The organism is Paraburkholderia xenovorans, from assembly GCF_046030735.1.
GTDB lineage: Bacteria > Pseudomonadota > Gammaproteobacteria > Burkholderiales > Burkholderiaceae > Paraburkholderia > Paraburkholderia xenovorans_A.
In genome coordinates, this window is the sequence record NZ_JAQQBV010000026.1 from 1 (window position 1) to 57,671 (window position 57,671).

Annotated in this window: 46 protein-coding genes and 1 tRNA gene (1 of these 47 running past the window's edge); 31 read left to right on the forward strand and 16 right to left on the reverse strand. The window is 63.5% G+C overall.

The window, feature by feature from the left end; translation table 11 throughout:
* The first annotated feature begins 199 nt into the window (after nt 1–199).
* From glnL to PQQ51_RS23565, 3 genes are all read left to right on the forward strand, one after another.
* The gene (glnL, locus tag PQQ51_RS23555) at nt 200–1,342 is read left to right on the forward strand and encodes a nitrogen regulation protein NR(II) (RefSeq protein ID WP_408499267.1); all 1,143 of its coding nucleotides are present in this window, start codon (nt 200–202) and stop codon (nt 1,340–1,342) included.
* A gap of 31 nt (nt 1,343–1,373) precedes the next feature.
* Entirely contained in the window at nt 1,374–2,888 is a 1,515-nt protein-coding gene (gene ntrC / locus PQQ51_RS23560) for a nitrogen regulation protein NR(I) (RefSeq protein ID WP_408499268.1), read from the forward strand.
* Between the two features lie 138 nt (nt 2,889–3,026).
* Nucleotides 3,027–5,102, forward strand: coding sequence for a prolyl oligopeptidase family serine peptidase (locus PQQ51_RS23565; RefSeq protein ID WP_408499269.1), 2,076 nt, complete (start codon nt 3,027–3,029; stop codon nt 5,100–5,102).
* A gap of 20 nt (nt 5,103–5,122) precedes the next feature.
* On the opposite strand, the gene xth is transcribed toward PQQ51_RS23565, so the two are convergent.
* On the reverse strand, nt 5,123–5,899 hold the full coding sequence (gene xth / locus PQQ51_RS23570; protein ID WP_408499270.1) for an exodeoxyribonuclease III: 777 nt from the start codon (nt 5,897–5,899) through the stop codon (nt 5,123–5,125).
* Between the two features lie 206 nt (nt 5,900–6,105).
* Between xth and PQQ51_RS23575 the strand changes: the two genes are divergently transcribed.
* Together PQQ51_RS23575 and PQQ51_RS23580 are read left to right on the forward strand one after the other, a co-directional pair.
* Nucleotides 6,106–6,393: a hypothetical protein gene (locus PQQ51_RS23575; protein ID WP_408499272.1), complete on the forward strand. Its 288-nt coding sequence runs from the start codon at nt 6,106–6,108 to the stop codon at nt 6,391–6,393.
* A gap of 104 nt (nt 6,394–6,497) precedes the next feature.
* Nucleotides 6,498–6,574 (forward strand) — tRNA-Met (locus PQQ51_RS23580).
* Nucleotides 6,575–6,693: 119 nt separating this feature from the next.
* Here the strand turns inward: PQQ51_RS23580 and PQQ51_RS23585 are convergent.
* Nucleotides 6,694–7,392, reverse strand: coding sequence for an aspartate/glutamate racemase family protein (locus tag PQQ51_RS23585; protein WP_408499273.1), 699 nt, complete (start codon nt 7,390–7,392; stop codon nt 6,694–6,696).
* Nucleotides 7,393–7,565: 173 nt separating this feature from the next.
* Between PQQ51_RS23585 and PQQ51_RS23590 the strand changes: the two genes are divergently transcribed.
* Nucleotides 7,566–8,858 (forward strand): amidohydrolase family protein, encoded by a 1,293-nt coding sequence (locus PQQ51_RS23590; RefSeq protein ID WP_408499275.1) that lies wholly within the window; start codon nt 7,566–7,568, stop codon nt 8,856–8,858.
* 185 nt (nt 8,859–9,043) lie between these two features.
* Here the strand turns inward: PQQ51_RS23590 and PQQ51_RS23595 are convergent, their stop codons facing one another.
* A complete protein-coding gene (locus PQQ51_RS23595; RefSeq protein ID WP_408499276.1) occupies nt 9,044–11,152 on the reverse strand; it encodes a M3 family metallopeptidase in 2,109 nt (702 codons plus the stop codon).
* Nucleotides 11,153–11,454: 302 nt separating this feature from the next.
* Between PQQ51_RS23595 and PQQ51_RS23600 the strand changes: the two genes are divergently transcribed.
* Nucleotides 11,455–12,570, forward strand: coding sequence for an acyltransferase family protein (locus PQQ51_RS23600; protein WP_408499277.1), 1,116 nt, complete (start codon nt 11,455–11,457; stop codon nt 12,568–12,570).
* Between the two features lie 100 nt (nt 12,571–12,670).
* On the opposite strand, the gene folD is transcribed toward PQQ51_RS23600, so the two are convergent.
* The 5 genes from folD to fixL all read right to left on the reverse strand — a co-directional run bounded on the left by folD (nt 12,671) and on the right by fixL (nt 19,667).
* Nucleotides 12,671–13,528 carry a bifunctional methylenetetrahydrofolate dehydrogenase/methenyltetrahydrofolate cyclohydrolase FolD gene (gene folD, locus PQQ51_RS23605; RefSeq protein ID WP_408499278.1) on the reverse strand — a complete coding sequence of 286 codons (858 nt, stop codon included), beginning with the start codon at nt 13,526–13,528 and terminating at the stop codon, nt 12,671–12,673.
* 222 nt (nt 13,529–13,750) lie between these two features.
* Nucleotides 13,751–14,692: a DUF2950 domain-containing protein gene (locus PQQ51_RS23610; protein ID WP_408499279.1), complete on the reverse strand. Its 942-nt coding sequence runs from the start codon at nt 14,690–14,692 to the stop codon at nt 13,751–13,753.
* Between the two features lie 20 nt (nt 14,693–14,712).
* A complete protein-coding gene (locus tag PQQ51_RS23615; RefSeq protein ID WP_408499280.1) occupies nt 14,713–16,029 on the reverse strand; it encodes a DUF3300 domain-containing protein in 1,317 nt (438 codons plus the stop codon).
* A 480-nt stretch (nt 16,030–16,509) separates the two neighbouring features.
* The gene (gene fixJ, locus PQQ51_RS23620; RefSeq protein WP_408499281.1) at nt 16,510–17,154 is read right to left on the reverse strand and encodes an oxygen response regulator transcription factor FixJ; all 645 of its coding nucleotides are present in this window, start codon (nt 17,152–17,154) and stop codon (nt 16,510–16,512) included.
* Complete coding sequence (gene fixL, locus PQQ51_RS23625; RefSeq protein WP_408499357.1) at nt 17,151–19,667, reverse strand: oxygen sensor histidine kinase FixL; 2,517 nt, start codon at nt 19,665–19,667, stop codon at nt 17,151–17,153. Before fixL ends, fixJ begins: the two co-directional genes overlap by 4 nt.
* A 275-nt stretch (nt 19,668–19,942) precedes the next feature.
* On the opposite strand from fixL, the gene aceE reads away from it, so the two are divergent.
* From aceE to lpdA, 3 genes are all read left to right on the forward strand, one after another.
* On the forward strand, nt 19,943–22,639 hold the full coding sequence (gene aceE, locus PQQ51_RS23630; protein WP_408499282.1) for a pyruvate dehydrogenase (acetyl-transferring), homodimeric type: 2,697 nt from the start codon (nt 19,943–19,945) through the stop codon (nt 22,637–22,639).
* 87 nt (nt 22,640–22,726) lie between these two features.
* Nucleotides 22,727–24,379, forward strand: a complete 1,653-nt coding sequence (gene aceF / locus PQQ51_RS23635; protein ID WP_408499283.1) for a dihydrolipoyllysine-residue acetyltransferase — start codon at nt 22,727–22,729, stop codon at nt 24,377–24,379.
* Between the two features lie 286 nt (nt 24,380–24,665).
* Nucleotides 24,666–26,456 (forward strand): dihydrolipoyl dehydrogenase, encoded by a 1,791-nt coding sequence (lpdA, locus tag PQQ51_RS23640; protein WP_408499284.1) that lies wholly within the window; start codon nt 24,666–24,668, stop codon nt 26,454–26,456.
* 343 nt (nt 26,457–26,799) lie between these two features.
* Here the strand turns inward: lpdA and PQQ51_RS23645 are convergent, their stop codons facing one another.
* On the reverse strand, nt 26,800–27,372 hold the full coding sequence (locus PQQ51_RS23645; RefSeq protein WP_408499358.1) for a phasin family protein: 573 nt from the start codon (nt 27,370–27,372) through the stop codon (nt 26,800–26,802).
* Between the two features lie 790 nt (nt 27,373–28,162).
* Here PQQ51_RS23645 and pbpG point away from each other — a divergent pair.
* Complete coding sequence (pbpG, locus tag PQQ51_RS23650; RefSeq protein WP_408499285.1) at nt 28,163–29,383, forward strand: D-alanyl-D-alanine endopeptidase; 1,221 nt, start codon at nt 28,163–28,165, stop codon at nt 29,381–29,383.
* 91 nt (nt 29,384–29,474) lie between these two features.
* On the opposite strand, the gene PQQ51_RS23655 is transcribed toward pbpG, so the two are convergent.
* Nucleotides 29,475–30,287, reverse strand: coding sequence for an IclR family transcriptional regulator (locus PQQ51_RS23655; RefSeq protein WP_408499286.1), 813 nt, complete (start codon nt 30,285–30,287; stop codon nt 29,475–29,477).
* Nucleotides 30,288–30,466: 179 nt separating this feature from the next.
* Here PQQ51_RS23655 and PQQ51_RS23660 point away from each other — a divergent pair, with 179 nt between their 5' ends.
* Both PQQ51_RS23660 and PQQ51_RS23665 read left to right on the forward strand, forming a co-directional pair.
* On the forward strand, nt 30,467–31,189 hold the full coding sequence (locus PQQ51_RS23660; RefSeq protein WP_408499287.1) for a (Fe-S)-binding protein: 723 nt from the start codon (nt 30,467–30,469) through the stop codon (nt 31,187–31,189).
* Nucleotides 31,190–31,256: 67 nt separating this feature from the next.
* The gene (locus PQQ51_RS23665) at nt 31,257–32,672 is read left to right on the forward strand and encodes a lactate utilization protein B (RefSeq protein ID WP_408499288.1); all 1,416 of its coding nucleotides are present in this window, start codon (nt 31,257–31,259) and stop codon (nt 32,670–32,672) included.
* Nucleotides 32,673–32,790: 118 nt separating this feature from the next.
* On the opposite strand, the gene PQQ51_RS23670 is transcribed toward PQQ51_RS23665, so the two are convergent.
* Nucleotides 32,791–33,348 carry a hypothetical protein gene (locus PQQ51_RS23670; RefSeq protein ID WP_408499289.1) on the reverse strand — a complete coding sequence of 186 codons (558 nt, stop codon included), beginning with the start codon at nt 33,346–33,348 and terminating at the stop codon, nt 32,791–32,793.
* A 245-nt stretch (nt 33,349–33,593) separates the two neighbouring features.
* Here PQQ51_RS23670 and PQQ51_RS23675 point away from each other — a divergent pair, with 245 nt between their 5' ends.
* The 10 genes from PQQ51_RS23675 (at nt 33,594) to iscX (ending at nt 40,634) form a co-directional block, all read left to right on the forward strand.
* Nucleotides 33,594–33,833 (forward strand): hypothetical protein, encoded by a 240-nt coding sequence (locus PQQ51_RS23675; protein WP_408499290.1) that lies wholly within the window; start codon nt 33,594–33,596, stop codon nt 33,831–33,833.
* A 102-nt stretch (nt 33,834–33,935) separates the two neighbouring features.
* Entirely contained in the window at nt 33,936–34,433 is a 498-nt protein-coding gene (locus PQQ51_RS23680; protein ID WP_408499291.1) for a low molecular weight protein-tyrosine-phosphatase, read from the forward strand.
* A 141-nt stretch (nt 34,434–34,574) separates the two neighbouring features.
* Nucleotides 34,575–35,105, forward strand: coding sequence for a Fe-S cluster assembly transcriptional regulator IscR (gene iscR, locus PQQ51_RS23685; RefSeq protein ID WP_408499292.1), 531 nt, complete (start codon nt 34,575–34,577; stop codon nt 35,103–35,105).
* A gap of 75 nt (nt 35,106–35,180) precedes the next feature.
* On the forward strand, nt 35,181–36,404 hold the full coding sequence (locus PQQ51_RS23690; RefSeq protein ID WP_408499293.1) for an IscS subfamily cysteine desulfurase: 1,224 nt from the start codon (nt 35,181–35,183) through the stop codon (nt 36,402–36,404).
* Nucleotides 36,405–36,474: 70 nt separating this feature from the next.
* Complete coding sequence (iscU, locus tag PQQ51_RS23695; RefSeq protein ID WP_408499294.1) at nt 36,475–36,891, forward strand: Fe-S cluster assembly scaffold IscU; 417 nt, start codon at nt 36,475–36,477, stop codon at nt 36,889–36,891.
* Nucleotides 36,892–37,030: 139 nt separating this feature from the next.
* Entirely contained in the window at nt 37,031–37,354 is a 324-nt protein-coding gene (iscA, locus tag PQQ51_RS23700) for an iron-sulfur cluster assembly protein IscA (protein WP_028199494.1), read from the forward strand.
* A 115-nt stretch (nt 37,355–37,469) separates the two neighbouring features.
* Nucleotides 37,470–37,997 (forward strand): Fe-S protein assembly co-chaperone HscB, encoded by a 528-nt coding sequence (hscB, locus tag PQQ51_RS23705; RefSeq protein WP_408499295.1) that lies wholly within the window; start codon nt 37,470–37,472, stop codon nt 37,995–37,997.
* A gap of 99 nt (nt 37,998–38,096) precedes the next feature.
* The gene (hscA, locus tag PQQ51_RS23710; protein WP_408499296.1) at nt 38,097–39,968 is read left to right on the forward strand and encodes a Fe-S protein assembly chaperone HscA; all 1,872 of its coding nucleotides are present in this window, start codon (nt 38,097–38,099) and stop codon (nt 39,966–39,968) included.
* A 111-nt stretch (nt 39,969–40,079) separates the two neighbouring features.
* Nucleotides 40,080–40,421, forward strand: a complete 342-nt coding sequence (gene fdx, locus PQQ51_RS23715) for an ISC system 2Fe-2S type ferredoxin (protein ID WP_408499297.1) — start codon at nt 40,080–40,082, stop codon at nt 40,419–40,421.
* A 15-nt stretch (nt 40,422–40,436) separates the two neighbouring features.
* Nucleotides 40,437–40,634: a Fe-S cluster assembly protein IscX gene (iscX, locus tag PQQ51_RS23720; protein WP_007181290.1), complete on the forward strand. Its 198-nt coding sequence runs from the start codon at nt 40,437–40,439 to the stop codon at nt 40,632–40,634.
* Nucleotides 40,635–40,732: 98 nt separating this feature from the next.
* Here the strand turns inward: iscX and PQQ51_RS23725 are convergent, their stop codons facing one another.
* From PQQ51_RS23725 to PQQ51_RS23745, 5 genes are all read right to left on the reverse strand, one after another.
* Nucleotides 40,733–41,452 (reverse strand): glycine zipper 2TM domain-containing protein, encoded by a 720-nt coding sequence (locus PQQ51_RS23725; protein ID WP_408499298.1) that lies wholly within the window; start codon nt 41,450–41,452, stop codon nt 40,733–40,735.
* Between the two features lie 321 nt (nt 41,453–41,773).
* Entirely contained in the window at nt 41,774–43,300 is a 1,527-nt protein-coding gene (gene lysS / locus PQQ51_RS23730) for a lysine--tRNA ligase (protein ID WP_408499299.1), read from the reverse strand.
* 137 nt (nt 43,301–43,437) lie between these two features.
* A protein-coding gene (gene prfB / locus PQQ51_RS23735) for a peptide chain release factor 2 (RefSeq protein ID WP_408499300.1) occupies nt 43,438–44,542 on the reverse strand; the annotation gives its coding sequence in 2 pieces (ribosomal slippage) (nt 43,438–44,460 and nt 44,462–44,542; 1,104 coding nt in all).
* Nucleotides 44,543–44,600: 58 nt separating this feature from the next.
* The gene (gene recJ, locus PQQ51_RS23740) at nt 44,601–46,307 is read right to left on the reverse strand and encodes a single-stranded-DNA-specific exonuclease RecJ (protein WP_408499301.1); all 1,707 of its coding nucleotides are present in this window, start codon (nt 46,305–46,307) and stop codon (nt 44,601–44,603) included.
* A 40-nt stretch (nt 46,308–46,347) separates the two neighbouring features.
* Nucleotides 46,348–47,475, reverse strand: coding sequence for a regulator (locus PQQ51_RS23745; RefSeq protein ID WP_408499302.1), 1,128 nt, complete (start codon nt 47,473–47,475; stop codon nt 46,348–46,350).
* A gap of 335 nt (nt 47,476–47,810) precedes the next feature.
* On the opposite strand from PQQ51_RS23745, the gene PQQ51_RS23750 reads away from it, so the two are divergent.
* From PQQ51_RS23750 to eno, 8 genes are all read left to right on the forward strand, one after another.
* Entirely contained in the window at nt 47,811–49,064 is a 1,254-nt protein-coding gene (locus tag PQQ51_RS23750; RefSeq protein WP_408499303.1) for a lipoprotein-releasing ABC transporter permease subunit, read from the forward strand.
* The gene (gene lolD, locus PQQ51_RS23755) at nt 49,057–49,800 is read left to right on the forward strand and encodes a lipoprotein-releasing ABC transporter ATP-binding protein LolD (protein WP_408499304.1); all 744 of its coding nucleotides are present in this window, start codon (nt 49,057–49,059) and stop codon (nt 49,798–49,800) included. Before PQQ51_RS23750 ends, lolD begins: the two co-directional genes overlap by 8 nt.
* A 125-nt stretch (nt 49,801–49,925) precedes the next feature.
* Complete coding sequence (locus PQQ51_RS23760; protein ID WP_408499305.1) at nt 49,926–50,714, forward strand: TatD family hydrolase; 789 nt, start codon at nt 49,926–49,928, stop codon at nt 50,712–50,714.
* A 115-nt stretch (nt 50,715–50,829) separates the two neighbouring features.
* Nucleotides 50,830–53,439: a DNA internalization-related competence protein ComEC/Rec2 gene (locus PQQ51_RS23765; RefSeq protein ID WP_408499306.1), complete on the forward strand. Its 2,610-nt coding sequence runs from the start codon at nt 50,830–50,832 to the stop codon at nt 53,437–53,439.
* A 123-nt stretch (nt 53,440–53,562) separates the two neighbouring features.
* Nucleotides 53,563–54,366, forward strand: a complete 804-nt coding sequence (locus tag PQQ51_RS23770; RefSeq protein WP_408499307.1) for an alpha/beta fold hydrolase — start codon at nt 53,563–53,565, stop codon at nt 54,364–54,366.
* Between the two features lie 208 nt (nt 54,367–54,574).
* A complete protein-coding gene (gene pyrG / locus PQQ51_RS23775; RefSeq protein ID WP_408499308.1) occupies nt 54,575–56,248 on the forward strand; it encodes a CTP synthase in 1,674 nt (557 codons plus the stop codon).
* Nucleotides 56,245–57,099, forward strand: coding sequence for a 3-deoxy-8-phosphooctulonate synthase (kdsA, locus tag PQQ51_RS23780; RefSeq protein ID WP_408499309.1), 855 nt, complete (start codon nt 56,245–56,247; stop codon nt 57,097–57,099). Before pyrG ends, kdsA begins: the two co-directional genes overlap by 4 nt.
* A gap of 184 nt (nt 57,100–57,283) precedes the next feature.
* Nucleotides 57,284–57,671: the start of a phosphopyruvate hydratase gene (gene eno / locus PQQ51_RS23785; RefSeq protein WP_042322785.1), read on the forward strand. Its footprint extends 896 nt past the window's final position; only the first 388 of its 1,284 coding nucleotides appear in the window; the start codon lies at nt 57,284–57,286; its stop codon lies beyond the right edge, outside the window.

Here is a 57,671-nt window from a genome sequence, read left to right on the forward strand (position 1 = left end):
CAATGACGCTTCGCCCTTCAAACGGCGAAGCGCTTTGCCCGACGCTCGCGATCGGTCACGAAGGGACGGCGGCGCCGTCCCTTTTTTGTTGGACCGCAGGCAACGTTTGCGGCGCGCGGGCGTGAAGCAAAAAACAACCGGCAGTACACCAGGGCAGTACACCTGATTTATCACCATCTCCTATCGGCCAGACTGCAAGATGGTTCTCAAGAATCTGATCAAGGCAAGAAAAGGACACGAGCAGACGCTGTCGGATGACGCGCAGCTCGTCAGTTCGGGTTTGCTTCCCGGCTTCGAGGCGTTGCCGACGGTCTTGCTGGTGCTCGAGAAGCGCACGCTGCGCGTCGCGTTCGCGAACCCGTCGGCGGAGTCGATGCTCGAACTCTCGCGCCGGCAACTCACGCAGATGGCGTGGCCGGACATCTTCTCGAATGCGGACGAACTGGTCGCGACCATTTCCGCGATCGCCGCGCACCGTTTTCACGCGACGCATCTGGACGCCGTGCTTGAGCGTCCCGGCCATGAACCGCTGCATGTGCACGCGATCATCGGCTTTCTGGAAAGCGCGCAAGACTACGTGCTGCTGGAACTGTTCGAGAACGAGCGGCATTTGCGCAGCGACCGCGAGGAGCGCATCAACGACCTCACCGCGGTCAACAAACAACTGATCCGCAATCTCGCGCACGAGATCAAGAATCCGCTCGGCGGGATTCGCGGCGCGGCACAGTTGCTCGAATTCGAACTGGGCGAGCGCGAGCGCGATGAGTTGCGCGAGTACACCCAGGTCATCATCAAGGAATCGGACCGGCTGCAAACGCTGGTCGACCGGCTGCTCGAGCCGCATCGCCATCCGCATATCGTCGGCGACGTGAATATTCACGAAGTGTGCGAGCGCGTGCGTCAGGTGATTCTCGCGGAGTTTCCGCGCGGGCTGACGATCGAGCGCGATTACGACGTGAGCGTGCCGGATCTGCGCGGCGACAAGGAGCAACTGATCCAGGCGCTGCTGAACATCGTGCGCAATGCGGCCGAAGCGCTGCGTGAGCGCATTTCGCAAGGCGACGCGCGCATCGAATTGCGCACGCGCATTGCGCGCAAGATCACGGTATCGAAACGTTTATGTAAGCTGGCACTGGACTTGCATATCATCGACAACGGCCCGGGCATTCCGGAAGACATTCGTGACCGCATTTTCTATCCGCTGGTGTCGGGGCGCGAGGACGGTAGCGGTCTCGGTCTGACGCTCGCGCAGACCTTCGTGCAGCAACACGAAGGTCTGATCGAAGTGGAAAGCCGTCCGGGCCACACCGAGTTTCAGATTTTGCTGCCGCTCGACTGCTAACCCCGTACCTCAAGACTTCTGAACGACCTATATGAAGCCGATCTGGATAGTAGACGACGATCAATCGATTCGCTGGGTGCTCGAAAAAGCACTCGCCCGCGAAAACTTCGCGACTCGCAGCTTCGCGAACGTGCGCGAGGCTTCGGCGGCGCTCGATCACGAGAGCCCCCAAGTGCTGGTGTCCGACATCAGGATGCCCGGCGGCTCCGGCCTCGAATTGCTGCAAACCGTGCGCGACAAGGTGCCGGGTTTGCCCGTCATCATCATGACGGCGTTCTCGGACCTGGATAGCGCGGTCGCCGCATTCCAGGGCGGTGCGTTCGAATACCTCGCCAAACCGTTCGACGTCGATAAGGCGGTCGAACTGATCCGCCGCGCGGTGGACGAAAGCATGCGTGGCGAGCAGACCTGGGACGACCGGGTGGCCGAAGCACCGGAAATGCTCGGCCAGGCGCCTGCGATGCAGGACATGTTTCGCGCGATCGGCCGGCTGTCCCATTCGGCGGCCACCGTGCTCATTACCGGCGAATCAGGCACCGGGAAGGAACTGGTTGCGCGTGCGTTGCACCGACATAGCCCACGCGCGAACGGTCCTTTCATCGCGTTGAATACAGCGGCGATTCCGAAAGATCTATTGGAATCCGAACTATTCGGTCATGAGCGCGGCGCGTTCACCGGCGCGCAGGCGATGCGCCAGGGGCGTTTCGAACAGGCCGAGAACGGCACGCTGTTTCTCGACGAAATCGGCGATATGCCGTTCGATCTGCAAACGCGACTGTTGCGCGTGCTGTCGGACGGGCAGTTCTATCGCGTCGGCGGCCACAATCCGTTGCGCGCGAATGTGCGCGTGATCGCGGCGACGCACCAGAATCTGGAATCGCGTGTGCGTCAGGGCCTGTTCCGCGAGGACTTGTATCACCGACTCAACGTGATCCGCTTGCGTTTGCCGGCGTTGCGCGAGCGCAGTGAAGACATTCCGCTGCTCACGCGGCACTTTCTGCAAAAAAGCGCGCGCGATCTGGGCGTCGAGTCGAAGCGCGTATCGGAAGAGGCGCTCGCGTATCTCGCGTCGCTGCCTTTTCCGGGCAATGTGCGGCAGTTGGAGAACCTCGCGAACTGGCTGACGGTGATGGCGCCGGCGCAGACCATCGAGATCAAGGACTTGCCGCCCGACCTCGGTCCCGCGCAAGCCGGCGCTGCCGACCTGGCCGGCGGTGGCAGCGGTGTGATTGGCGCTGAAGCGGCGCTCGCCGGCAGTGCACCGGTGAATGGCGCCGGTGTCGCGACGCATTCGGCGGCGACCGGCGGTGCGGCGCTGGCGAGCACGGTCAGCGCGTGGGAAGGCGGCTTGCGCACCGAGGTCGCGCGGATGCTGCGCGAGAACGCGGCCGACGTGATGGACGAACTCGCCCGCCGTTTCGAAGCGGCGGTGATTCGCGAGGCGCTGGACTTCACTCGCGGGCGCAAGGTGGAAGCGGCGGAGCGTCTGGGCATCGGCCGCAATACGATCACGCGCAAAATTCAGGAACTCGATCTCGAGCCCTGACGTTGTTGGCGTAGGACGAGCCGGGGCGCCCGATCAAAAGTGGGCTGTCCTTGGCTGATTGGGTGCGGCAAGCGGCGCTTGCCCGCTCACAATCGTTCACAGGGCATAATCAACGCTGTTTTATTTCCACCGTTGACCATGCCTGCATCTTCCAGTTGGCCGCTTTCTCCCGATCCCTTTCTGTCGCTTGAAGTGCTCGACGACCCCGACGCGCTCGCGTGGGTCGAAGCGCAGAACGCGCGCACGCGCGCGGCATGGTGCGACAGCCCGGCGTTCGAGACGCTCAGGCAACGCCTCGCCGACGCTTATCTGCCGCGTGAACGCCCGGTCATCCCCGATCGATGGAAGGACTGGGCCTACGATCTGTGGCAGGACGAGCACAATCCACGCGGCATCTGGCGGCGCACCACCTGGGCTGCGTGGCGCAGCGGTGCGCCGGTCTGGCAGAACCTGCTCGACTTCGACGCGCTCGGCGCCGCGGAAGGCACGCCGTGGGTGGTCGCGGAACTCGACATCCTCTATCCGGACGGCGATCGCGCGCTCATCACGATGTCGCCAGGCGGCTCGGATGCGCTCGTGGTGCGCGAATTCGATCTCGTCACGCAGCGTTTCGTCGACGGCGGGTTCGCGATCGGGAAAGCGGGCAAGCACACGGCGTCGTGGATCGATCGGGACACGCTTTACGTCGGCTGGGACAACGGCCGCAAAACGCTGACGCGCTCCGGCTATCCGCGTGAAGTGCGGCGCTGGACCCGTGGCACGGCGCTCGCCGACGCGCCCGTGGTGTTCAAAGGCGAGTTCGGCGATATCGGCGTGGAAGCGCATTACGATCCGGTCGAGCGGCGTCACTCGGTGGTGAGCAGCGTCGACTTCTTCGACTCGCAGACGTACGGTCTCGACGTGGGCTCAGGTGCGTGGCGCCTGTGCGACGTGCCGCCGCACGTGGCGGTCGGCGGCTGGCACGGCTGGTTGCTGCTCGAGCCGCGTCTCGACTGGGATTGCGGCGGCGCGCGCTATCCAGGCGGCGCGTTGCTGGCGATTCGCGAGGACGCGTTCCTGCGCGGCGAGCGCGACGTGAAGCCGCTGTTCACGCCGACGCCGCTGACTTCCGCTTGCGAGTGGACGCACACGCGCAATCATCTGATCGTGTCGTACCTCGACGACGTGCAGAACAGAACGGTTCTATGGACGCCGGAGCAGGGTAGTGGTGACGCGTGGCAATGGCATCAGCGCGCTTTTCCCGTGCAAGCGGGCGTGCAGGCGGATGTCTCGCCGATCGAATCCACGCTGAACGACGAAGTGTTCGTCGACACCGACGAATATCTTCAGCCGCCGGCATACTGGCTGACCGATCTGGCGGCGGACGATCTGCGCAAGTGGGAGTTGCTCGACCGCTGGCCGACCCAGTTCGACGCGACACCGTTCGAAGTCATACGCGGCGACGCGGTATCCGCCGACGGCACGCGCGTGCCGTATACGGTGATCGGTCCGCGCGCCGCGCTGGAGTCGCCTTCGCAAGCGCGCCCCTGTCTGCTCCACGGCTATGGCGGTTTCGCGATTCCGCTGACGCCGAGCTATCTGACCGGCCCCGGTATCGGCTGGCTCGAACGCGGCGGCGTGTACGTGGTCGCGCATATTCGCGGCGGCGGCGAGTTCGGCACGTCATGGCACACGGCCGCGCAGCGCGAGCACCGGCAGCGCGCATTCGACGATTTCATCGCGGTCGCCGAAGCGTTGATCGCAAGCGGCATCACGACGGCCGCGCAGCTCGGCATCCAGGGCGGCAGCAATGGCGGTCTGCTGGTCGCGGCGTGCATGGTGCAGCGGCCCGAGTTGTTCGGCGCGGTAGTGTGCGAGGTGCCGCTGCTCGATATGAGCCGCTATCACCTGCTGCACGCGGGTGCGTCGTGGATCGACGAATACGGCGACCCCGACGACCCGGACGAAGCCCGCGCGCTGGCCGCTTATTCGCCGTATCACCACGTGTCGGCGGACGTACGCTATCCGCCGGTGCTGTTCACCACGTCGACCGCGGACGATCGCGTGCATCCCGGCCACGCGCGCAAGATGGCCGCGCGCATGCAGGCGCTGGGCGCCGGTGAAGTCTGGTATCGCGAGAACACGGAAGGCGGCCACGGCGGCTCCGATGAACTGGAGCAGGCCGAGCACGATGCAATGGTGTTCGAGTTCCTGTGGAGCCGCCTGAAGGTCTGAGCGGCTGACGTCTGAACGCCTTAGCGGAGCAGCGCGACCACCGGTGCGTGGTCCGACGGCTGCTCCCATTTGCGCGGCACCTTGTCGACGTCGCAGGACACGCACAATTCGGCCAGCGCCTTCGACAGCAGAATGTGGTCGATCCGCAGCCCCGCATTGCGGCGGAACGCCATCATCCGGTAGTCCCACCACGAGTAGATCTTTTCCGGTTGCTCGAACTGACGGAACGCGTCGAGCAGGCCGAGTCCGATCAACTGCACGAACGCGGCGCGCTCTTCGGGCGACACCAGGTTCTGGCCTTCCCACGCTTTCGGATCGTGCACGTCGCGGTCGTCCGGTGCGATGTTGTAGTCGCCGAGCAGCGCGAGTTTCGGATACAGCGCCATTTCGCTCGCAACCCAGTCGTGCAGCGCGGCGAGCCAGCGCAGCTTGTACTCGAACTTGTCGGTGCCCGGCGCCTGGCCGTTCGGGAAATACGCGGAGATGATACGCACGCCGTCGACGGTCACGGCAATCACACGTTGCTGCGGGTCTTCGAAACCGGGGATATTGCGCACCACCGTGCTTTCGTCGACGTTGATGCCGTCGCGCACCAGGATGCCGACGCCGTTATAGGTTTTCTGGCCGGCGAACCAGCTCCGGTAGCCTTTCGCTTCGAGCTCGGCGCGCGGGAATTTGTCGTCGGTCAGCTTCAGTTCCTGCAGGCACAGCACATCGGTCTGGCTGCTGTCGAGCCAGTCGATTACGTGCTGCTGGCGGACTTTGAGGGAGTTGACGTTCCAGGTGGCGATTTTCATGACGGTCTCACATTCTGCCCGGCAGTGCGTGGCGGGTATTCGGCGGGTAGCCGGTGTTGATGCGGCGGTTATTCAATAGTCCCGCATCTTATCGCGCGCGCCGGGCGGCCGTGAAAACCATACGCGCCAGCGCCGAAAATAAACCCTCGAGCGGTTCATCGCGCAGCGTATAGTGGGACCACACTCACGCGCATCGGGGAATCATCATGGCCGAACTTTATCCAGCCCTTTATAAGGACTTCGAAGTGCATCCGCTGGTCTTCTCGCGGGAGTTCGATAAGTTCGACGGCCACAAGCGCCATGCGGAAGGCTACGACGTCGCGGTGCGCGTCTGCCGGCCCGGTGCGATCAGCGGCTCGAACGCGAGCCGCGTGTTTCGTCTGGTGTTGCCGGCCACTTTCTCCGATTTCGGCGTGGCCAAACGCAGTGCGAGCCAGTACGGCGCGGACATCATCGACGGCAAGGTGGAAGGCGCAACCGTTCAGGATCTTTGAGCACTGCGTGAGCGCATCGCACGCTAAGGTCTGCGTCGTCTGAAATTATTTCGGCCGATTGTTTGACGTTTCGCGAACGTCTCTATACAATCCGTTTTCTCTGACGCGGGGTGGAGCAGTCTGGCAGCTCGTCGGGCTCATAACCCGAAGGTCATAGGTTCAAATCCTATCCCCGCAACCAAGCATTGTTGAAAGCCCGCTAGCGCAAGTTAGCGGGCTTTTTAACTTGTGCTTGTGCTTGTGCTCGTGTTTATCCAGAGATCGCCCACGCGCTTTTTTGCGCGCCACCCGCGACTTCCTTCACGCCGAATCGATCTCCCATTCCACCGCGGCCTGCGCGTGCAATGCGGTCGTGTCGAACACCGGCAATACCGAATCTTCCGGCTTGATCAGCAACGTGATTTCAGTGCAACCGAGAATCACCGCCTGCGCGTCACGCGCGGCCATTCCTTCGATGATTCGCTGATACACCGCGCGCGATTCCTCGTTCACGTTGCCGTGGCACAGTTCGTCGTAGATGATGCGATGCACGTCCGCGCGTTGTGCTTCGTCGGGAGTCAGCGTGTCGAGGCCGTAGCGCTCGCGTAAGCGTCCGGTGTAGAAAGTCTGCTCCATCGTATAGCGCGTGCCGAGCAGGCCCACACGCTCGATGCCTGCCGCGCGCAGTGCGCTGCCGGTCGGGTCGGCGATGTGCAGGAACGGTATGTCGATTGCCTGCTCGATGCTCTCGTACACGCGGTGCATCGTGTTGGTCGCGAGCAGTACCAGATCCGCGCCGCCGCGTTCGAGCTGACGCGCGGCCTCGGCCATCTGGAGGCCGAGCGCGGCCCAGTCGCCGGCGCGCTGGCACGCCTCGATCGAAGCGAAGTCGACCGTCAGCATCAGGCTGCGCGCGTTGTGATGGCCGCCAAGCCGCGCTTTCGCGTGGCGGTTCAGCAGACGGTAATACTCGGTGGACGATTCCCAGCTCATCCCGCCGATCACGCCGATGGTTTTCATGATGTTGCTTCTGAGAGTGAATCCGGAGGTCCAGTATAGGCGCGCGACCGGCGTCCACGCCGGTACGCATTGGCCGCCGCTCGCCGGTACGGCGCCTCGATAAAACGCGGCACGCTATTTCTGACGCCGATAGAATCGTCATCAATCAAAGAGCGCTCAACAGGGAGCCCCACATGGATCTGATCATCCGCCGCGCCACGCTGCCGCCGGGCGCCGCGCCACAGCATAAGCAGCCGGTCGACATCGGCATCGAAGCGGGCCGCATCGTCGCCGTCGAGCCGAATCTCGCCGCCGCCGCGCGTGACGAGATCGACGCGGCCGGCTCGCTCGTCACGCCGCCGTTCGTCGATCCGCATTTCCACATGGACGCGACGCTCTCGTACGGCTTGCCGCGCGTGAACGCGTCGGGCACGTTGCTGGAAGGCATCGCGCTATGGGGCGAGCTGAAGCCGGATCTGACCCAGCAGGCGCTGATCGAACGCGCGCTGCAATACTGCGACTGGGCGGTTGCGCGCGGCCTGCTCGCGATCCGCAGTCACGTCGACGTATGCGATCCACGTCTGCTCGCGGTCGAAGCGCTGCTCGAGGTGAAGCGCCGTGTCGCGCCGTATCTCGACTTGCAACTGGTCGCGTTTCCGCAGGACGGCGTGTTGCGCAGCGCAGGCGCATTCGACAACCTGAAGCGCGCGATCGCGATGGGCGTCGACGTGGTCGGCGGAATTCCGCATTTCGAGCGCACGATGGCCGACGGCGCGGAGTCCGTGCGCCTGTTATGCGAATACGCGGCGGAGCAGGGCTTGCGCGTCGATATGCATTGCGACGAATCGGACGACCCGATGTCGCGCCACATCGAAACGCTGGCGGCCGAAACGCACCGGCTCGGCTTGCAGGGGCGCGTGACCGGTTCGCATCTGACCTCGATGCATTCGATGGACAATTACTATGTCAGCAAGCTGCTGCCGTTGATGCGCGAGGCGGGTGTCGCCGCGATCGCGAATCCGCTGATCAACATCACGCTGCAAGGGCGCAGCGATACCTATCCGAAACGCCGCGGCATGACGCGCGTGCCGGAGATGATGGCGGCGGGCATCAATGTCGCGTTCGGCCACGATTGCGTGATGGACCCGTGGTACAGCCTCGGCTCGGGCGACATGCTCGAAGTCGCGCACATGGGTTTGCACGTCGCGCAGATGACGGGCGTCGACGGGATGCACGCGTGCTTCGACGCGGTCACGGTGAATGCCGCGCGGATTCTCGGTCTCGAAGGTTATGGCGTCGCACCGGGTTGCGCCGCGAATCTCGTGCTGCTCGACGCGCGCGATCCGATCGAAGCGATCCGTCTGCGGGCCGCGCGGCTCGCGGTGGTGAGCCGCGGCAAGGTGGTGAGCCGCGCGCCTGCCGCGCGGGCGGCGTTGTCGCTGGAAGGGCGGCCGTCGGAGGTGGACTTCAAACTGTATCGGGGGTGAGCGCGGTGTGTGGTTTATCGACGCTCGGCGCATAAGGAAAAGCCGGTGCCCGCTTACGCCAGTCACCGGCCGAAGTTCAACGCAATTTCAGCGCAAGTTCAGTACAGCTTCAACACACGATCCGTGCAACTTCAGTGCATGATCCGCGCGGCGCGCAGTCAGCGCAACGCACGATCAACGCACCTTCAATGCGCCGCGCCCGGCGCCATCCCGTTGTGACGCAGCAGCGCGTCGATATTCGGCTCGCGCCCGCGGAACGCCTTGAACGATTCCATCGCGGGACGGCTGCCGCCCACTTCCAGAATCTCCTTGCGATAACGCATGCCGGTCGCCGCGTCGAGCACGCTGCCGCTCGCGGACTGCGCCGCTTCTTCGAACGCGGCGTACGCATCGGCGGACAGCACTTCGGCCCACTTGTAGCTGTAGTAGCCGGCCGCATACCCGCCCGCGAAAATATGGCTGAACGTATTCGGCCAACGCGAGAACGCGGCTTGCGGCACCACGTGGAAGCGCTCGTTGATCTCGCTCGCGAGTTCGGTCGCGCTCTTCGTGCCGCTCGCGTCGAAGCCGGTATGCAATTGCATGTCGAACATCGAGAACACGATCTGACGCAGCGTGCCGAGACCGCTCTGGAAGTTCTTCGCGGCGAGCATCTTGTCGTACAGATCGCGCGGCAGCGGTTTGGCCGTTTCGACGTGCGAAGTCATATCGCTCAACACGTCCCACTCCCAGCAGAAGTTTTCCATGAATTGCGACGGCAGTTCGACCGCGTCCCACTCGACGCCGTTGATGCCCGACACGCCCAGCTCATCGACGCGCGTGAGCATGTGATGCAGGCCGTGGCCGAACTCGTGGAACAGCGTGATGACTTCGTCGTGCGTGAAGCAGGCCGGCTTGCCGCCGACCGGCGCGGAGAAGTTGCAGGTCAGATACGCGACCGGCGTCTGCACGCTGCCGTGCGTGTGCTTGTGACGGCCGCGCGCATCGTCCATCCACGCGCCGCCGCGTTTGCCTTCGCGTGCATACAGGTCGAGATAGAACTGCGCGACGAGGCCGCCGTCCTGATTCTCGACGCGGAAGAAGCGCACGTCCGGATGCCACACGGCCGCATCGTCGCGACGGATGCGCACGCCGAACAGCGTCTCCGTGACCTTGAAAAGGCCCTTGAAAACGGTGTCTTCCGGGAAATACTGTTTGACTTCGTTTTCCGAAAACGAATAGCGCTTCTGACGCAGACGTTCGGCCGCGAAGGTCATGTCCCACGGCTGCAGTTCGGTCATGCCGAGCTCGTTCGCGGCAAATTCGCGCAGTTCCTTCCAGTCCTGCTCGGCGTGCGGACGCGCGCGCGTGGCGAGGTCTTCGAGGAACGCCATCACCTGTGCGGGCGACTCCGCCATTTTCGGCGCCAGCGACACCTCGGCGAAGTTGTTGTATCCGAGCATCTGCGCTTCTTCCGCGCGCAGTTTCAACTGCTCGGCGAGTACGCCGGTGTTGTCCCATTCGGGCTTGCCGTTGCCGTACTGCGGACCGAGCTCGGATGCGCGCGTCACATACGCGCGGTACATCGTCTCGCGCATCGCGCGGTTTTCCGAGTACTGCATGACCGGGAAATACGACGGGAAGTGCAGCGTGAATTTGTAGCCGGTTTTGCCTTCGCGTTCGGCCGCTTCCTTCGCGGCTTCGATCACGTCTTCCGGCAGACCCGCGAGTTGCGCTTCGTCGCCGGCTGCGACGAAGTATGCATAGGCGTTGGTCGCGTCGAGCACATGATCCGAAAAGGCCTTGGACAGATTCGCCTGTTGTTCCTGCAATTCGGCGAAGCGGGGCTTCTTGTCTTCCGGCAGTTCCGCGCCCGACAGGCGGAAGTCGCGCAATGCATTGCCGAGGATTTTCTTGCGCTCGCCGGTCAGCGACGCGAAATCGCTGCTGGCGTGCAGCGCCTTGTACTTTTCATATAGCGCGAGATTCTGACCGACGCTCGACCAGAACTCGGTGACGCGCGGCAGATTGTCGCCATACGCCGCGCGCAGTTCCGGCGTGTCGGCCACCGCGTTCAGATGGCCGACGACGCTCCACGCGCGCGACAGCGGTTCGGTTGCGCGCTCGACCGGTTCGACCACGTCGGCCCACGAAGCGGGCGTGATCGGCTGGGCGGCGCGCTCGACAGCGGCGGCCGCATCGGCGAGCAGCACGTCGAGGGCGGGGGTCACGTGTTCGGGGCGGATCTCGCCAAAGCGCGGCAGGTCGGAGAAATCGAGGAGCGGATTGTCGTGAGTCGAGGGGGTAGTGGACATAAGGCTTCCTGTCTGACGCGGGTGAACGGGGAGTCGGTGCATCGACGGGCGCGCGCCGCGGCGCCCGGATAACAGTCGATATAGACATTATTGGGGCAGCGCGCGCCGATTCCAATCCGTCAGCGGACAAATTATCAGATGTGGCGGGCGCATGCGGGTAGGGCGGCCGTCCGGCAGGGAGTTCGCGGGCACCGCGCGACGCAGCGCCGCCGTTTTGTGCGTAAGCGAACGGTGAGAATTGCTGCCCTGCCGCATTGTGGAGCGTCGCCATCCACCGGCGAAGCTTTTTGTAAGAGGTGTCGATGATTCCGCTTTCGCATGCTCTATCGCGCAAGGGCAACAACTTCGACCTCGTGCGGCTCATTGCCGCCGTTGCCGTCGTGTATGGCCACTCGTATCTGCTGCAGGCGCCCGACGGCACAACCGACTGGGTCCAGAACGCACTCGGCTTCGACGGCTTCGGCGCGCTCGGCGTGTACGCGTTCTTTCTGCTGAGCGGGATTCTGGTGACCGCCAGTTTCGACCGGCAGCGCTCCGTGCCGCGTTTTGCCGCGTTGCGCATTGCGCGCCTTTGGCCGGCGGTCGCGGGCGCGTCGCTGGTCACGGTGTTCATCCTCGGGCCGCTGTTCACGACGCTGCCGCTGCGCGACTACTTCGCATCGGGGATGACGTGGGCCAACCTCGACAATTTCTCGACCATCGTGCTGAAAACCGGTTGGACTTTGCCGGGCGTGTTCGAGCACAACCGTTTCGGCATCGACGTGTGCGCGCCGCTGTGGACATTGCCGCTCGAAGTGCGCTGCTACCTGATCGTGCTGATCACCGGCATGCTGGGGCTGCTGTCGAGCCCGCGCGGCATCCTGGTCGCGGTCGCGCTGGGTGTCGCCGCGTTCGTGCTGCACGTCCACGTGCCGCATTGGCAGATCGGTTTGCGCGATTTCAGCGAAATGCCCGGCGGCTATTCGTTCTGGCCGGAGCCGTTTTTTATCCTCGGGATGCTGCTGTATGGCTGGCGCGAACACGTCGACATCAACGGATTGACGGCGCTCGCACTGGCGATGGTGTTTCTGGTGTTTCGCGACACGGCCGGCGCGCAGCCGCTGTTCTATCTCGCGTTCGTGTACAGCGTGTTGTGGATCGCGACGACGCCGCTGTTGCACCGTTTCGTGCCGCGTCACGATTACTCGTACGGGATCTATCTGTACGGTTTCATGGTGCAGCAGTGCGTCGCGAGTCTCGCGCCGCAGCGGAGCCATGTGACGGCCACGCTGGTCGCCGCGCCGTTCATCCTGCTGTGCGCGGCACTGTCGTGGCATGTCGTGGAGCGGCCGGTGCTGGCACTGTGCCGCCGGCGTCTCGCGCGTCCGCAGACGCCGCTTGCTACGGGTATCGCGACCGGCGATCCGACGGCGCGCTGAGCGGTAGCTTGCGTCGTAGCGACGAGTCGTAGCGTTGGAGGAGACTACCAAAGCAAAACCGGCGCCCTCGGGCGCCGGTTTCGATTTCAGAAGGCTTCTGTTACGCGTTCGCCGCTTCGCGCTCGGCGGCTTCGATCGTGTTGACCAGCAGCATCGTGATGGTCATCGGACCGACGCCGCCCGGCACCGGCGTGATGTAGCCGGCCACTTCCTTGACGCCCGCGAAATCGACGTCGCCGCACAGCTTGCCGGCGTCGTCGCGATTCATGCCGACGTCGATCACCGCCGCACCCGGTTTCACCATGTCGGCGGTGAGGATGTTGCGCAGACCGGTGGCGGCAACCACGACATCGGCATGACGCGTGTGCGCGGCCAGATCGCGGGTCTTGCTGTGGCAGATCGTGACAGTGGCGCCGGCTTCGAGCAGCAGCAACGCCATCGGCTTGCCGACGATGTTCGAGCGGCCGATCACTACCGCGTTCGCGCCTTGCAGCGGAATCTCGTAGGCCGCGAGCATTTTCATCACGCCGTACGGCGTGCACGGGCGAAACAGCGGCTGGCCTGTCATCAAGGCGCCGGCATTGGCGACGTGAAAACCGTCGACGTCCTTTTCCGGCGCGATCGCCTCGATCACCTTGTGGCTGTCGATATGCGGCGGCAACGGCAGTTGCACCAGAATCCCGTGGATGCGCGGGTCGCGGTTCAGTTCGTCGATGCGCGCGAGCAGGTCGGCTTCCGGCAGATCGGCCGGATAGCGGTCGAACGACGAGCCGAGACCGTTGTCATGGCAGGCCTTCACCTTGTTGCGCACATACACTTCGCTCGCCGGATTGTCGCCGACCAGCACGACCGCGAGTCCCGGCTGATGCCCACGGGCGGTGAGGGCGGCGGCGCGCGTGGCGACATCGGCGCGCAGGGTCTTGGAGAGGGCTAAGCCGTCGATCAGTTTGGCAGTCATGGTCGGTCGAGAGGGGCGGTTTGGAAAGCGGGGCAGCGCGCGCAAGCAAGGCGCAACACGCGATGGCGTTTCTCGGCGGAAACGGGTCGGTCCGTGAAAAGCGCCCGGCGCGGATCGGAGATAGGCGCCGCTGCGAAGTCCGACATTATACCGGGCCGGGATGACTCGCCCGCTGCGGATTCCGGGCCGCGAGGATGCGCGGCCCGCCGCCGCGCTTTCCCGCTACGGCTGCGTCGCCTGCCAGGAATCGTCCGGATCGAACGCCCTGATCGCGGCCGCGGTGCGCGCCGTTTGCGGCCCCAGATTCTTCTGATACACCTGCCCGTCCTGATTGACGATGAAGCTCATCACGCCGGTCTTCCCATATTCGGCGGGCGACGCGATCAGACCGAAGCCTTTACCCAGCACGCCGTTTTCGACGTAGTTCTGCGCGCCGCCCTTCGCGTGCGAACCCTGCGCGCTCAGGATCCGGTAGTGATAGCCGTGATAAGCCTCTTTCGGCAACGTGCCGTTCGGCATGGTCGCGGCGAGCGGGCCGAGCGGACTTTCGGCTTCGCCGGGCGCCGTGGCCCAGTAGAGGCCGTCGTGCTGACCCGGCGTGCTGACGAAACGCTGCGCGTAATGCCGGGTCAGGTTGCGGTAGTCGTTCTGCGCGTCCACGTAGGCCAGCGAAGTCAGAATGGCCGCGCGTTCGTTGCGGCCGATACGGCGCGTGAGCATTTCGTCCTGCGCGGCGGGCATGTCGAAACGCCAGCCATGCGCCGCCTGCACGAGCGGAATCGGCAAGGTCCAACCGTTGTCGCCGACACTCAGATGCGCGGTGGCGCGGCCTTTGCCCTGCACCGGGTCCTCGACGATCCGATGGCCCTTCGACCACGCGCCGAGAAACTCGTAGATGTCGTCCTGGCCGATGCCTTCGGTCGGAACGAAGCGGTGGAAATCGTTGCCGAGCACATGCTTGAGCGCGCTTTCGTCGTTGCGGGCAAGCGCGTCGACGAAAGCATTGGCGGCATCGTCCGCGCTCGGATACACCGCTTGCGCGTGTGCCGGGCTCGTGCCGAGCAACAGCACCGGCGCGACGAGCATCGTGCCGATGGCGCCGAGTGCAACGGCGCCGGTCAGAAAATGGGCGCGCAACGCGCCGCGTTGGAATAAGCGAATCATCAGGGGCTCCTCTCGATCGATCAACGGTTGCGGCCGAAGTGGCGTTCGCCGCCACCGCCGCCACCCAGCCTGGCGCCACCGCCACCGCCACCACCACCGCCACCGCCACCGCCGCCGCCGCCGCGTTGAATCCCGCCGCCATTGGCGCCGAGGCCGCCGGCGCGCGGCTGTCCGCCGTTCGCGCCGGGCCGGTTCGACAGCGCGGCGCGGCTCGTCTGGCCGCGCTGCAAGTCTTGCCGCGCGCCGTTGCCGTCGCCGGCGCCGCGCAACGCGTTGTCGCGATTGACGTTCTGCGCGCGGTTCTGCAAATCGGCGTTGGGCGTGCCGCCCTGATGAATGCCCTGCACGCGCTGGCTCGCGTTGCCGCTCAGATTCTGGCCCGTGCGGTTCTGCAAGGTCTGCTGTGCCTGAGCGCGAGCGGCGTCGTCGCGGCCGCGGTACGCATCGCGTTGTGCGCCGCCAGGGTTGTTGTTGACGTTGCGGTTGAAATTCGCGTTGTTGACGTTGCGATTGACGTTCGCGTTGCGGTTCCAGTTCGTCGTGTTGCTGTTGACGTCGAGCCGGTTGTTCACATTGATGTTGTTGTAACGGTTCACGTTGATGTTGACGTCATGCGTGTTCCAGTTGAAACCGCCCCACAGCGAGTTTGCCACCGCGACGCCCGCGCCGAACGCGAGGCCGGACACGAAGCCGCTCGCGATCGCATAACCGGGCGGCGGTGGCACGTACACCGGCGGATAGGCCGGATAGGGCCACGTGCCGTAGACGACCGTTGGGTTGTAAGTCGGCACATACACGACTTGCGGGTTGGCCGGCACGATCTGAATCGTGCTTTGTTCGACCACCACCTTCTGCTGCGAACTCGTCTTCAGATTGCCCGCGGCCTGCGCCTGTTTGCGCAGCCGCTGCACGGAGTCCATCACGTCGTTCGGCTGCGCGAGAAACGCATTGCCGAGTTGCCCGACCCAGTCGGGTTTCGACGCCATTGTCGCGAGCACTTGCGGAAACGCGACCAGCGATTGCACGCTGGGATCCCACGGCTCGGAAGCGACGGCCTTCACCGCGTCGTCGCCTTGCAGCTTCGAGTTGGCTTTGGACCACGCGGCCGCCGCGGCGACATCTTGCGGGAACGTCGCGGCCATCAGCACCTGCGCGAGCAGCGCATCGGGATACAGCGCGATCGGCGCGGTCAGCGAGTCGAGTTGCTGGTTCGATACTTTGGCGGGGCTTTGCGCGAACGCCGCGCCGGGCGCGGCGAGTCCGACAAGCAGCGGTGCGCCCGCGAGTGCGGCGCAAACAAGCAACACGCGCGATCGGTGTGCTCCGGATCGTTTCACGATAAATCCTCCCGGTTGCAATAGACGTGCGAAACCGATGCGCGGTGCATGCCGCATAGCTTCGGCGTGGAAAATCGAGAAGGGCGGCGCATCGCTGCGCCGTTCGCATTGAGTCGGGAGGCGATCCCGGACGATGCCGCGCATGACAAGCGCAGCACATCTGTCCTGCGAGCGTCGCGCATCGGCGATTCCTGTTAAGGAGTTCTGTGTAAATTAAGTGCCACAGCGGTGCTTGTCAATCTTGTCGGAGGAAACAGGTTGTTGCCGGCAGTAAGCGGGTGCTGATTTAGGCGTGCTGACGGACGAGCAGCGCAGTTTCTATGCGATACGCTTATATTGCAGCGCGGGAAAGAGAGAAGAGGGGCGGAGCAGACAGAGAGGCACAGCAAGGGAGGAACAGCACGACCGGACATAGTTCGATGTCCGGCCGTTTTCATGCTTCATGCGAAAAACGCCTGGCGGGGAATCTCGCCTGTGTACTTATTGCGCCTGTTGCGGCTTGTTCGACAGCGCCAGTCGCAGCAGATCGGCGACCGTATTGACGTTGAGCTTTTCCATGATGTTCGCGCGGTGCGCTTCGACCGTCTTGATGCTGATGCCGAGGTCGTCGGCGATCTGCTTGTTCAGGCGGCCGGCGATGATCCGTTCGAGCACCTGATGCTCGCGCGCGGTCAGCTTGCCCAGACGTTCCGCGGCGGCGCGCTGCTGCTGCACGCTGGTGCTTTCGCTGCGCGCCTTGTCGAGCATGCGCTCCACCAGCCGGCGCAATTCGGCTTCGTCGAACGGCTTTTCGATGAAGTCCATCGCGCCTTTTTTCATCGTCGACACCGCCATCGGCACGTCGCCGTGGCCCGTCACGAAGATGATCGGCAGCGAAGCGTTATCGGCGATCAGGCGTTCCTGCAACTCGAGCCCGCTCATGCCGGACATCCGCACATCGAGAATCAGGCAGGCGATCTGGCCCGGATGCGTGTGCGGCTGCCACGCGTCGATGAACTGCTCGGCGCTGGAGAAGCATTGCACGCGATAGCCGTTCGCCTCCAGCAGCCAGCGCAGCGAATCTCGCACGGCCTCGTCGTCGTCGACAACAAATACCGTTTCCTGTGTGGTGACTGGGCTGTTCATATCTCTCCCGTAACGGTTTGTGGTTTCGGCGCCTCTGACCCGCCGTTGCTCGGGCCGTCAGGCTCTCCAATAGGCAGACTGCAATGGAACGTGGCGCCCGTGATGTGGCCGTCAGATTCGACGTTGTTCACCACCCACAGACGACCGCGGTGCGATTCGATAATCGAACGGCAAATGTTCAGCCCCATGCCCATACCGTCGGACTTGGTGCTGTAAAACGGTTCGAACAGCCGCTCGGCGGTTGTTTCGTCGACGCCCGGCCCCTGGTCGACGACGCTGATGCAGACAAACCCGCTCTCCAGCCGCACGACCACGCGGATCACCGGATCGACCGCATTCGGACGCGCTTCGGCCATTGCTTCGGCGGCGTTCTTCAGCAGGTTGACCAGCACCTGCTCGATCAGCACCGGATCGACGTAAATCACCGGCAGCCGCGAACGCAGATCCGTGACGATGCGAATGCGCCGCTTGCGCGCCTCGAGTTCGGCGAGACCTACCGCATCTGCGACGATATCGGCGACGCGCGTGGCCTGCCGCTTCGGCTCGCTGCGCTTCACGAACTCGCGGATGCGCTTGATGATCATGCCGGCCCGCACGGCCTGTTGCGCGGTCTTTTCCAGCACCGGCAACAGATTGTCAGGTGTCGTCCGTCCGGATTTAACCAGCGCGACAGTTCCGGAGCAATAGTTATTGATCGCGGCGAGCGGCTGGTTGAGTTCGTGCGCGAGCGACGAGGCCATTTCGCCCATCGTCATCAGACGGCTGGTGAACTGCAGCTTCTCGTCCTGCTGGCGCGACAGCTCCTGCGCCTGCTTGCGGGTGGTGATGTCGGTGGCGATCTGCATCTGCGCAAGGTGGCCGTCCACCCACTGAATGTACTGGCGGCGCACTTCGAACCATTTCTGGATGCTTTGCACGTAGATTTCCTGCGCATCGGCGGTGCTTTCGGTCAACGCGGCGGCGGGCAGACCCGCATAGGTATCCACCATATCGATCGAATCCGACGACGCCTGTGCGCTATCGAACCCGCCGCCCGCCAATTCCAGATGACCGTCCGGGCGAATCCCGAACAGGTGGCGGTAATAGCGGTTCGCGAACAGCAGTTCGGCTTCGTCGGCGGCGAGCACGGAGACCGCGGCGTCGAGACTTTCCAGCACGGTGGTGAAGCGCTCGTGCGCGGCGGCGAGCTCTTCGCGCGCGCGTTTGGGCTCGGTGATGTCGGTCATCGACGACATCCAGCCGGTCTGGCGGCCCGAGCTGTCGATCAGCGGCGACACGTAGAGGCGCGCGTGGAACAGCGAACCGTCCTTGCGACGCACCCGTAATTCGAAGCCTGAAGAGGGTGCTTTGCCGCGCAGCGTCATGTCGAGCTGGCGCTGCATCTCCGGATAGGAATCGCGCGGCCAGTACGCGAACGGCGCATGCTTGCCGACCAGATCGCTTTCGTCCCAGCCGGTCATCCGGCAGAAGGCGGGATTCACGTGCGTGATGCGGCCGTGCATGTCGAGCACGCGCATGCCGATCAGCACCGAGTTTTCCATCGCGCGGCGAAAGAACGCTTCGGCGTACAGCGCCTGCTGCGCTTCGAACCGTTGCCGCGTGTGTTTCCACAAGCTCCACAGGCTCCACAACACGAAGCACGACAGGCCGGCCACCAGCCACACGAGCGTGTTGTTGGTGAAGTTGGTCATCTGCGGGAACGCGTAGACGCGCACCGAGACGCCCTGGCCCGGCGGGTCGAGCGGCAGGTCGTAGAACATGTCGCGCGGCAGGCGCGGGCGGGTCGACGTGGTGGTCAACTCGCGGTTGTTCACGTCGATGATCGAGATTTTGTATTTCGCCGACAGTTCCGGCGGAATGTCGTGCTTCAGGATGCCTTCCACCGAGAACACCGCCGCGATCGTGCCGAGGAAGTCGCGGTCGCGGTAGACCGGTGTTTGCAGCGTGATGTAGCCGTTGCCGACGTCGTCGTAGATCAGCGGCGAGTAGACCTGGCGGCGCGTGTTGCGCGCCTCGGTGAACGCGGCTTTGACCGCTTCGTCCATCTGCGCGTCGTTCGGTTTCGCGAGACGCTGGCCGAACACGGGTAGCGCGGTATTGGGCCAGCGCGGCTGCTGCGCGCTGGTGTACCAGTTCATGTAGAGGATCTCGGGATGCCCCTGCATGATGTCCGTAGTGGACACCTGGAACGAATGCGGATCGGAGTGGCCTGCGACCAGATCGCGCGCGAGCGCCTGGATCTGTTCCTGCGCGCCGGTCATCGACAGGCGGATCTGTTGCTGTGCCCACGCGACGTTACGGTAAAGCGTGTCTTCCTGCTGTTGCTGCTCGCGCCGGTTCAGGCTCCACAGAATCAGGCTCATCACGACCAGAAAAACCAGGATCGACAGGAGCGGCGTGAGCAAATAGGAGTTCGACCACCACGGTCCGTGGTGCCAGCGGGAGGACGGCGTCGAATCCGCCGAAGACCCGGCGGTGCGCGCCGAGCGTGCGAAAAGCCGTTCGGTCAACATGCGTGGCATTGTAGCGCAGCGTGTCGCTGACAAATGGCGCAAAAAAGCGCGGAAAGTACCGTTAATCGGCGCAAACTAGCTGGCGTATCCGTCGATCGGCAGTCAAATCAGGTTGCGCCGCAACAATTTTCCGCATTATGAGAAGCGATCTCGTAATTCGAAAATTTTGTTGCGTGGACGTCGGGACCCCTTTTACAATCGGCCGAAGCTGCCGCGGCCGTGCTTCGTCCGCGTCGTCTGTTCAAAGAGCGTTCCTCTATATCCAGGAGACGAGCATGTCCGCTGTACCCGACGAAGTCATGAAATATGTCGCCGCCGAAAAAGACGACGATCCCCAGGAAACCGGCGAATGGCTGGAGGCGCTGGATGGCGTGATTTCTGCTGTGGGCCCCGATCGCGCTCACTATCTGATCGAAAAGCAAATCGAATTCGCGCGCGTGCATGGCGAACATTTGCCGTTCTCCGCCAACACGCCGTACATCAACACGATTCCGGTCGCGCGCCAGGCGAAGATCCCCGGCGACCAGGACATCGAACACCGGATCCGCTCGTACACCCGCTGGAACGCCATTGCGATGGTGCTGCGCGCCGGCAAGGACACCAACGTCGGCGGCCACATCGCGTCGTTCGCTTCCGCGGCCACGCTGTACGACGTCGGCTACAACCACTTCTGGCATGCGCCGTCGGCTGAACACGGCGGCGATCTCGTGTTCGTGCAGGGCCATTCGTCGCCGGGTGTGTACTCGCGCGCGTTCCTGCTCGGCCGCCTGACCGAAAACCAGCTCGACAACTTCCGTCAGGAAGTGGGCGGCGAGGGCATCTCGTCGTATCCGCATCCGTGGCTGATGCCGGATTTCTGGCAATTCCCGACCGTCTCGATGGGTCTCGGCCCGATTATGGCGATCTATCAGGCGCGCTTCATGAAGTACATGCAGGCGCGCGGCATTGCGAAGACCGACGGCCGCAAGGTCTGGGCGTTCCTCGGCGACGGCGAAACGGACGAACCGGAATCGCTCGGCGCGATCGGCATGGCCGGCCGCGAACGCCTCGACAACCTGGTGTTCGTGATCAACTGCAACCTGCAGCGTCTCGACGGCCCGGTGCGCGGTAACGGCAAGATCATTCAGGAACTCGAAGGCGAATTCCGCGGCGCCGGCTGGAACGTGATCAAGGTCGTGTGGGGCAGCCGCTGGGATGCGCTGTTCCAGCGCGACAAGTCGGGCGCGCTGATGCGCCGGATGATGGAAGTCGTCGACGGCGAATATCAGACGTACAAGTCGGAGTCGGGCGCGTATGTTCGCGAGCACTTCTTCAACACGCCGGAACTGAAGGCGCTGGTCGCCGAATGGTCCGACGACGAAATCTGGAATCTGAACCGCGGCGGCCACGATCCGCACAAGATTTACGCGGCGTTCCAGGAAGCGTCGAATTCGCAGGGCCAGCCGACCGTCATTCTCGCGAAGACGATCAAGGGCTACGGGATGGGCGAAGCCGGCCAGGCGATGAACATCACCCACCAGCAGAAGAAGATGCAGGTGGAGCAGCTGAAGAAATTCCGCGACCAGTTCCGTCTGCCGATCGCCGACGAAGACCTCGTCAACGTGCCGTACCTGAAGTTCGAAGAAGGTTCGAAGGAACTCGAGTACATGCGTGCTCGCCGTCAGGAACTCGGCGGCTATCTGCCGGCGCGTCGCCAGAAGGCCGACTCGCTGCCGGTGCCGGCGCTCGACGTGTTCGAGCCGCTGCTGAAGGGCACGGGCGAAGGCCGTGAGATTTCCACGACGATGGCATTCGTGCGGATTCTCAACATCCTGCTGAAGGACAAGGCGCTCGGTAAGCGCATCGTGCCGATCGTGCCGGACGAGTCGCGTACCTTCGGTATGGAAGGCCTGTTCCGCCAGATCGGTATCTGGAATCAGCAAGGCCAGAAGTACGTACCGGAAGATTCCGACCAGTTGATGTTCTACCGTGAGTCGGAAACCGGTCAGATCCTGCAGGAAGGCATCAACGAAGCCGGCGGTATGGCGGACTGGATCGCGGCCGCGACGTCGTACTCGACGCACGGCGAGATCATGATCCCGTTCTACATCTTCTACTCGATGTTCGGCTTCCAGCGTATCGGCGACCTCGCATGGGCGGCGGGCGACATGCGTTCGCGCGGCTTCCTGCTGGGCGGCACCGCTGGGCGCACCACGCTGAACGGCGAAGGTCTGCAACACGAAGACGGCCACTCGCTGCTGTGGGCCGCTTCGGTGCCGAACTGCATCAGCTATGACCCGACGTTCGGTTACGAACTCGCGGTCATCATGCAGGACGGCCTGCGCCGCATGGTCGCGGATCAGGAAGACGTGTACTACTACATCACGGTGATGAACGAAAACTACGAGCACCCGGCGATTCCGCAGGGCGAAGCGGTAGCGGCCGACATCATCAAGGGTATGTACTCGTTCAAGAAAGCCGACGCCGACAAGAAGGCGCCGCGCGTTCAGTTGATGGGCGCGGGCACGATCTTCAATGAAGTGATCGCGGCTGCCGATCTTCTGAAGAACGACTGGGGCGTCGCCGCCGACCTGTGGAGCGTGCCGAGCTTCACCGAACTGGCTCGCGAAGGCCACGAAGTGCAACGCTGGAACCTGCTGCATCCGACCGAAGAGAAGAAAGTCTCGCACGTCGAGAAGCTGTTGAAGGACGCACAAGGTCCGGTCATCGCCTCGACCGACTACGTGCGCGCGCTGACCGAGCAGATCCGCGCGTTCGTGCCGCAGAAGTTCGTCGTGCTGGGCACGGATGGCTACGGCCGTTCGGACACGCGTGAAAAGCTGCGTCACTTCTTCGAAGTCGACCGCTACTGGGTCACGGTTGCCGCGTTGAATGCACTGGCAGACGAAGGCACGATCGAACGCAAGGTCGTCGCCGAGGCGCTCAAGAAGTACAACCTTGATCCCGCCAAACCCAACCCGATGACCGTCTAAGGCATCCTTCCCCGTGTGCCACGGCGTGCGCGCCCTGTCTCTGTCGATCAGGGACGGGGTGCGTGCGCGGCCCAGGAGACACTAACAATGAGTCAAGCGATCGAAGTCAAGGTGCCGGACATCGGCGATTACAAGGACATCCCTGTGATCGAGGTGCTGGTGAAGGCGGGTGATACCGTCGAGAAAGAGCAGTCGCTCGTGACGCTGGAATCCGACAAGGCGACGATGGACGTGCCGAGCTCGGCCGCCGGCGTCGTCAAGGAAGTGAAGGTCAAGGTCGGCGACAACGTGTCGGAAGGCGTGCTGATCGTCGTGCTGGAAAGTGCCGAGGGTGGTGCCGCTGCGCCGGCCCCGGCTCCGGCGCCTGCTGCTGCGCCTGCACCGGCTGCTGCACCCGCGCCGTCCGCGGCGCCTGCCGCAAGCGGTGGCGGCGTGCAGGAAGTCAAAGTGCCGGATATCGGCGACTACAAAGACATTCCCGTGATCGAAGTCTCGGTGAAGGTCGGCGATCGCGTCGAGAAAGAGCAGTCGCTGGTGACGCTCGAATCCGACAAGGCGACGATGGACGTGCCGAGCTCGGCCGCCGGCGTCGTCAAGGAAGTGAAGGTCAAGGTCGGCGATAACGTGTCGGAAGGCTCGGTGATCGTCGTGCTGGAAGCGGACGGCGGTGCTGCTGCACCGGCTCCCGCTCCGGCCGCGAAGCCGCAACCGGCGGAAAAGCCGTCGGATGCGCCGGCCACGCCGTCGCCCGCACCGGCTTCGCCGTCCGCGCTCGCGCAGGCGCCGGTGATTCAGGCTGGCGAAGGCGGCGCACGTCACGCGAGCCACGCTTCGCCGTCGGTGCGCAAGTTCGCGCGCGAACTCGGCGTCGACGTGACGCAAGTGCAGGGCACGGGTCCGAAGGGCCGCATTACGCAAGCCGACGTCACCGCGTTCATCAAGGGCGTGATGACGGGCCAGCGCGCGGCGCCAGCCGGCGCTGCCGCACCGGCCGCGGGTGGCGGCGAGCTGAATCTGCTGCCGTGGCCGAAGGTCGATTTCACCAAGTTCGGTCCGGTCGATCCGAAGCCGCTGTCGCGCATCAAGAAGATTTCGGGCGCGAACCTGCATCGCAACTGGGTCATGATCCCGCACGTCACGAACAACGACGAAGCGGACATCACCGATCTCGAAGCGCTGCGCGTGCAGTTGAACAAGGAAAACGAAAAGGCCGGCGTGAAGATCACGATGCTGGCGTTCGTGATCAAGGCGGTCGTGTCCGCGTTGAAGCAGTTCCCGACGTTCAATGCCAGCCTCGATGGCGATAACCTGGTGTTCAAGCAGTACTTCCATATCGGGTTCGCTGCGGATACGCCGAATGGGTTGGTCGTTCCGGTGATTCGCGATGCGGACAAGAAGGGTTTGATCGATATCGCGAAGGAAATGGCGGAACTGTCGAAGCTCGCGCGTGACGGCAAGCTGAAGCCGGATCAGATGCAAGGCGGGTGCTTCTCGATTTCGTCTCTGGGTGGGATTGGCGGCACTAACTTCACGCCGATTATCAATGCGCCTGAAGTCGCCATTCTCGGCTTGTCGCGCGGTGCGATGAAGCCGGTTTGGGATGGGAAGCAGTTTGTGCCCCGGCTTACTTTGCCGCTGTCGCTGTCGTATGACCATCGGGTGATCGATGGCGCTGCGGCCGCCAGGTTCAATGCTTATCTGGGTGCGATTCTTGCCGATTTTCGGCGTGTGATTCTTTGATTCTGGTGTTGCGCGGGGCGCTTGGGTTTTTTGTTAATCCGCGTCTCTTCGTTGAACCTGTTTTCATGTCGGTCTTTTAGCGTCGCCCCTGTGCGGGGCGGCACCTACTTTTCTTTGCACCCCAAGGGTACTTCCTGCGGGGCGTCTTCCAAAGAAAAGTAGGCAAAAGAAAGGCGCGTCCTTAGGCGGACAGCAAAGGATGTTCTGTCCAGGACGCTGCCAGCTTTTGGGCCGCGTTTCTTTGGGTTTGCGTGCTTCATCACGGTCAATAAGAGAAGGGGACACTATGAGTCTCGTCGAAGTAAAAGTGCCGGATATCGGTGACTTCAAAGACGTCGATGTCATCGAAGTCAATATCAAACCAGGCGATGTCATCGAGAACGAGCAGGCTCTCCTGACGCTCGAGTCCGATAAGGCCTCCATCGAAGTGCCCAGCGATACCGCCGGCACCGTCAAGGAAGTCCGCATCAAACCCGGTGACAAAGTCTCGCAAGGCGCTGTCATCGCGCTCGTCGAAACGTCGGCGGATGCGTCGGCTAAAGATGCACCGAAAGACGCACCCAAGGCGCCCGCCAAGGAAGCTGCTCCGGCGCCCGCACCCGCGGCTGCCGCCGCGCCGAAGGCCGCTGCGCCCGCTCCTCAAGCGGGTAGCTTCTCCGGTAACGCCGATATCGAGTGCGACATGCTCGTGCTCGGTTCGGGTCCCGGCGGTTACTCGGCGGCGTTTCGTTCCGCCGACCTCGGCATGAAGACCGTGCTCGTCGAACGCTATGCAACGCTCGGCGGCGTGTGTCTGAATGTCGGCTGCATTCCGTCGAAGGCGTTGCTGCACACGGCCCTCGTCATCGACGAAGCAGAAGCGCTCGGCGCGCACGGCATCACGTTCGCCAAGCCGCAGATCGATCTCGACAAACTGCGCGACTTCAAGTCCGGCGTCGTCAAGAAGCTCACCGGCGGTCTCGCCGGCATGGCCAAGGCGCGCAAGGTCGAAGTCGTGACGGGCACCGGCTCGTTCGTCGATCCGCATCACATGGAAGTGCAGACCGAAGGCGGCAAGAAAGTCGTCAGGTTCAAGCAGGCCATCATCGCCGCCGGCTCGGAAGCGGTGAAGCTGCCGTTCATTCCGCAAGATCCGCGCGTCGTCGATTCGACCGGCGCGCTCGAACTGCGTCAGATTCCGCAACGCATGCTGGTGATCGGCGGCGGCATCATCGGTCTGGAAATGGCGACCGTTTATGCGACGCTCGGCGCGAAGATCGATGTGGTCGAAATGCTCGACGGTCTGATGGCCGGCGCGGACCGCGATCTGGTCAAGGTCTGGGAGAAGTACAACAGCAAGCGTTTCGCCAACGTGATGCTGAAGACGAAGACCACCGCGGCCGAAGCCAAAGACGACGGCATCTACGTGTCGTTCGAAGGCGAAAAGGCGCCGGCCGAAGCGCAACGCTACGACCTCGTGCTGGTCGCCGTCGGCCGTACGCCGAACGGCAAGAAGATCGGCGCGGACAAGGCCGGCGTCGCGGTGACGGATCGCGGTTTCATCGACGTCGACAAGCAGATGCGCACCAACGTGCCGCACATCTTCGCGATCGGCGATATCGTCGGTCAGCCGATGCTCGCGCACAAAGCGGTGCACGAAGGTCATGTCGCCGCCGAAGCCGCACACGGCGAGAAGGCGTACTTCGACGCGCTGCAGATTCCGTCGGTGGCCTACACCGATCCGGAAGTGGCATGGGCAGGCAAGACCGAAGACCAGTTGAAGGCCGCCGGCATCAAGTACGGCAAGGCAGTGTTTCCGTGGGCCGCGTCGGGCCGCGCGATCGCCAACGGCCGCGACGAAGGCTTCACGAAGTTGCTGTTCGACGAAGAAACGCATCGCGTGATCGGTGGCGGTATCGTCGGTCTGAATGCCGGCGACCTGATCAGCGAAGTGTGTCTGGCAGTCGAGATGGGTGCGGACGCAACGGATATCGGCAAAACCATTCACCCGCATCCGACGCTCGGCGAATCGATCGGGATGGCCGCCGAATTGTATGAAGGTGTCTGTACGGATCTGCCGCCGCAGAAAAAGAAGTAAGCCAGACGGCCCGCGTGCATGCGCGCGGGTCCGACGGAACCTATGCCTGAAGCAAAAAAACGGCGCGCCCCGCAAAGGGCGCGCCGTTTTTTATACCGCAGCGGGGGAGTGCGCATTACCTCGGTGTATCACCACGCAAAAAGTTCGAAACATGCACGGAGCATGTCAGGTGGCGGGAAAAAAAATCCCGGCCTGTTCGCCGGGCAAACGATACGTCGTTCAACGTATCGGAGCGTTCGGCCAATTCAAACCGTGTGAGCGGCAACGGCACGACGCTGTTGCTTGCGGTAACGCCGGCCAGGCGTGTGAAAGCCCGGCCGGCGCGAGGTGATGCAGATGAAACTTAGACTGTCTTCTTGGCCGAGCGCGATGCTTGCGCGGCGGCTTGCGAAGCTGCCTTCGATGCGGCCGTTGCAGCTGCATTGAAGTTGCTTTCGGCGATTTCGACGGCTTGCTTGGTTGCCTTGTGAACCGTTTCGTACGTGGTGTTGGCGGCGGTGATAGCCGACTTGATCACGGCGACAGCGGTTTCCGAACCGGCCGGTGCATTCTTCGCGACGTTTTCGACGAGCGACTGAACCTTGCGGTTTTGCTCTTCGAATTGCGCTTCAGCAACGCGGGTGAACTCGCCTTGCGTTGCCGACACGATTTCGTACACATGGCGGCCATACGACAGCGCCTTTTCAGCCACGGGCTGCGCAAGGCTCGCTTGCAGGGCCAGCAGTTCTTGCGCGTCCTTCACGGACAATGCGCGTTGTGCATTTTCCTGGCTTTCCGCGAGCGTCGATTTCACGACTTGCAGGTTCAATTCGACGAGCTTTTCGACGCCTTCAAATGCTTTGGTCGTCAAGCCAAACAGCGTTTCGAAGTTGGCTTTCTGGGCTGCAGCGAATTGCTCGGGGGTCAGCAGAGTCATGGTTACGCTCCTGAATAGCGGTCTGTCTGTGCGACCGCGTTGGGTTGATGGCCAGACGCTAAAGCTCGTCCGCCCGGACTGCGATGTTTTGTGCATCGCAGCAATGGTTCCCATTTTAGGGCGGTTGAAATGAATGTCAAGTGATTTTTGTGCGACGCACAATATTAAGAAAGTGCTGATAAAACAATATGTTATGCAGGTGGCATGGCATGCGGGTGACGTCGGTAGATTTACCTTGCGCACCGAACTGGTGCGCGGCGAATCCGTATTTTTTGCCTGATTCGCAGCGTTGTTGGGGAGGTGCCCATAGAATGACGCGATCGTCGCGCCCGCGTACGCAGCGTGCGATATCGCGCATTAATTCGCGAATCGACGCGTTCCTGTGTAAACCGTAAAGTGTCACGGAACGTTAATGCGCTATGCCGGTCGAATGCGCGTTGGCGGTCTGGAGCAGGCGTTTAACACGCTGCTGCGAGCTTCCGCTAGCGCTCCGGTATGCAGGCCATGCGTTGTCCTGCTTGCATGCCGACCGTATTTCCCCTGATCAAGCTTGTCTCGAAGTTGCCGTTATGCTGGAAGGATCGTATCGAATTCTTTCATTCCGGCGGCAACAGTGGGGCAAAGCGCGTCATCGATCGTTTTTTTCGATCGATCCGCGGCACTTATTCGTGTTTTTGCGATCGGAGCTTACAAGCCGGTTTAAGGAGCGCGTATAAGTGCTTCAAATTGCTAATTTTTCGTTGTTTTACTACACTTGCGGAAACCTCTCGCCGCTCCCTACCGAACACCCATGAAAACCGACATGTTTTCGTCGCTAAAAGTGATCCACGGCGCGGCCCGCAGCACCGCTCTGTCGGTGGCCGCCTCCATGGTCATCGCGGCGGCGTTCGCCACGCCTGGCACCGCTTTTGCCGCCACGGCCACCGCCACGGCAACTGCGCCTGCGGCACCTGCCAAACCCTCCAAACGCGCGAAAGCGGCCAAAAAATCAGCCACGGCGAGTGCCGACAAAGTGTCGGGCAAGTCGTCGAAGGCGGTTAAAGGCGCTGCTGCGAAGACCGCCGCGGTCAAGACCGTGGCCGCCGCAGACGACGCTGCGCCGCGCGTCAAGCGCAAGCGCGTGACGTACACGTCGAATGGCCGTCATCGCTCGGTGGTGCGCCGCGTTGCGTACGAACCGCGTCAGCCGACGGTCGGCCAGGCTTTCGGGCTGCATGAAACGCCCGATGCGCTGATGCTGCGTTCGAGCGTCGCATACGTGATCGACCAGAACAGCGGCGAATCGCTGTTCGACAAGAACTCGCGCGCCGTGGTGCCGATCGCGTCGATCACCAAGCTGATGACCTCGATGGTGGTACTCGATTCGAAAGAGCCGATGACCGATCAGATCGAAGTCACCGACGAAGACCGCGACTACGAAAAGAACACCGGCTCGCGTTTGTCCGTGGGCTCGGTGCTCTCGCGTGAAGACATGCTGCACATCGCGCTGATGGCTTCGGAAAACCGCGCGGCCGCAGCGCTGTCGCGTTATTTCCCCGGCGGCCGCCCGGCTTTCCTCGCGGCGATGAACGCGAAAGCCAAGCAACTCGGCATGACCGACACCCACTTCGAAAACCCGACGGGTTTGACGAGCCAGAACGTGTCGAGCGCGCGTGACCTCGTGAAGATGGTCAACGCGGCGTATCAGTACCCGCTGATCCGCAAGTTCTCGACCGATCACAGCTACGAGGTGTACACCGGCAAGCGTACGCTGGCGTACAACAGCACGAACGCGCTGGTGCGCAATCCCACCTGGGACATCGGCCTGCAAAAGACCGGCTTCATCAACGAAGCAGGCGAGTGTCTCGTGATGCAGGCGACCATTCATGGCCGTCCGATGATCATGGTGCTGCTCGACTCGTCGGGTAAGTACTCGCGCTTTGCCGATGCAACACGTCTGCGTACGTGGCTCGACAACGGCGGCGATCAGGCGCGTATCACCAGTGCGGATGCCGGCGGTCCGGGCACCTGAGCGTGATGAAGTGGCCGGTCCGCGGATCGGTCGGCCGAATAAAAAAGCCTCGCAGCGGATGCGAGGCTTTTTTTCGACCCAACGCCGCCGCTTACGCGTGGTGCGAATGCGGATGCGAATGGTCCTGCGGTGTTTGCGGCCGATAGCCGAGCGATTCGGAAATCATCAGCGCGGTCTGGCTCACTTGCCCCAGCCACGAGTCCTGCAAACGATCCGCCGGGGCCGACAACGACAGACCCGCGACCAGCTTGCCGGTGTCGTCGTAGATGCCGGCTGCGATGCAACGCACGCCCAGTTCGAGCTCTTCGTTGTCGCGCGCGCAAGCCTGCTGACGCACGAGCGACAGTTCACGCTCGAGCTTGGTCAGATCCGTGATGCTGTTTTGCGTGTGGCCGGATAGGCCGGTGCGGGTGGCGTACGCACGCACGCGGGTCGATTCGTCGGCGGCGAGGAACAGCTTGCCCACCGAAGTCAGATGCAGCGGCGCGCGGCCGCCGATCGCCCGCACCACCTGCATGCCGGAGCGCTCGGAATACGCGCGCTCGATATAGACGATCTCGTCGCCCTGGCGCACCGATAGATTCACCGTCTGCCCCGTTTGCCGATGCAATTCGCGCATCGGCGTGAGCGCCGCGTCGCGCACCGACAGCCGCGCCTTCACCAGGTTGCCCAGTTCGAGCAGGCGCATACCGAGACGGTAAGTGCCCGGATCGGAGCGGTCGACGAGCCGGCACATCACCATGTCGTTCAGGATGCGGTGTGCGGTGGACGGATGCAGTTCCGTGCGGATGGCGAGTTCTTTCAGGCTGACCGGGTCGCTATGCGCAGCGAGTGCGTCGAGCAGGCGCATCATGCGTTCGATCACCTGGATCGAAGTTTTGGGATCCGGGTTCGTATCGCTCATGGGAGGAATTGGTTGACGCGTCAAACAGCGGAAATTGATTGTATCCCGTATTGTGAAAAGATGGGAAGCGGTTGGAGGGCCTATTCCAATATGCCGCGGTATTCGTCTTATGGCTTTTGGCAATTGGTATTGTGCGCCAAACAGCGGATAATCAGGCACGTTTTCCCGAAGGAGGGCTCATGCGAGTCGGATTGTTCGTTACCTGTCTGATCGACCTGATGCGTCCCGAAATCGGTTTTTCGGTCATCAAGCTGATCGAAGGCGCCGGTTTCGAGGTGGTGGTTCCACCCGCGCAAACCTGTTGCGGGCAACCCGCCTACAACTCGGGCGAGCGGCGCATTGCGCGCGATCTGGCTCAGAAAACGCTGCGCGAGTTCGAACAGTTTGACTACATCGTGGTGCCGTCGGGGTCTTGCGGCGGGATGATTCGCACGCACTACGGCGACCTGTTCGCCGACGATCCTGAAATGATGGGCCGCTTCGGCCGGCTGCGCGCCAAAGTGTTCGAGTTGACGGATTTCCTTGTCAACGTAGCCAAGGTGCAATTGCAACCGGGCGAGTTCGCCGGGCAGGTGACTTACCACGATTCCTGTTCCGGGTTGCGCGAGCTCGGTGTGAAGGCGCAGCCGCGCGCGTTGCTCAAGCAGGTGGGTGTCGCCGTGACCGAGATGAAGGACTGCGAGCACTGCTGCGGTTTTGGTGGCACCTTCGCGGTCAAGTACGGCGATATTTCCACGGCGATCGTCGACGAGAAATGCGCGAATATCGGCGCGAGCGGCGCGGGTGCGGTGGTGCTCGGCGATCTCGGCTGCATGCTGAATATCGAGGGACGTTTGCGTCGCACGGGCGACACGACCACCCGCGTGCTGCACATCGCGCAGGTGCTGGCCGGCGACGTCTGACGCTACGCCGTCAGCGTCCCATTTCACGTAGTCCGTTGCGCATTTGAGTGAACCGCACAAGGCCGCCATGCAAGTCCAAACCATGCAATTCAAGGCGCGCGCCGGTCAGAAACTCGCTGACCAGCGTCTGCAGCAGAATCTGACCAAGCTGTCGACCAAGTTCGTGTCGGCGCGTGCCGCAGCGATCACCGCGATCGACTTTCCCGCCACCCGCGCCGCGCTCAAGGAGCGTCGCAATCGGGCTCTGGACAATCTCGACGTGTGGCTCGAAACCTTCGAGCGCGAGGCGTCGCGCCGCGGTGTCACCGTGCTGTTTGCCGAAACGACGCAGGAGGCGGCGCGCCTCGTCGGCGATATCGCGCGGCGGCATGACGTGAAGAAGGTGATCAAGACCAAGTCGATGGTCACCGAGGAAATGCGCCTGAATGAAGTGCTCGGGCAGATGGGCGTGCAGTCGATCGAAACGGATCTGGGCGAATACATTTTGCAGATCAACGACAACGAGCCGCCTAGCCACATCATCGCGCCCGTGGTCCACAAGGATAAGGACGAGATTGCCGATCTGTTCGCTAAAACGCACGGAAGGCCGCGGCTCACCGAAATTACCGACATGACCCGTGAGGCGCGCGAGATGCTGCGGCCGCATTTCATGACCGCGGACATGGGCGTGACGGGCGGCAATTTCGTGGTCGCGGAAACGGGTTCGGTGGTGCTGGTTACGAACGAGGGCAACGAAGGCATGTGTACGGTGATGCCGCGTGTGCATGTGGCTGTCACCGGAATCGAAAAGGTGTTGCCGACGCTGGAGGACCTGGCGACGGCAATGCGTCTGCTTCCGCGCTCGGCAACCGGGCAGGCGACTTCCAACTACTTCTCCGTGCTGACCGGGCCGCGCGGGGAGGAGGATCAGGACGGGCCGGAGCATATGTATGTGGTGCTCGTCGACGGTGGCCGCACGGGACTGATCGGCGGTGACTTTCAGGAGATGCTGCGCTGTATCCGTTGCGGCGCGTGCATGAACCACTGTCCGGTGTATCAGAAGGTCGGCGGTCACGCATACGGCTGGGTCTATCCGGGGCCGATGGGTTCGGTGCTGACACCGAGTTATGTCGGGCTGGAGAAGGCGCTGGACCTGCCGCAAGCCGCTACGTTGTGCGGTGAGTGCAACAGCGTTTGTCCGGTGGGAATTCCGCTATCCGACCTGCTGCGCAAGCTGCGCGAAGCGCAGGTGGAGCGGCGTCTGCGGCCGTGGGGCGAGCGGGTCGGGCTCGCTGTGTGGGGTTTTCTCGCGCTGCATCCGGGCGCCTATGCGCTTTTCACCAGGCTCGTGGTTCGCGTGCTCGAGCAAATGGGCGGCCGGAACCGTTCGATTGCGAAGTTGCCGCTCGCCGGAGCCGGCTGGACGAATACGCGTGAAATGCCTGCGCCCGTTGGCCGTACGTTCCGGGAGCTTTACGCGGCGCAGCGTAGCCATATCGGCTGAAGCGGCGGGCATGGCCGTGTCGGGGTGAATCAGTGCTTGGGCGGCTTGCTGCGGTAAGCGGGGGCGATTCGCGACGCGCAGAATTTTCAGGCATTGACCCAACGGTGACGAAAGAAACTCAATGGTCCGACGGCGCGCCCGGCTGACGCCCGGGTACGCCGCGTGGCACATTAGCGCCGCCGTTGCCACGTCCGCCGCCATTCGCCTGCTGGGGCGGTGGCCCTGGCGGCGGCCCACCGGCGCCAGGGCGCGGGCCGTTTGATCCACCCGGACCGCCAGGGCCGCCCGCCGCTCCTCGCGGAGGCGGTCCGCCATTCTGGCCGCCGTTATTCGGCTGACCGTGCCAGCCACCGTTACTACCGTTACTACCATTACCGCCGTTACCCCGATTGCCGTTGTCGTAGCGATCCCGGCCATAGCCAGGATTCCCTCGGTATCCCGGGCCAGGTCCATAGTAGCGGCCGGGACCGTCGTAATAGGCCGGTCCCGAATAGCCGCCAAACCCCATATACACATTGGCTGGCGGCGCGACAGGCGCGCCGGCGGGGTAGCCGGCGTAGCCGTCATAGGCACCGCCGTAACCGTTGCTATACATTGGCGTGCCGTCCGGATAGACCGCGCAACCGCTCAATAGCGCGGCGACGGCGAGACCGACGAATGGTGCAAGGCGTGGCATGAGTACGACCGGTCGAAGATTTAATGTTTGTAAGACAACCATTATCGCTAACCGTCGCACATGCTTTGTATGTGTTTGTAAGCATTTCTTTTTCGTGCCGGAACTCGCTGTTCAGCACTATTTCGTCTGAAGCAACGCTCTATCTCATATAAGCGGGTTTTTCCCGATTGATGATTTCTATAAGATTTCGACTGGGCATAGTGGGCCACAAGCTCATGCGCCCCCCAATCGGAACGAACCACATCATGAAAAAGACAATATCGATGTACTGGCCGTTGGCCATCGTTGTGCTGCTCGCCGCGGCCACCTATTTCCACGTGTGGCGCGACGCTGCATCGCGCGCTTCGCAAGCTCCGCTTGCAGCCGACCAGTTGACCGCCGAGCTCGCGCGCGCCGTCTCGTACGGAATGATCGACGACACGTCGCCGCTGCCGGCCAAGCCGATGCGCGTAGCCACGCCCGTCCCGCTCGCGGAAGCCTCCTGAGCGCAACGCGGCGCCCGGCGCGATTCGACTCGCCTTTGTATAATCGCGGCACTTCTTTCCAACTGTCGATCCGCGCCGGTGGCGTACTCCCGAAGGCCTGCGATGAAAACCGTATCTATCTGCTTCGTCTGCCTCGGGAACATCTGTCGTTCGCCGACCGCGGAAGGCGTGATGCGCCATCTGGTCGAACAGGCGAATCTCGCGGAGCGGATTCTGATCGACTCAGCCGGCACCGGCGACTGGCATATCGGCCAACCGCCGGACGACCGCGCGCAGCAGGCGTCGCGTGGGCGCGGTTACGAATTGTCTGCGCTGCGTGGGCGGCAGATCGCGGCGGCGGATTTCGAGCGTTTCGACCTGTTGATCGCGATGGACGACAAGAACATCGCCGCGTTGCGCGAGATTTGCCCGCCTGAGCAACGCGACAAGATTCGTCTGTTGATGGAATTCGTGCCGGAAACGGACGCTCGCTGGCATGGCGCCCGCGAAGTCGTCGATCCGTATTTTGGCGGCGCGGAAGGTTTCGAGCAGGTGCTGGATCAATGCGAAGCGGCTTGTGGCGGGCTGATCGCCGTGCTTCGTCCCCAGTTGATCGCCTGAGCGTCACGAGCTATGGGCCGCCGCTTTCCGGCCTATCTCGTAATTAAGCAAATGACCCAAATCGCAGCAGGGATACTTGACTAATTCACTCATGTATTTATACTTGACAAAACTTGTCGAGAATAGCAGGTCCCACTCCATATGAGACTCACCACGAAAGGCCGTTTCGCCGTCACGGCGATGATTGACCTGGCACTGCGCCAGGAGCAGGGCCCGGTGACGCTTGCGGGTATCAGCCAGCGCCAACATATCTCCCTGTCCTACCTCGAGCAGTTGTTCGGCAAACTGCGCCGTCACGAGATCGTCGAGTCCGTGCGCGGACCGGGCGGCGGCTACAATCTCGCGCGCCGCGCTGAAGACGTGACGGTGGCCGACATCATCATCGCGGTCGACGAGCCGCTCGACGCCACCCAATGCGGCGGCAAGGGCTCGTGCGAAGGCACGAAGCAGCACGACGGTCACTGCATGACGCACGAACTGTGGTCCACGCTGAACCAGAAAATGGTCGAGTACCTGGATTCGGTCTCGCTAAAAGACCTGGTCGACCAGCAGCGTGCGCGCGAAGGCGCCCCGGCGGTGCTGCGCGACCGGCGCAACGAAGCGCCCGCCGTCGAGCCCGTGCGTGTGGCGCCGAAAGGGCCGAATTCCGTTTTCAACATGGCCGGTTCATAGGCGCGGTCCCGAGCATTCGCCGCAAGCCTGATCAGAACCCAGAAGCCAGAGCATATGACGTCCCCGGAGCAATTGATGAATAACGACACTCTCCATCTGCCCATCTACATGGACTACAGCGCGACGACGCCGATCGATCCGCGCGTGGTGGACAAGATGATTCCGTACCTGCGCGAGCAGTTCGGCAATCCCGCATCGCGCAGCCACTCGTATGGCTGGGACGCGGAGCGTGCAGTCGAAGAAGCGCGCGAGAACGTCGCCGCGCTGGTGAACGCCGATCCGCGCGAAATCATCTGGACCTCGGGCGCAACGGAGTCGGACAACCTGGCCATCAAGGGCGCCGCGCACTTCTACAAGAGCAAGGGCAAGCACATCATCACGGTGAAGACCGAGCACAAGGCCGTGCTCGACACCTGCCGCGAACTCGAGCGCGAAGGCTTTGAAGTCACGTATCTGGATGTGAAAGACGACGGTCTGATCGACCTCGACAAGTTCAAGGCCGCGCTGCGCCCGGACACGATTCTGGTGTCGGTCATGTCGGTGAACAACGAGATCGGCGTGATTCAGGACATCGAGGCGATCGGCGAGATTACCCGCGAAAAGGGCATCATTTTTCACGTCGACGCGGCGCAAGCCACCGGCAAGATCGCGATCGATCTGCAAAAGCTGAAGGTCGACCTGATGTCGTTCTCGGCGCACAAGACTTACGGCCCGAAGGGCATCGGCGCGTTGTATGTCCGCCGCAAGCCGCGTATCCGCATCGAAGCGCAGATGCACGGCGGCGGTCACGAACGCGGCATGCGTTCGGGCACGCTGGCTACACACCAGATCGTCGGTATGGGTGAAGCGTTCCGCATCGCGCGCGAAGAGATGGCGACGGAAAACGAACGTATCCGCATGCTGCGCGACCGTCTGTTGCGCGGCCTGTCGGAAATGGAAGAAACGTACGTGAACGGCGACATGGAAAAGCGTGTGCCGCACAACCTGAACATCAGCTTCAATTTCGTCGAAGGCGAATCGCTGATCATGGCGGTGAAGGATGTGGCGGTGTCGTCGGGCTCGGCGTGTACGTCGGCTTCGCTGGAACCGTCGTATGTGCTGCGCGCACTGGGTCGTAACGACGAACTCGCGCACAGCTCGATCCGCTTTACGGTTGGCCGCTTCACGACCGAGCAGGATGTCGATTACGTGATCAACCTGCTGAAGACCAAGATTTCGAAGCTGCGCGACTTGTCGCCGCTGTGGGAAATGCATCAGGACGGGATCGATATTTCGACCATCCAATGGGCAGCGCACTGACGCGCCGTCTGGACGAAGTCGAATTCATCGAATTGCAATTGCAGGTTGAAACGGATCAAGGAGTGTAATCATGGCTTATAGCGACAAGGTTCTGGACCATTACGAAAACCCGCGCAACGTCGGTTCCTTCGCGAAGGACGACGATGCAGTCGGCACCGGCATGGTCGGCGCGCCGGCCTGCGGCGACGTGATGAAGCTGCAGATTCGCGTGGGCGCGGACGGCATCATCGAAGACGCGAAGTTCAAGACGTACGGCTGCGGTTCGGCAATCGCGTCGAGCTCGCTCGTCACCGAATGGGTGAAGGGCAAGACGCTCGATCAGGCGATGTCGATCAAGAACACGCAGATCGCCGAAGAGCTCGCGCTGCCGCCGGTCAAGATCCACTGCTCGATTCTCGCGGAAGACGCGATCAAGGCAGCGGTCGCCGACTACAAGCAACGTCACGGCGAAACGGCTGCGGTCGAAGGCGACAAGCAGCACGCCTGAAGCAGCGAGCGGTTGAGTGAAGCGAAGCGGACGGAGCAGGCGTTAACGCATCGTCCGGCATGAACGATATTTGATGCAGGCAGGGTCGCGGCGGCGGCCGTCGGATGAACGACGAACGCACCGCGCAACGAGAAACGCTATGGCAATTACGTTGACCGAAAAGGCAGCACAGCACGTGCAGAAGTATCTGACTCGCCGCGGCAAGGGTGTGGGCTTGCGCGTCGGCGTGCGCACCACCGGTTGCTCGGGTTTGGCGTACAAGCTCGAGTACGTGGATGAACTCGCGCCCGAAGACGAAGTGTTCGATTGCAACGGCGTGAAGATCATTGTCGACCCGAAAAGCCTCGCGTATATCGACGGCACGGAACTCGACTTCGCGCGCGAGGGCTTGAACGAAGGCTTCAAGTTCAACAACCCGAACGTGAAGGACGAGTGCGGCTGCGGCGAATCGTTCCGCGTGTAGACCGGTTCATTTTCCGCGTGCAGCGGACCAAAGGCGGCGCGTGCCGCCTTTTTAGTTTGCCGCGCGACTTCTGTGCGTACTCCGGTGCGCTTTCTGAACGGACTCCTTTTATCCGATGGCCTCGCTGAACGACAGCCACTTCGATCTGTTCGACCTGCCGGCGCAATTCGCGCTCGACGCGGCGGCACTCGATCACGCCTACCGCACGGTGCAGGCGCAAGTGCATCCGGACCGCTTCGCCGCGGCCGGCGACGCGCAAAAACGCATCGCGATGCAGTGGGCCACGCGCACCAACGAGGCCTATCAGACGCTGCGCGATCCGTTGAAGCGCGCGACCTATCTGCTGCATCTGCGCGGCGTCGACGTCGGCGCGGAGAACAATACGGCGATGGAGCCGGCGTTCCTGATGCAGCAGATGGAGTGGCGCGAGAGCATAGAAGATGCGGCCGCGGCAAAGAACGTCGACGCGCTCGACGCGTTGCTCGGCGAACTGCGCGACGAAGAGCGCGTGCGGTTCGACAAGCTCGGCGCGTTGCTCGACAGCGGCGTGAACCAGGCGGCCGGCGAGGCCGTGCGGCAGTTGATGTTCATCGAGCGGGTGGCCGAGGAAGTCGGCACGCAGATCGAGCGGCTCGACGGCTGACGCGGCTTATCGTGCATCGCTGCGCATAGCGAGCCCTAGCATTACCCTCCAGCAACGCAAAAATTCAGGACGGGGCGAAGCGGCCCCGAGAAGATCCAGATGGCCCTACTGCAAATCTCCGAACCCGGCATGGCGCCGGCGCCCCACCAGCGGCGCCTCGCGGTCGGTATCGATCTCGGCACCACCAACTCCCTCGTCGCCGCCGTGCGCAGCGGCGTGCCCGACGTGCTGCCCGACGAGGACGGTCATGCGCTGCTGCCGTCGGTGGTGCGCTATCTGCCGAAGGGCGGCCGCCGCATCGGCCGCGCGGCCAAGGCCGAAGCCGCCAGCGACCCGCGTAATACGATCGTGTCGGTCAAGCGCTTCATGGGCCGCGGCAAGGCGGAAGTGGAGGGCGCCGAAAATGCGCCGTACGATTTTGTCGACGCGCCAGGTATGGTGCAGATCCGCACGATCGACGGCGTGAAGAGCCCGGTGGAAGTGTCGGCGGAAATTCTCGCCACGTTGCGCCAGCGCGCGGAAGACTCACTCGGCGACGAGCTGGTCGGCGCAGTCATCACGGTGCCAGCCTACTTCGACGAAGCGCAGCGTCAGGCGACCAAGGACGCCGCGCGTCTGGCCGGTCTGAACGTGCTGCGTCTGTTGAACGAGCCGACCGCGGCCGCGATCGCGTATGGGCTGGACAACGGTTCGGAAGGTCTCTACGCGGTCTACGATCTCGGCGGCGGCACGTTCGACCTGTCGATTCTGAAGCTCACGAAGGGCGTGTTCGAAGTGTTGGCGGCGGGCGGCGACTCCGCGCTCGGCGGCGACGATTTCGACCACGCGCTGTATCGCCACGTGCTCGAACAGGCCGGTATCGCGCCGCAAACGCTCGCGCCGGAAGACGTCCGCCTGCTGCTCGACAGCGTACGGGTGACCAAGGAGGCGTTGTCCGACGTGCCGCTCGCCGCCGTACGAGCGAAGCTGTCGAACGGCACACAGATCGATGTCGCGGTCGACGAGGCCGCTTTCGAGGCGATCACTCAGGCACTGGTGCAGCGTACGCTCGGTCCGACCAAAAAGGCGTTGCGCGACGCGAAGGTCACCACCAGGGAAATCAAGGGCGTGGTGCTGGTCGGCGGCGCGACCCGCATGCCGGTGATCCGGCGCGCGGTCGAGTCGTTCTTCGGCCAGCCGCCGCTCATCAATCTGGACCCGGATCAGGTCGTCGCGTTGGGCGCCGCGATCCAGGCCGATCTGCTGGCGGGCAACCGCGGCGCGGACGGTGACGACTGGCTGCTGCTCGACGTGATCCCGCTGTCGCTCGGCGTGGAAACGATGGGCGGCCTGACCGAGAAGATCATCCCGCGCAATTCGACGATTCCGGTTGCGCGCGCGCAGGATTTCACGACCTTCAAGGACGGCCAGACGGCGATGGCGATCCACGTCGTACAAGGCGAGCGTGAGCTCGTCAGCGACTGCCGTTCGCTCGCGCGTTTCGAGCTGCGCGGCATTCCGCCGATGGCTGCGGGCGCGGCGCGGATTCGCGTGACGTACCAGGTCGACGCGGACGGTCTGCTGTCCGTGTTCGCCCGCGAGCAGGGCTCGGGCGTGGAGGCGTCGGTGGTGGTCAAGCCGTCCTACGGTCTCGCCGACGACGACATCGCGAAGATGCTCGAAGACAGCTTCTCGACAGCCGAAGTCGACATGCGCGCCCGCGCGCTGCGCGAGGCGCAAGTCGAAGCGCGGCGTCTCGTCGAAGCTACCGATGCGGCGCTCGCGGCCGACGCCGAACTGCTCGACGACGCTGAGCGCGCCGAACTCGATGCGTTGCTCGCCGCGTTGCGCAATCTCGCGCAGAGCGACGACGTCGACGCGATCGAAGCCGCGACTAAAACGCTCGCCGAAGGCACCGACGAATTCGCCGCTCGCCGCATGAACAAGGGCATTCGCCGCGCGCTGGCCGGCAAGAAGCTCGACGAGATCTGAGCCCGCCGGCAATGAACCGCGCCACGTGGACTTAAAAAGTCCGCGCGGCGCCAGTAAAATGGCACGGAGCCTGTTTGCGGCTGCCGTGCCGCAGACCCAAACGGAAAATGTATGCCCCAAATCGTTGTGCTGCCCCACGTCGAACTGTGCCCGGAAGGCGCGGTGATCGACGCCGTGCCCGGCAAGAGCATCTGCGACAACCTGCTCGATCACGGCATCGAAATCGAGCACGCTTGCGAGAAGTCCTGTGCGTGCACAACCTGTCACGTGATCGTGCGTGAGGGTTTCGCCGCCTTGACGCCGTCCGAGGAAGACGAGGACGATCTGCTGGACAAGGCTTGGGGACTTGAACCGGCTTCACGGCTGTCGTGCCAGGCGATGGTGCCGGCCGAGCAGGATCTGGTCGTCGAGATCCCGCGCTACTCGATCAATCACGCGAAGGAAAACCATTAACTGGAGGATGCAGCCATGAAGTGGACCGATACGCAAGACATCGCGATGGCCCTGACTGACAAGCACCAGGACATCGATCCGCAGCAGGTGCGTTTCACCGACCTGCACCGCTGGGTGACTGAACTCGAAGGCTTCGACGACGATCCGAACCGGTCGAACGAGAAGATCCTCGAAGCGATTCAGGCTGCATGGATCGAGGATGCGGATTATTGAGTCGATGCGGCGCGTGTGATCGCGCGCGGCTTGACCAAAGAAAAAGGCGATTCCGATTTGGAATCGCCTTTTTTGCGTCTGCTTTTGCCGCTACGTGATCAGCTTGCCACCAACGTACCGTTCTGCACCTGCACGCGCTGGCCTTGCTGGAATGGCGGCGCTTCGTGATACGTGAAATAGCGCGTCTTGCCGTTTTCCATGCGCACACGCACCGAATACGACGTGGTGCTGCGAATGTGTTTTTCGACCGAGTTACCCGCCAGACCGCCGCCGAGTGCGCCGAGAATCGTCATCGCGGTACGACCGCTACCGCCGCCGAACTGATTACCAACCACACCGCCGGCTACTGCGCCGCCGACCGCGCCGATCCCGGTGCCGTGGCCTTCCTGACGCACCGCCGAGATCGCTTCGACTGTGCCGCAGGTCGAACAGTAGGCCGGTTGCTCGGGTTGCTGTGCGTATTGCGGCGCAGGCTGAGCCTGTTGTTGCTGAGCGTACTGTTGCTGTTGAGGCGCGGGGGCAGGTTGCGGCTGGGGTGCCTGTTGCTGCGCCTGCTGCTGTGCGGCTTGTACCTGTTGAGCCGACGGGCTTGCGACAGGCGCCGCCGAGTCGACGACGCCCGGCGGCGTACCAGCCTGCGCAGAGACCTGTGCGGCTTGAGTCTGATCCGTCTGCGCGCCGCTGCTCGACGCGTGCGGGAACAAGCCCGTGATGGCCGCCGTAGCCACAAGGCTCGCGACGATGACCGCGCCCGCCGCAGTGGCGATAAGCGGATGAAGACGACGTTGTTGCGTGGATTTGGTAACTGGATTGTCCATATTGGCCTCCGTCTCTAGCAGAGTCGACTGTTATTGAGATGTAGTCTCGGGCAAAACGATCCCGCGAGGGTTTCAATTTGTAACCATTTGCGGGCAATCATCGGCGCCGGACGGCGTCAAAAGGCCGCCGGGACGGGCCTCAGCCTGATCAGTTCAGCATCCGCAACACACTGCGTCGCGCGGCCGCTGCCAGTTAATGCGCACCTTTTACCGATAGTTACAAAGCGCCGGGTGCTTCCCGCGGTGTTTGCCGCCCACCCAATCAATAACGCCCGGCATGGAGCCGGGCGTTATTGATGAGCAGCAACGCATTCGCGCGGATCAGTCTTCGCGACGCAGATGCGGGAACAGGATCACGTCGCGGATGCTCGGGCTGTCGGTGAGCATCATCACCAGACGGTCGATGCCGATCCCGCAACCTCCGGCCGGCGGCATTCCGTATTCCAGCGCGCGGATGTAGTCGGCGTCATAGAACATGGCTTCTTCGTCGCCGGCGTCTTTCTGGTCGACCTGCTTCTTGAAGCGGGCCGCCTGGTCTTCCGGATCGTTCAGCTCCGAGAAGCCGTTGGCGATTTCACGGCCGGTGATGAACAGCTCGAAACGTTCGGTGATGCCGTCGAACTTGTCCGACGCGCGCGCGAGCGGCGACACTTCGATCGGGTAGTCGATGATGTACGTCGGCTCCCACAATTGCGACTCGGCGGTTTCTTCGAACAGCGCCAGTTGCAGCGCGCCGACGCCCGCGTTCAGGAACTGCGGCTGCGACGCGTCCACGCCGAACTTCTTCAATTCGGTGCGCAGGAACGCGCTGTCGGCGAGCTGTTCGTTCGTATATTGCGGTGCGTACTTCTGGATCGCCTGCGTGATCGTCAGGCGGTGGAACGGCTTGGCCAGATCCAGTTCGCGGCCCTGATAGGTGATGGTCGCGGTGCCCAGCGCGTCGATCGCCGCCTGGCGGATCAACTGCTCGGTGAAGTCCATCACCCACTGGTAATCGGTGTACGCCGCGTAGAACTCGATCATCGTGAATTCCGGATTGTGGCGCACGGACACGCCCTCATTGCGGAAGTTACGGTTGACCTCGAACACACGCTCGAAACCGCCCACCACGAGGCGCTTCAGATACAGCTCCGGCGCGATGCGCAGGAACATCTGCATATCGAGCGCGTTGTGGTGCGTGGTGAACGGCTTGGCCGCGGCGCCGCCCGGAATCGGGTGCAGCATCGGCGTTTCGACTTCCATGAAGTCGGCATCCGCCATGAACTTGCGGATCGACGAGATCGCCTTGGTGCGCGCGACGAAAGTCTTACGCGTTTCCGGCGTGACGATCAGATCGACATAGCGCTGGCGATACTTCATTTCCTGATCGGACAGGCCGTGGAACTTGTCCGGCAGCGGACGCAGCGACTTCGACAGCAGACGCAGTTCGGTGCAGCGCACCGAGAGCTCGCCCTTGTTGGTGCGGAACAGCACGCCGCGCGTGGCGACGATATCGCCCATGTCCCACTTCTTGAACGCGTCGTACGTTTCCTGGCCGACGTCGGCCGGCGTGATGAAGAACTGGATCTGACCCGACCCGTCGCGTATCGTTGCGAAGCTCGCTTTACCCATCACGCGCTTGAGCATCATGCGGCCGGCGATCGCGACTTCGAGCGGCGTTGCTTCGAGCGCTTCCTTGTCGACCTGCTCGTACTGCGTGTGCAGATCTGCGGCGTGGTGCGTGGGACGGAAGTCGTTCGGATAGGCGATGCCTTGCTCACGCAACTCGCGCAGTTTTTCGCGGCGCTCGGCGATGATCTTGTTGTCGTCCACCTCGGGCGCGGCGTTCGGTTGGGTCGGTTCGGTCATGATGTTCTGGTGTTCGGTGGTCCGCGTGAGGTGTTCCCGCGCGGGTGGCCTGCGAGTCCGTCGACAGACAGGCGTTAAAAAACAGGCATTCGAAAAGACGCGGCGCGGCAATGCGATGCATGCCGCGCCGTATGCGCTTAGACGCCCTGTTTCAGGCTCGCGCTGATGAACGGATCGAGGTCGCCGTCGAGCACGCTCTTGGTGTTGCTGATTTCGACGTTGGTGCGCAGATCCTTGATACGGCTGTTGTCCAGCACGTACGAGCGGATCTGGTGACCCCAGCCCACATCGGTCTTGCCCGCTTCAAGTTTGTCCTGCTCGGCCTGACGCTTGCGGATTTCCGCTTCGTACAGACGCGATTTCAGCATGGCCATCGCTTCGGCGCGGTTGCGGTGCTGCGAACGGTCGTTCTGACATTGCACGACGATGCCCGACGGCATGTGCGTGATCCGCACGGCCGAATCGGTCTTGTTGATGTGCTGACCGCCCGCGCCGGACGCGCGGTAGGTGTCGATCCGCAGATCGGCCGGGTTGATGTCCACTTCGATCGAGTCGTCGATCTCCGGATACACGAACACCGACGAAAACGACGTATGACGGCCGCCCGACGAATCGAACGGCGATTTGCGCACGAGGCGGTGCACGCCGGTTTCGGTGCGCAGAAAGCCGTAAGCGTATTCGCCTTCGATCTTGATCGTGGCGTTCTTGATGCCCGCGACGTCGCCTTCGGTCTGTTCCAGCACTTCGGTCTTGAAGCCCTTGCGCTCGCAGTAACGCAGGTACTGGCGCAGCAGCATCGACGCCCAGTCGCACGCTTCGGTGCCGCCGGCGCCGGCCTGGATGTCGAGGAACGCGTTGTTCGGGTCGGCCGGATTCGCGAACATCCGGCGGAATTCCATGTCGGCCACGCGCTGTTCGATGCCTTGCGCGTCGGATTCGCAGGCGACGAGGGTTTCCTCGTCGTCTTCTTCGCGGGCCATGTCGAACAGGTCCTGCGCGTCGCGCAGGTCGTTATCGAGGGCGGTGAGTTTGCCTACCGTGTCGTCGAGCAGCTTTTTTTCCCGGCCGAGGGCCTGGGCGTGCTTCGAGTCGTTCCAGACGTCCGGGTCTTCGAGTTCCCGGTTGACTTCGATTAGACGCAGTGCTTTGTCGTCGTAGTCAAAGATACCCCCGTAGCGAGTCCGCGCGCGTGCGCAGGTCCGCCAGTGAGGCTTCGATCGCGTTGAGACGTTCCGCTTCCATGTCGATTTTTTATAGCTTCGTAAAAAGGGGAAATTATAGCCGGATCCGGCCGCCCACCTCACCCCACCGCATGCTCGACAATCAACTGCACCCGCGACACCCCATTCCACGTGTCGCTCGCGAGCCGGTATGCGACGGTGGTACGCGCCGGCAGCGTATCCGTGTGGTTAAACCAGATCGCGCTGAAGCGCTGGCGTCCGCGTATCAGTTGCAGTTTCAGGTGCTTGTCCTTCACGAGCGCCTGTGAAGCAATGTCGAATTCGCCAGAAAAAACCGGCGCCGGAAAGCCCTGACCCCACACCGCCGCATCGAGCATTTCCACAAATTGCGGCGTGAAGTACGCGTCTTCGAGTTCACCGTCCGTCTCGACGGTGCGCGACAGCGCATCGTCGGAAAGCCATTCGCGCCCCACAGCCTCGAACGCTGCCGTAAAGCGCGGCACGTCGGCGGCGGCGAGAGTGAGACCCGCGGCCATCGCATGGCCGCCGAACTTGACGATCAAGCCCGGTTCCCGCTTCGAGATCAGATCGAGCGCGTCGCGCAGATGGAAGCCGGCAATCGAGCGCCCCGAACCCTTGACGAGCTGACCGCTGTCGTCGGCGAGTGCGAACGTGAATGACGGCCGGTGGAATTTCTCCTTCAACCGTCCCGCGACGATGCCGATCACGCCCTGGTGCCAGCTCGGGTTGAACAGTGTGATCGTGGTCGCGCCGTCCGGGTCGACGGCGGACAAGTCCTCCAGCGCCTGCTGTTGCATGCCGGCTTCGATCTCGCGGCGCTCGCGGTTCATCGTGTCGAGTTGCTGCGCGAGGTCCCACGCGCGGCCGATGTCGTCCGTAGTCAGGCATTCGATCCCGAGCGACATGTCCGACAGCCGCCCCGCCGCGTTCAGCCGTGGGCCGAGCGCGAAGCCGAGATCGAAACCCGACGCGTTGCGGGCGTCGCGCGCGGCGACCCGGAACAGCGCGGCGATGCCCGGTTGCAGCTTGCCTTTGCGGATCCGCTGCAAGCCTTGCGCGACGAGCACCCGGTTATTGCCATCGAGCTTGACCACGTCGGCCACCGTGCCGAGCGCGACCAGATCGAGCAGGCCGTCCAGACGCGGTTCGGGGAACGTGTCGTTAAAGGCGCCGCGCTGGCGCAATTCCGCGCGCAACGCCAGCAGCACATAAAACATCACGCCGACACCGGCGATGCATTTGCTCGGAAACGTGCAGCCAGGTTGATTCGGATTGACGATCGCGCGGGCGGCGGGCAATTCATCCCCGGGCAGGTGGTGGTCGGTGACGAGCACGTCGATACCGAGCGCGTTGGCCGCCGCCACGCCGTCGACGCTGGCGATGCCGTTGTCGACTGTGATCAGCAGATCCGGCTTGCCCGCTGCGCTCTTCGCGGCCAGCGCGACGATCTCGGGCGTGAGGCCGTAGCCGTATTCGAAGCGGTTCGGCACCAGATACTCGATCTGGCCGCCGAACATGCGTAGCCCACGCACCGCGACCGCGCAGGCGGTGGCGCCGTCGCAGTCGTAGTCGGCGACCACCAGCATGCGGCGCTTGCCCAGAATCGCATCGGCGAGTAAGCCGGCGGCGTCTTCGCAGCCCTTCAGGCCGGCCGGCGGCACGAGCCGCGCGAGACCGGTCTCGATTTCATCGGGCATGCACACGCCGCGTGCGGCGTAAAGGCGCGCGAGCACCGGATGCAGGCCGTGCCGGGTGAGGATTTCTGCGTCGACAGGGGAAGCCGCGCGCGTAACGATTCGAGTCATTCGGAAAGGCCGTTGGAAAGGCCGCTGAGCAGGCGGTAAATCATTCGATGAAAAGCGAGGCGAGCACGCGCCGCCGCCAGAATTTGCGCAGATCGCCGCGCGTGACGGCGAGCGTCACCGAGCCGGTGTCGCCGCACAACGTCAGGCCGAGTTCAATCAGTTCGCCCGACTGCAACGCCGCGAGCGCCGGTTCGAACCAGTCGGTTTGCAGGGCCGCGAACGCGTCGTTCCAGCGCGCCCAATCCTGCTCGATGTAGGGTGCGGAGAACGGATCGAGTTCGACGAGCGTGGTGCCGTTCGCGAACGAAGCATCTGCGCGGGGTTGGGCAGCGGCCTTCAATGCGGCGAACGAGGCGGGCGGCGTATCGGTCGGCAAACCCGCTGTGATCGCGAGACCGCGCGTAGCGGCAGCGTCGGACAGAACCCGCGCGAACGGGCTCGTGACGGGCTGCAACGCGCCTTGCGCATGAAACCAGATCGAATTGACGGCCGGCAGTCCGCGCGCCTCGCGCGCTTCGTTCACCGGATGCTCGAACCACGCCATCTGCACTTCGTTCTGCAACTTCATCCATGCGCGCGAACGTTCGCCGGAATGCGCTTCGTGCGGCAGCCAGATTTCGATGTTGCGGCCGCTCGCGCGCAACGGGGAGGCACCCGCCAGCGAGCCGAAACCGTCGCCCGACAGATACCAGCGCTGCGGCTTCGGCGCCTCGATGCGCACGCCGAGTTCCTCGATCAGCGGACGGGCGATCGCGAGCAACGCGGCGGCTTCCTCGTCGGACAATTCGAGCGAGGCCGGATCGATCAGCACCAGATGATCGTGCGCGATGCGCACATGCACCGGCTGTACGCATGCCCATGTCGCGCTGCCGGGATCGCCGCCGTCGGCGCGCAGCATGTACGGCGCGAGCGGCGCTTCGTCAGCGGCCGCCGCGCCACCGGATAGCCCACCTGGCAGCACGCCGAACTGCCGCGCGACCCAGCGCTCGTGCGGCAGCGTGCGCTGAAAGTCTTCACCGACCACCCGTTCGATCAGCGTCGCGCGCGCGATCAGCCGGTCGAGAGCCGGGCTGCGGATATCGTGAAGCGCGGTGGAGGCGTCCGCTGCGGCAGGCAGCGCGAAGGGCAGGAGAAGATGGAGGCGGTTGGCGTGCATGATGCTGCGCATTGTAGGGCAAAGAGCGCGGCCATTCCGGCTCGATCGGCACCGCGCGCGCGAACCGGCGTGCAACGCGGGTTCGCGCGGGGTTTGCGCGATGCGGGCGCATTGTATGGCAAACTTCGCGCTTGATTGAGGTCGGCGGCAGCGCCGTGGCGTGGACTTTGCTACGGGCCGCGGGGGCGTTGCCGGAACCATCCGGCTTGCCGCGACACCAAGGATCACGAGCTCGGGCTTTTGGCCGGCGCAACCGGTGCGCCACGGCGGTACGGCAAAGCAGTACGTCACGATAGCCGACGCCGCCCTGCGCAGCCCGAAGCCGAAGAACGCAGAAAAGGATTCGCTTGAAATTTCCCTACGAATGGCAGATCGGCTGGCGCTACACCCGCGCCGGCAAACGCACGACCGGTAACGGCTTCATTTCGTTCATCGCGCTGGTGTCGATGTCGGGCATCGCGCTCGGCGTCGCGGCGCTGATCGTCGTGTTGTCGGTGATGAACGGGTTTCAGAAAGAGGTGCGCGACCGGATGCTGTCGGTCCTCGCGCACGTCGAAATCTTTTCGCCGACCGGTTCGATGCCCAACTGGCAACTGACCGCCCAGGAAGCGCGCCAGAACAAGCAGGTGATCGGCGCGGCGCCGTATGTCGAAGCGCAGGCCCTGCTCACGCGCCAGGACGCGGTGAGCGGCGTGGCGCTGCGCGGCGTGGAGCCGTCGCTTGAGCCGGAAGTGTCCGATATCGGTAAGGAGATGAAGGGCGGCAAGCTGACCGACCTCGTGCCGGGCGACTTCGGCATCGTGCTCGGCGCGGATCTCGCCACCAACCTCGGCGTGACGGTCAACGACAAGATCACGCTGGTCGCGCCCGAAGGCACGATCACGCCGGCCGGCATGCTGCCGCGGCTCAAGCAGTTCACGGTGGTCGGCATCTTCGAGTCGGGGCATTACGAATACGACAGCACGCTCGCGCTGATCAACATCAAGGATGCGCAGGCGTTGTTCCGGCTGCCCGCGCCGACCGGCGTGCGGCTGCGCCTCACCGACATGCAGCGGGCGCCGGAGGTCGCACATGAACTGGCGCGAAGCCTGTCGGGCGACCTGTATATCCGCGACTGGACCCAGCAGAACAAGACCTGGTTCTCGGCGGTGCAGATCGAGAAGCGCATGATGTTCATCATCCTGACGCTGATCATCGCGGTGGCGGCGTTCAACCTGGTGTCGTCGCTGGTGATGACGGTGACCAACAAGCAGGCCGATATCGCGATCCTGCGCACGCTCGGCGCGCAGCCCGGCTCGATCATGAAGATCTTCGTGGTGCAGGGCGTGACGATCGGCTTCATCGGTACGGCGACCGGCGTCGCGCTCGGCTGCCTGATCGCGTGGAGCATCCCGTGGCTCGTGCCGATGATCGAACATCTGCTCGGCGTGCAGTTCCTGCCGCCGTCGGTGTACTTCATCAGCGAATTGCCGTCCGAACTGATTCCCGCGGACGTCGCGCGGATCGGCATCATCGCGTTCCTGATGTCGGCGCTGGCCACGTTGTACCCGAGCTGGCGCGGCGCCAAGGTCCGTCCGGCGGAGGCGCTGCGCTATGAATGACCGTTCCGCTACTCTTCCTATGACCTCTCAGGACACCGCGCCGCATCCCTACGTGCTGGAAGCAACCGGCATTTCCAAGTCGTTCGTGCAGGGCGGCCTGAATGTGCAGGTGCTCGACAACACGCAACTGAGCGTGCGCCGCGGCGAGAAGCTGGCGATCGTCGGCGCGTCCGGTTCCGGCAAGAGCACGCTGCTGCACGTGCTCGGCGGTCTCGACGACCCGAGCGCCGGTCATGTTTCGGTGATGGGCAAGCCGTTCACGCAATTGTCCGAGCGCGAGCGCAACGACCTGCGTAATCGCGCGCTCGGTTTTGTCTACCAATTTCATCATCTGTTGCCGGAATTCACTGCGCTCGATAACGTCGCGATGCCGCTGCGGATTCGCCGCATGACGACCGAAGCCGCGCGCCGCGAAGCGCTCGCGGTGCTGGAGCGGGTCGGCATGGGGCATCGCGCGAAGCATCGTCCGGGCGAGTTGTCGGGCGGCGAACGGCAGCGTGTGGCGATTGCCCGCGCGCTGGTCACGAAGCCCGCGTGCGTGCTGGCCGACGAACCCACCGGCAATCTCGACGGCGGCACTGCCGATACCGTGTTCAATCTGATGCTCGAACTGTCGCGCACGATGGAAACAAGTTTCGTGATCGTCACGCACGATCCGGAACTGGCGGGGCGTTGCGACCGGATCATGCGGTTGCGCGACGGTGTGCTTCACGAAGAGCGGCCGGCGCCGGTTTGAGCGGCGCTTCGTTCGCCTGAATTCGCGTTCGGGCGCTCAGGCTTACCGGCCTTCAGGCCTTCACGCCTTTAGGCCGTTAGTCGTTCAAGCCTTCACGCCGATGCCGTAACGTTGACGAGGCGCCTATGTGGATCGATACGCACTGTCATCTCGACGCCGCCGAATTCGACGCCGACCGCGACGCGGTCGCGGCGTCGGCGCGCGCGGCGGGCGTCGGCCGTATCGTGATTCCGGCGATCGGCCGCGAGAACTTCGCGGCGGTGCGCGAACTCGCGCATCGCATCGACGGCGGCGCGTACGCGCTCGGCATTCATCCGCTGTTCACGCCGGGCGCGCAGGACGGCGATCTCGACCTGCTGCGCATGGAAATCGAGGCGAGTCTGGATGATCCGCGTTTTGTCGGCATCGGCGAAATCGGGCTCGATTATTTCGTCGAAGGTCTCGACGATGCCCGTCAGCAATTCTTCTACAACGGTCAGTTGCAACTTGCTCGCGAATTCGATCTGCCGGTGATCTGCCACGTGCGCAAATCGCAGGATCAGGTGATCAAGGGGTTGCGGCGGCATCAGATTCATCGCGGCATCGCGCACGCGTTCAACGGCAGTTTTCAGCAGGCCGAGGCGTATATCGATCAGGGCATGCACCTCGGTTTCGGCGGCAATCTGACCTTCGAGCGCGCGCGGCAGATTCGCCGTCTTGCGGAGCAACTGCCGTTCGACGCGCTGGTCGTCGAAACCGACGCGCCGGATATCGCGCCTTCCTGGATTTACAGGCAGCGCAATTCGCCCGAGCAGATTCCCGCTATCGGCGCGGGTCTCGCGCAACTGCGCGGGATGAGCGTCGAAGAGACCGCCCTAGGCTCAACGGCTAATGCGCTCGCCGCGCTGCCGCGGCTCGCTGTTTCGTCTGCATAATTGACCCCGATGGTTTGAGCGGTTCGCGCCGGGCGCAGCTCACGCCCGGCGGGCTTGTGGCTGCTTGCCGCGTTTGCGTGATGCCGTCGTCCGGCGCGTGAGCGGCGGAGGGCGGATGCGGGCATGGTGGTGCGGGTTTGCGTTGGGCGTGATCGGGTTGCAGCGGCAGGCGGAGTTGCCCGGTTGGGGCGAGTGGGGCGTTTTGCTGGCGGCGGGCGGTGGTGCGCTTGTTGTGGCTGCGTGGGCGTTGGCGCGTGGGTCGATCGTCGATCCTCTTGCCGCCGATCACATGCGGGCGGACTGGACGCTCTCGCGGACGCGCGTGCGCCGCTGCGTCGGCTGGAGCGCGCTATGGCTCGCGGCTATTTGCACGGGCTTCGGCTATGCCGCATGGCGAGCGCAGACACGGCTCTCGGTCACTCTGCCGAGCGCCTGGGAAGGGCGCGATATCGAAGTCACCGGCAGCATCAAAGGCCTGCCCGCACTCGACGACAAAGGCGCCCGCTTTCTCTTCGAAATCGACACCGTAGACGCGCCGATCGAAGTGTTTCCGCACGTCATCCAACTGTCGTGGATCGCCGAGACCGCGCCGCCGCCCCGACTCGAACCGGGCGCGCGCTGGCGCCTGAGCGTGCGGCTCAAGCGGCCGCACGGCAATGCGAACTTCGGCGTGCGCGATGCGGAAGCGAACCTGCTTGCGCGCAACGTGCGCGCGACCGGCTATGTGAGCGCACCTGCTGCGGCGCTGCGTCTGCCCGGCAATGCGCAGGGCGTGAGTGTGACAGTGGATCGCTGGCGCGCCGCCTTGCGTGAGCGGATCGACGCCGTGCTCGCCGACGCGCCGCATCGCGGAATCGTAGTGGCGCTCGCGATCGGCGCGCAGGACGAAGTCAGCGCCGCCGACTGGCTGTTGATGCGCGGCACCGGCACCAGTCATCTGGTCGCGATTTCCGGGCTGCATATCGGCTTTGTCGCGGGGCTCGCGGGCTGGCTGGCGGGTGCAGTGTGGCGGCGCTCCGGGTTCGTCGGCCGCAACTGGCCGTTGCTGCTGCCCGCGCAACTCGTCGCGGTGACCGGCGGCGCGCTGTTCGCCGGCCTGCATGCCGCGCTGGCCGGCTTCAACGTGCCGGCGCAACGCGCGCTATGGATGGCAAGTGTGCTCGCGCTCGCGTTCGTCAGCGGGCGCAACCTGCCGCGCTCGGCCGTGCTTGCATGGGCGTTGGGACTCGTGCTGCTGGTCGATCCATGGGCGGTGGTGGCGGCCGGCTTCTGGCTGTCGTTCTGCGCGGTGGCAGCGATTCTTTACGCGATGTCGGGGCTGCCGCGCGTGCAGGACCATGCCCAGCATCGCGACGAGGACAGCGATAGCGGCCTCGCGATGAGCGCAAGCCGGCTTGTGCGCTGGCGGGCTTTTCTGGTGCGGCGCCTTACCGCGTTCACCGAGCGTCTGCGTGGTGCCGCGCATGTGCAATTCGCGGTGACGGTCGCGCTCGCGCCGCTCACCGTCTACTGGTTCGCGCAGATTCCGCTGATCGGCCCGCTGGCGAATGCGTTCGCGATTCCGTGGGTGAGTCTGCTGGTGACGCCCGCGGTGCTGGCCGGCGTCGCGCTGCCCATGCCATTGGACGCCTATGCGTTTCACGCCGCGCACCTTTTGCTCGACTTGCTGGCCGCGGGCTTGCGGATGGTGTCCGGCCCTGCGTGGACGCTCTGGCATTTGCCGCAACCGAACGCGTGGGCACTGGGCACGGCGGCGCTCGGCGTGCTCTGGTGTCTCGCGCCGCGCGGCTGGCCGTTGCGCTGGGCCGCGCCGCTGACGTGGCTGCCTTTGCTGCTGCCGACGTCGCCGGGTCCGCCGCATGGCAACTTCCGGCTTACCGCGCTGGACATCGGGCAGGGCACGTCGGTGCTGGTCGAGACCGCGCATCACACGCTGCTGTTCGATGCGGGTCCCGGTCCCGAATCGACCCACGCCGGCGAGCGCGTCGTCGTGCCGTTTTTGCAGGCGCGCGGCGTGAACTCGCTCGATACGCTGATCATCAGCCACGCGGATTCCGATCACGCGGGCGGCGCGCCGGCCGTGCTGGAGGCGATCGAAGTGCGTCAACTGCTGGCGGCGTTGGCGCCGTCGCATGCTTTGTGGGACGAGGCCCGGCAGCGCGGTGCCGATACGTTGCCCTGCGCGGCCGGCCAGCGCTGGCAATGGGATGGTGTCGAGTTCGCGATCCTTTGGCCGGATGCCGGACCGTTGCAAGGTAAGCCGAATGCGCATTGCTGTGTGCTGAAGGTCAGTGTGCCGGCGGCTATGCAGGCGGGCGGTGCGCAACGCCCTGTAGCCAGCGTTCAAGCAAATGCGCCGCGCATCGCCGCGTTGCTGGCCGCGGATATCGAGGCGCCCGTCGAACGCGTTCTGCTCGCGCGCGATCGCGACGCGTTGCGCGCGCAGGTGCTGGTCGTCCCGCATCACGGCAGCAAGACCTCGTCGACCGAGCCGTTCCTCGACTCTATCGAGCCGCTGATCGCGCTATTTCAGGTAGGCTATCGCAACCGTTTTCATCATCCGAATGCGGGTGTGTTCGAGCGCTACAACGCACGGCAGATCGAGCTCGCGCGCAGCGATACGGATGGCGCGGTGCGGGTTGATATCCACCCGGACGCGCCAGGCGCCGCGCTCACGCTGGAACGTTATCGCGACACCCGGCGGCGTTACTGGATGGATCGCTGACGAAGCGCCGGCCGGCCAGGCACGAGCAAAGCAAGCGAACTGAAGGTGATCGGAGAGCGCCGCAAACGGTGCAAGAAACGATACAAAAACGGCACGCAAAAATCAGCACGGAGATAGCCGCAGTTGAAAAACATCATCCATTTCTCGCACGCGAATGGCTTTCCGGCGTCGACATACCGGACGATTTTCGCCGAGCTATCCGACGACTACGAACTGCGCTCTATCGAGCGTATCGGCCACGACGCGCGTTACCCCGTTACGCAGGACTGGCCGCATCTGGTCGAGCAACTGGTCGACGACATCGGCCGTTCTTACGAGCAGCCGGTGTGGCTGGTGGGGCATTCGCTCGGTGGCTATCTGTCGTTGATGGCCGCATTGAAAAAGCCGCAGTGGGTGAGGGGCGTGGTGATGCTCGATTCGCCCGTGATCTCCGGCTGGCGCAGCAGCATGCTGCGCGTGTCGCAATGGACCGGGCTCGACGAACGGCTCTCGCCCGCGGCCGCCACCCGCACGCGCCGCACCCAATGGGCAAGCCGCGACGAAGCGTGGCGCCACTTTTATTCGAAGCCGGCGTTCGCGCGCTGGGACGAACGGATGCTCTCCGACTACATCGAGTTCGGCATTCCGCAAAGCTCGCCCGACGGCAGCCGCTCGCTCGCCTTCGACCGGCGCACCGAATATCAGATCTACAAGACTTTGCCGCACACGCTCGGCCCGCGCCTTGCGCGCGGCGCGCCGGTGCCGGTGGGTTTCATCGCCGGCACGCGGTCGAAGGAGGTGCGCCAGGCCGGGCTCGACGCCACCCGCCGCGCGACCGGCGGGCATGTCGAGTGGATCGAAGGCAGTCATTTGTATCCGATGGAAAAACCGCTCGAAACGGCGCGCGCGGTGCAACGGATGCTGCACGAACTGGAGCAGCGCGGCTGAAATCCCGACCGGTGCAGCGCGGGGGCAGGGGCGCTCGCCGGATTGCGCAATGCGCAAACGCGGCATACCCAAGATGCGGAATCGGGCGTATGAGCGGTGTGCGTCGATTGCCGCCGCGATGGGATCGGCGCGCGGACGTCGCTCGGATTTTTGCTGGGTTGAGGCCCTGCTTTACGGTATAATCCGTTTTTCCCGCGAGCATCCAGCGATGACCAAATATGTTTTCGTCACCGGCGGCGTAGTATCTTCCCTCGGCAAGGGTATTGCCGCCGCTTCCCTCGCCGCGATCCTCGAATCGCGCGGTCTTAAAGTCACCCTCCTCAAGCTCGATCCGTACATCAATGTCGACCCCGGCACGATGAGCCCGTTTCAACACGGCGAAGTGTTCGTGACGGAAGACGGAGCGGAGACCGACCTCGACCTCGGCCACTATGAGCGCTTCATCAGCACGAAGATGCGCAAGGCCAACAACTTCACCACAGGCCAGATTTACGAATCGGTGATCCGCAAGGAACGCCGCGGCGATTATCTCGGCAAGACGGTGCAGGTCATCCCGCACATCACGAATGAAATCCAGGCGTTCGTCGAACGCGGTGCGGCATCGGCCACGTGTGGCGAGCCGGACGTTGCGATCGTCGAAGTCGGCGGCACGGTGGGCGATATCGAGTCGCTGCCGTTCCTCGAGGCCGCGCGTCAGATGAGCCTGCGCATGGGCCGCAACAGCGCGTGCTTCGTGCACCTCACGCTGGTGCCCTGGGTCGCCACCGCCGGCGAACTCAAGACCAAGCCGACTCAACACAGCGTGCAGAAACTGCGCGAAATCGGTATTTCGCCGCACGTGCTGCTGTGCCGCGCCGATCGCCGCATTCCGGACGACGAGCGCGCGAAGATCTCGATGTTCTCGAACGTGCCCGAAGACGCGGTGATTTCCGTGTGGGACGCCGACAGCATCTACAAGATTCCGCAAATGCTGCACGACCAGGGTCTCGACGCGATCATCTGCGAAGAGTTGAAGCTCACGCCGCAGCCGGCCGATCTGTCGATGTGGTCGAACCTCGTCGACAAGCTCGAGAAGCCGCAGCACGAAGTCACGATCGGCATGGTCGGCAAGTATGTCGATCTGACCGAGTCGTACAAGTCGCTGATCGAGGCGCTGCGCCATGCGTCGATGCATACGTCGACGCGGGTCAACATCGAGTACATCGATTCGGAAGAGATCGAGACGCAAGGCGTCGAGAGCCTCAAGCATCTGGACGCGGTGCTCGTGCCGGGCGGCTTCGGCCGTCGCGGCACCGAGGGCAAGATCGCCGCGATCCGCTATGCGCGTGAAGCGAAGGTCCCGTATCTCGGCATCTGCCTCGGCATGCAACTCGCCGTGATCGAATTCGCGCGCGACGTGGTCGGCCTGAAAGACGCGAACAGCACCGAGTTCGATCAGGACACGCCGAACCGCGTGGTCGCGCTGATCACCGAGTGGTACGACCGCGAAGGCCGTGTCGAAAAGCGCACCGAGGAATCGGATCTGGGCGGCACGATGCGTCTCGGTTCGCAACGCTGTCCGATCAAACCCGGCACGATGGCCGAAGAGATCTACGGCAAGGACGTGAACGAACGCCACCGTCACCGTTATGAAGTCAATAACCGCCTCGTGCCCCAGCTCGAAGCCGGCGGCCTTATCATCAGCGCCCGTACCCCGAGTGAAGATCTGCCGGAAATGATGGAATTGCCGCGCAGCATGCACCCATGGTTCGTCGGCGTGCAGTTCCATCCGGAATTCACGTCCACGCCGCGTGACGGCCATCCGTTGTTCAAGTCGTTCGTCGAAGCCGCGCTTGCGCATCAGCAGTCGCGCGCCGCGATTGAAGTCGGGGAGAAAGCATGAAGCTGGGCGATTTCGAAATTGGGCTCGACAAGCCGTTTTTCCTGATCGCCGGCACCTGCGTCGTCGAATCCGAACAGATGACGATCGACGTGGCCGGCCGGTTGAAGGAGATCTGCGCGAAGTTGAACATTCCGTTCATCTACAAATCGTCGTATGACAAGGCCAATCGCAGCAGCGGCAAGTCGTTCCGCGGGCTGGGCATGGACGAAGGTTTGCGGATTCTGTCGGAAGTGAAGCGTCAGCTCGGTTTGCCGGTGCTGACGGATGTTCACGCCGAGCACGAGATCGAGCAGGTCGCGTCGGTGGTCGACGTGCTGCAAACGCCTGCTTTTCTGTGCCGTCAAACGGACTTCATCCATGCGTGCGCGCGTTCGGGCAAGCCGGTCAACATCAAGAAAGGCCAGTTTCTCGCGCCGCACGACATGAAGAACGTGATCGACAAGGCGCGTGACGCAGCGCGTGAAGCAGGTCTTTCCGAAGACCGCTTCATGGCGTGCGAACGCGGCGTGTCGTTCGGTTATAACAACCTCGTGTCGGACATGCGATCGCTTGCGATCATGCGCGAAACCCACGCACCGGTCGTGTTCGACGTCACCCACTCGGTGCAGTTGCCGGGCGGGCAGGGCACGAGCTCCGGCGGGCAGCGCGAATTCGTGCCGGTGCTGGCGCGTGCCGCGGTTGCCGTCGGCGTGTCGGGGCTGTTCATGGAAACCCATCCGAAGCCCGCCGAAGCGAAATCGGACGGTCCGAATGCGGTGCCGCTCAATCGCATGGCGGATCTGCTCGAAACGCTCGTCACGCTCGACCAGGCGGTGAAGCGCGCGCCGTTCCTCGAAAGCGATTTCAACTGATTCAGGCGTTCGCCGCATGTCATGATCGGCCCACATAATCGAACATGCCGGGCCTGGGTGACACGCGGCGAACGTACGTAATGGTCGTCGAACGCATCGGTGCAAAAGTTGTCAGCCGGGGAGACCGGTTTGTGCCAGATGCAGTGTCACAGTAAAGAATTCAACGTCATTTCTTGAGGAAACCATGAGTGCTATCGTAGATATCATCGGTCGAGAGATTCTCGATTCGCGAGGCAACCCCACCGTCGAATGCGACGTGCTGCTCGAGTCGGGCACGATGGGCCGCGCTGCGGTGCCGTCGGGTGCGTCGACGGGTTCGCGCGAAGCGATCGAACTGCGCGACGGCGAAGCCGGCCGTTACGGCGGCAAGGGTGTGCTGAAGGCCGTCGAGCACATCAACACCGAAATCTCCGAAGCGATCATGGGCCTCGACGCTTCCGAACAAGCCTTCCTCGACAAGACGCTGCTCGAACTCGACGGCACGGACAACAAGTCGCGCCTCGGCGCAAACGCGATGCTGGCGGTGTCGATGGCGGTGGCGAAGGCCGCCGCTGAAGAAGCCGGCCTGCCGC

Coding starts and splice junctions, on each gene's coding strand:
- glnL (WP_408499267.1), top strand. CDS start 200: ATGGTTCTCAAGAATCTGATCAAGGCAAGAAAAGGACACGAGCAGACG.
- ntrC (WP_408499268.1), top strand. CDS start 1,374: ATGAAGCCGATCTGGATAGTAGACGACGATCAATCGATTCGCTGGGTG.
- PQQ51_RS23565 (WP_408499269.1), top strand. CDS start 3,027: ATGCCTGCATCTTCCAGTTGGCCGCTTTCTCCCGATCCCTTTCTGTCG.
- xth (WP_408499270.1), bottom strand. CDS start 5,899: ATGAAAATCGCCACCTGGAACGTCAACTCCCTCAAAGTCCGCCAGCAG.
- PQQ51_RS23575 (WP_408499272.1), top strand. CDS start 6,106: ATGGCCGAACTTTATCCAGCCCTTTATAAGGACTTCGAAGTGCATCCG.
- PQQ51_RS23585 (WP_408499273.1), bottom strand. CDS start 7,392: ATGAAAACCATCGGCGTGATCGGCGGGATGAGCTGGGAATCGTCCACC.
- PQQ51_RS23590 (WP_408499275.1), top strand. CDS start 7,566: ATGGATCTGATCATCCGCCGCGCCACGCTGCCGCCGGGCGCCGCGCCA.
- PQQ51_RS23595 (WP_408499276.1), bottom strand. CDS start 11,152: ATGTCCACTACCCCCTCGACTCACGACAATCCGCTCCTCGATTTCTCC.
- PQQ51_RS23600 (WP_408499277.1), top strand. CDS start 11,455: ATGATTCCGCTTTCGCATGCTCTATCGCGCAAGGGCAACAACTTCGAC.
- folD (WP_408499278.1), bottom strand. CDS start 13,528: ATGACTGCCAAACTGATCGACGGCTTAGCCCTCTCCAAGACCCTGCGC.
- PQQ51_RS23610 (WP_408499279.1), bottom strand. CDS start 14,692: ATGATTCGCTTATTCCAACGCGGCGCGTTGCGCGCCCATTTTCTGACC.
- fixJ (WP_408499281.1), bottom strand. CDS start 17,154: ATGAACAGCCCAGTCACCACACAGGAAACGGTATTTGTTGTCGACGAC.
- fixL (WP_408499357.1), bottom strand. CDS start 19,667: ATGTTGACCGAACGGCTTTTCGCACGCTCGGCGCGCACCGCCGGGTCT.
- aceE (WP_408499282.1), top strand. CDS start 19,943: ATGTCCGCTGTACCCGACGAAGTCATGAAATATGTCGCCGCCGAAAAA.
- aceF (WP_408499283.1), top strand. CDS start 22,727: ATGAGTCAAGCGATCGAAGTCAAGGTGCCGGACATCGGCGATTACAAG.
- lpdA (WP_408499284.1), top strand. CDS start 24,666: ATGAGTCTCGTCGAAGTAAAAGTGCCGGATATCGGTGACTTCAAAGAC.
- PQQ51_RS23645 (WP_408499358.1), bottom strand. CDS start 27,372: ATGACTCTGCTGACCCCCGAGCAATTCGCTGCAGCCCAGAAAGCCAAC.
- pbpG (WP_408499285.1), top strand. CDS start 28,163: ATGAAAACCGACATGTTTTCGTCGCTAAAAGTGATCCACGGCGCGGCC.
- PQQ51_RS23655 (WP_408499286.1), bottom strand. CDS start 30,287: ATGAGCGATACGAACCCGGATCCCAAAACTTCGATCCAGGTGATCGAA.
- PQQ51_RS23660 (WP_408499287.1), top strand. CDS start 30,467: ATGCGAGTCGGATTGTTCGTTACCTGTCTGATCGACCTGATGCGTCCC.
- PQQ51_RS23665 (WP_408499288.1), top strand. CDS start 31,257: ATGCAAGTCCAAACCATGCAATTCAAGGCGCGCGCCGGTCAGAAACTC.
- PQQ51_RS23670 (WP_408499289.1), bottom strand. CDS start 33,348: ATGCCACGCCTTGCACCATTCGTCGGTCTCGCCGTCGCCGCGCTATTG.
- PQQ51_RS23675 (WP_408499290.1), top strand. CDS start 33,594: ATGAAAAAGACAATATCGATGTACTGGCCGTTGGCCATCGTTGTGCTG.
- PQQ51_RS23680 (WP_408499291.1), top strand. CDS start 33,936: ATGAAAACCGTATCTATCTGCTTCGTCTGCCTCGGGAACATCTGTCGT.
- iscR (WP_408499292.1), top strand. CDS start 34,575: ATGAGACTCACCACGAAAGGCCGTTTCGCCGTCACGGCGATGATTGAC.
- PQQ51_RS23690 (WP_408499293.1), top strand. CDS start 35,181: ATGAATAACGACACTCTCCATCTGCCCATCTACATGGACTACAGCGCG.
- iscU (WP_408499294.1), top strand. CDS start 36,475: ATGGCTTATAGCGACAAGGTTCTGGACCATTACGAAAACCCGCGCAAC.
- iscA (WP_028199494.1), top strand. CDS start 37,031: ATGGCAATTACGTTGACCGAAAAGGCAGCACAGCACGTGCAGAAGTAT.
- hscB (WP_408499295.1), top strand. CDS start 37,470: ATGGCCTCGCTGAACGACAGCCACTTCGATCTGTTCGACCTGCCGGCG.
- hscA (WP_408499296.1), top strand. CDS start 38,097: ATGGCCCTACTGCAAATCTCCGAACCCGGCATGGCGCCGGCGCCCCAC.
- fdx (WP_408499297.1), top strand. CDS start 40,080: ATGCCCCAAATCGTTGTGCTGCCCCACGTCGAACTGTGCCCGGAAGGC.
- iscX (WP_007181290.1), top strand. CDS start 40,437: ATGAAGTGGACCGATACGCAAGACATCGCGATGGCCCTGACTGACAAG.
- PQQ51_RS23725 (WP_408499298.1), bottom strand. CDS start 41,452: ATGGACAATCCAGTTACCAAATCCACGCAACAACGTCGTCTTCATCCG.
- lysS (WP_408499299.1), bottom strand. CDS start 43,300: ATGACCGAACCGACCCAACCGAACGCCGCGCCCGAGGTGGACGACAAC.
- recJ (WP_408499301.1), bottom strand. CDS start 46,307: ATGACTCGAATCGTTACGCGCGCGGCTTCCCCTGTCGACGCAGAAATC.
- PQQ51_RS23745 (WP_408499302.1), bottom strand. CDS start 47,475: ATGCGCAGCATCATGCACGCCAACCGCCTCCATCTTCTCCTGCCCTTC.
- lolD (WP_408499304.1), top strand. CDS start 49,057: ATGAATGACCGTTCCGCTACTCTTCCTATGACCTCTCAGGACACCGCG.
- PQQ51_RS23760 (WP_408499305.1), top strand. CDS start 49,926: ATGTGGATCGATACGCACTGTCATCTCGACGCCGCCGAATTCGACGCC.
- PQQ51_RS23765 (WP_408499306.1), top strand. CDS start 50,830: ATGCGGGCATGGTGGTGCGGGTTTGCGTTGGGCGTGATCGGGTTGCAG.
- pyrG (WP_408499308.1), top strand. CDS start 54,575: ATGACCAAATATGTTTTCGTCACCGGCGGCGTAGTATCTTCCCTCGGC.
- kdsA (WP_408499309.1), top strand. CDS start 56,245: ATGAAGCTGGGCGATTTCGAAATTGGGCTCGACAAGCCGTTTTTCCTG.